This window comes from Granulosicoccus sp. 3-233, from assembly GCF_052681095.1.
In genome coordinates, this window is sequence record NZ_JBQYLE010000017.1 from 22,757 (window position 1) to 72,328 (window position 49,572).

Annotated in this window: 50 protein-coding genes and 1 pseudogene; 9 read left to right on the forward strand and 42 right to left on the reverse strand. The window is 56.4% G+C overall.

Features of this window, described 5'->3' with window-relative positions:
• Positions 1-164 precede the first annotated feature (164 nt).
• The 7 genes from ACUNV4_RS27890 to ACUNV4_RS27920 form a co-directional block, all read right to left on the reverse strand.
• A complete protein-coding gene (locus ACUNV4_RS27890; RefSeq protein WP_430881950.1) occupies positions 165-866 on the reverse strand; it encodes an SOS response-associated peptidase in 702 nt (233 codons plus the stop codon).
• Positions 867-1,136: 270 nt separating this feature from the next.
• Positions 1,137-1,691: a sugar O-acetyltransferase gene (locus ACUNV4_RS27895; RefSeq protein ID WP_430881951.1), complete on the reverse strand. Its 555-nt coding sequence runs from the start codon at positions 1,689-1,691 to the stop codon at positions 1,137-1,139.
• Positions 1,692-2,008: 317 nt separating this feature from the next.
• Complete coding sequence (locus tag ACUNV4_RS27900; protein WP_430881952.1) at positions 2,009-2,701, reverse strand: type 1 glutamine amidotransferase domain-containing protein; 693 nt, start codon at positions 2,699-2,701, stop codon at positions 2,009-2,011.
• 10 nt (positions 2,702-2,711) lie between these two features.
• Positions 2,712-3,749, reverse strand: a complete 1,038-nt coding sequence (locus tag ACUNV4_RS27905) for an NADP-dependent oxidoreductase (protein WP_430881953.1) — start codon at positions 3,747-3,749, stop codon at positions 2,712-2,714.
• Positions 3,750-3,868: 119 nt separating this feature from the next.
• Positions 3,869-4,459: a TetR/AcrR family transcriptional regulator gene (locus tag ACUNV4_RS27910; RefSeq protein ID WP_430881954.1), complete on the reverse strand. Its 591-nt coding sequence runs from the start codon at positions 4,457-4,459 to the stop codon at positions 3,869-3,871.
• A 404-nt stretch (positions 4,460-4,863) separates the two neighbouring features.
• Positions 4,864-5,511, reverse strand: a complete 648-nt coding sequence (locus ACUNV4_RS27915; RefSeq protein WP_430881955.1) for a 3'-5' exonuclease — start codon at positions 5,509-5,511, stop codon at positions 4,864-4,866.
• 332 nt (positions 5,512-5,843) lie between these two features.
• A complete protein-coding gene (locus ACUNV4_RS27920; RefSeq protein WP_430881956.1) occupies positions 5,844-6,611 on the reverse strand; it encodes a hypothetical protein in 768 nt (255 codons plus the stop codon).
• An 88-nt stretch (positions 6,612-6,699) separates the two neighbouring features.
• On the opposite strand from ACUNV4_RS27920, the gene ACUNV4_RS27925 reads away from it, so the two are divergent.
• A complete protein-coding gene (locus ACUNV4_RS27925) occupies positions 6,700-7,470 on the forward strand; it encodes a C40 family peptidase (protein WP_430881957.1) in 771 nt (256 codons plus the stop codon).
• 11 nt (positions 7,471-7,481) lie between these two features.
• On the opposite strand, the gene ACUNV4_RS27930 is transcribed toward ACUNV4_RS27925, so the two are convergent.
• Positions 7,482-8,624: a beta-N-acetylglucosaminidase domain-containing protein gene (locus ACUNV4_RS27930; RefSeq protein ID WP_430881958.1), complete on the reverse strand. Its 1,143-nt coding sequence runs from the start codon at positions 8,622-8,624 to the stop codon at positions 7,482-7,484.
• A gap of 94 nt (positions 8,625-8,718) precedes the next feature.
• Between ACUNV4_RS27930 and ACUNV4_RS27935 the strand changes: the two genes are divergently transcribed.
• Positions 8,719-10,131 carry an AmpG family muropeptide MFS transporter gene (locus ACUNV4_RS27935; protein WP_430881959.1) on the forward strand — a complete coding sequence of 471 codons (1,413 nt, stop codon included), beginning with the start codon at positions 8,719-8,721 and terminating at the stop codon, positions 10,129-10,131.
• A gap of 82 nt (positions 10,132-10,213) precedes the next feature.
• On the opposite strand, the gene murI is transcribed toward ACUNV4_RS27935, so the two are convergent.
• The 9 genes from murI to ACUNV4_RS27980 form a co-directional block, all read right to left on the reverse strand.
• Positions 10,214-11,044 carry a glutamate racemase gene (gene murI, locus ACUNV4_RS27940; protein ID WP_430881960.1) on the reverse strand — a complete coding sequence of 277 codons (831 nt, stop codon included), beginning with the start codon at positions 11,042-11,044 and terminating at the stop codon, positions 10,214-10,216.
• 13 nt (positions 11,045-11,057) lie between these two features.
• Complete coding sequence (locus tag ACUNV4_RS27945) at positions 11,058-11,948, reverse strand: FkbM family methyltransferase (protein WP_430881961.1); 891 nt, start codon at positions 11,946-11,948, stop codon at positions 11,058-11,060.
• Between the two features lie 192 nt (positions 11,949-12,140).
• Entirely contained in the window at positions 12,141-13,163 is a 1,023-nt protein-coding gene (moaA, locus tag ACUNV4_RS27950) for a GTP 3',8-cyclase MoaA (RefSeq protein ID WP_430881962.1), read from the reverse strand.
• A gap of 35 nt (positions 13,164-13,198) precedes the next feature.
• A complete protein-coding gene (locus tag ACUNV4_RS27955) occupies positions 13,199-13,528 on the reverse strand; it encodes a hypothetical protein (RefSeq protein WP_430881963.1) in 330 nt (109 codons plus the stop codon).
• Positions 13,529-13,783: a MoaD/ThiS family protein gene (locus tag ACUNV4_RS27960; protein WP_430881964.1), complete on the reverse strand. Its 255-nt coding sequence runs from the start codon at positions 13,781-13,783 to the stop codon at positions 13,529-13,531.
• Positions 13,784-13,792: 9 nt separating this feature from the next.
• On the reverse strand, positions 13,793-15,061 hold the full coding sequence (locus tag ACUNV4_RS27965) for an NAD(P)/FAD-dependent oxidoreductase (protein ID WP_430881965.1): 1,269 nt from the start codon (positions 15,059-15,061) through the stop codon (positions 13,793-13,795).
• 204 nt (positions 15,062-15,265) lie between these two features.
• A complete protein-coding gene (locus ACUNV4_RS27970) occupies positions 15,266-17,122 on the reverse strand; it encodes an aldehyde ferredoxin oxidoreductase family protein (protein ID WP_430881966.1) in 1,857 nt (618 codons plus the stop codon).
• A gap of 11 nt (positions 17,123-17,133) precedes the next feature.
• The gene (locus tag ACUNV4_RS27975; RefSeq protein ID WP_430881967.1) at positions 17,134-17,607 is read right to left on the reverse strand and encodes a 4Fe-4S dicluster domain-containing protein; all 474 of its coding nucleotides are present in this window, start codon (positions 17,605-17,607) and stop codon (positions 17,134-17,136) included.
• 426 nt (positions 17,608-18,033) lie between these two features.
• Complete coding sequence (locus tag ACUNV4_RS27980) at positions 18,034-18,939, reverse strand: LysR family transcriptional regulator (protein WP_430881968.1); 906 nt, start codon at positions 18,937-18,939, stop codon at positions 18,034-18,036.
• A gap of 98 nt (positions 18,940-19,037) precedes the next feature.
• Between ACUNV4_RS27980 and ACUNV4_RS27985 the strand changes: the two genes are divergently transcribed.
• Positions 19,038-20,006: a hypothetical protein gene (locus tag ACUNV4_RS27985; protein WP_430881969.1), complete on the forward strand. Its 969-nt coding sequence runs from the start codon at positions 19,038-19,040 to the stop codon at positions 20,004-20,006.
• 60 nt (positions 20,007-20,066) lie between these two features.
• Here the strand turns inward: ACUNV4_RS27985 and ACUNV4_RS27990 are convergent, their stop codons facing one another.
• Positions 20,067-20,462, reverse strand: a complete 396-nt coding sequence (locus tag ACUNV4_RS27990; protein ID WP_430881970.1) for a hypothetical protein — start codon at positions 20,460-20,462, stop codon at positions 20,067-20,069.
• 150 nt (positions 20,463-20,612) lie between these two features.
• The gene (locus ACUNV4_RS27995) at positions 20,613-21,434 is read right to left on the reverse strand and encodes a hypothetical protein (protein ID WP_430881971.1); all 822 of its coding nucleotides are present in this window, start codon (positions 21,432-21,434) and stop codon (positions 20,613-20,615) included.
• Between the two features lie 432 nt (positions 21,435-21,866).
• Between ACUNV4_RS27995 and ACUNV4_RS28000 the strand changes: the two genes are divergently transcribed.
• Positions 21,867-24,233, forward strand: a complete 2,367-nt coding sequence (locus ACUNV4_RS28000; protein ID WP_430881972.1) for a hybrid sensor histidine kinase/response regulator — start codon at positions 21,867-21,869, stop codon at positions 24,231-24,233.
• Positions 24,234-24,411: 178 nt separating this feature from the next.
• Here the strand turns inward: ACUNV4_RS28000 and map are convergent, their stop codons facing one another.
• The 14 genes from map to ACUNV4_RS28070 all read right to left on the reverse strand — a co-directional run bounded on the left by map (position 24,412) and on the right by ACUNV4_RS28070 (position 38,000).
• Positions 24,412-25,170, reverse strand: a complete 759-nt coding sequence (gene map, locus ACUNV4_RS28005) for a type I methionyl aminopeptidase (RefSeq protein ID WP_430881973.1) — start codon at positions 25,168-25,170, stop codon at positions 24,412-24,414.
• A gap of 29 nt (positions 25,171-25,199) precedes the next feature.
• Complete coding sequence (locus ACUNV4_RS28010) at positions 25,200-25,643, reverse strand: MarR family winged helix-turn-helix transcriptional regulator (RefSeq protein WP_430881974.1); 444 nt, start codon at positions 25,641-25,643, stop codon at positions 25,200-25,202.
• 235 nt (positions 25,644-25,878) lie between these two features.
• Positions 25,879-26,670: a DUF1499 domain-containing protein gene (locus ACUNV4_RS28015; protein ID WP_430881975.1), complete on the reverse strand. Its 792-nt coding sequence runs from the start codon at positions 26,668-26,670 to the stop codon at positions 25,879-25,881.
• 237 nt (positions 26,671-26,907) lie between these two features.
• Positions 26,908-28,311 carry an efflux transporter outer membrane subunit gene (locus ACUNV4_RS28020; RefSeq protein WP_430881976.1) on the reverse strand — a complete coding sequence of 468 codons (1,404 nt, stop codon included), beginning with the start codon at positions 28,309-28,311 and terminating at the stop codon, positions 26,908-26,910.
• Entirely contained in the window at positions 28,308-31,463 is a 3,156-nt protein-coding gene (locus tag ACUNV4_RS28025) for an efflux RND transporter permease subunit (RefSeq protein WP_430881977.1), read from the reverse strand. The genes ACUNV4_RS28020 and ACUNV4_RS28025 overlap by 4 nt, the downstream gene beginning before the upstream one ends.
• A gap of 9 nt (positions 31,464-31,472) precedes the next feature.
• Positions 31,473-32,702, reverse strand: a complete 1,230-nt coding sequence (locus ACUNV4_RS28030) for an efflux RND transporter periplasmic adaptor subunit (protein WP_430881978.1) — start codon at positions 32,700-32,702, stop codon at positions 31,473-31,475.
• Between the two features lie 56 nt (positions 32,703-32,758).
• Complete coding sequence (locus tag ACUNV4_RS28035) at positions 32,759-33,247, reverse strand: MarR family winged helix-turn-helix transcriptional regulator (protein ID WP_430881979.1); 489 nt, start codon at positions 33,245-33,247, stop codon at positions 32,759-32,761.
• Between the two features lie 466 nt (positions 33,248-33,713).
• Positions 33,714-34,214 carry a DUF3291 domain-containing protein gene (locus tag ACUNV4_RS28040; protein ID WP_430881980.1) on the reverse strand — a complete coding sequence of 167 codons (501 nt, stop codon included), beginning with the start codon at positions 34,212-34,214 and terminating at the stop codon, positions 33,714-33,716.
• A 66-nt stretch (positions 34,215-34,280) separates the two neighbouring features.
• Positions 34,281-34,628: a hypothetical protein gene (locus ACUNV4_RS28045; protein ID WP_430881981.1), complete on the reverse strand. Its 348-nt coding sequence runs from the start codon at positions 34,626-34,628 to the stop codon at positions 34,281-34,283.
• Positions 34,629-34,917: 289 nt separating this feature from the next.
• A complete protein-coding gene (locus ACUNV4_RS28050) occupies positions 34,918-35,856 on the reverse strand; it encodes an alpha/beta hydrolase family protein (RefSeq protein WP_430881982.1) in 939 nt (312 codons plus the stop codon).
• A gap of 233 nt (positions 35,857-36,089) precedes the next feature.
• Positions 36,090-36,470, reverse strand: coding sequence for a YdeI/OmpD-associated family protein (locus tag ACUNV4_RS28055; RefSeq protein WP_430881983.1), 381 nt, complete (start codon positions 36,468-36,470; stop codon positions 36,090-36,092).
• Positions 36,471-36,479: 9 nt separating this feature from the next.
• A complete protein-coding gene (locus tag ACUNV4_RS28060) occupies positions 36,480-37,049 on the reverse strand; it encodes a hypothetical protein (protein ID WP_430881984.1) in 570 nt (189 codons plus the stop codon).
• Positions 37,039-37,380, reverse strand: a complete 342-nt coding sequence (locus tag ACUNV4_RS28065) for a hypothetical protein (RefSeq protein WP_430881985.1) — start codon at positions 37,378-37,380, stop codon at positions 37,039-37,041. The genes ACUNV4_RS28060 and ACUNV4_RS28065 overlap by 11 nt, the downstream gene beginning before the upstream one ends.
• 209 nt (positions 37,381-37,589) lie before the next feature.
• Positions 37,590-38,000 carry a LysR substrate-binding domain-containing protein gene (locus ACUNV4_RS28070; RefSeq protein ID WP_430881999.1) on the reverse strand — a complete coding sequence of 137 codons (411 nt, stop codon included), beginning with the start codon at positions 37,998-38,000 and terminating at the stop codon, positions 37,590-37,592.
• Between ACUNV4_RS28070 and ACUNV4_RS28075 the strand changes: the two genes are divergently transcribed.
• Positions 37,962-38,366 carry an SDR family oxidoreductase gene (locus tag ACUNV4_RS28075; protein WP_430881986.1) on the forward strand — a complete coding sequence of 135 codons (405 nt, stop codon included), beginning with the start codon at positions 37,962-37,964 and terminating at the stop codon, positions 38,364-38,366. The two genes, ACUNV4_RS28070 and ACUNV4_RS28075, sit on opposite strands and share 39 nt — an antisense overlap.
• A gap of 365 nt (positions 38,367-38,731) precedes the next feature.
• Here ACUNV4_RS28075 and ACUNV4_RS28080 read toward each other — a convergent pair whose 3' ends face one another.
• The gene (locus ACUNV4_RS28080; protein ID WP_430881987.1) at positions 38,732-39,634 is read right to left on the reverse strand and encodes an EamA family transporter; all 903 of its coding nucleotides are present in this window, start codon (positions 39,632-39,634) and stop codon (positions 38,732-38,734) included.
• A gap of 82 nt (positions 39,635-39,716) precedes the next feature.
• Between ACUNV4_RS28080 and ACUNV4_RS28085 the strand changes: the two genes are divergently transcribed.
• Positions 39,717-40,628 (forward strand): LysR family transcriptional regulator, encoded by a 912-nt coding sequence (locus ACUNV4_RS28085; protein WP_430881988.1) that lies wholly within the window; start codon positions 39,717-39,719, stop codon positions 40,626-40,628.
• Between the two features lie 122 nt (positions 40,629-40,750).
• Positions 40,751-40,840 (forward strand): annotated as a pseudogene (locus tag ACUNV4_RS28090) (hypothetical protein); the annotation flags it as partial.
• Positions 40,841-40,893: 53 nt separating this feature from the next.
• Here the strand turns inward: ACUNV4_RS28090 and ACUNV4_RS28095 are convergent.
• The 5 genes from ACUNV4_RS28095 to ACUNV4_RS28115 form a co-directional block, all read right to left on the reverse strand.
• Positions 40,894-41,511, reverse strand: a complete 618-nt coding sequence (locus tag ACUNV4_RS28095; RefSeq protein WP_430881989.1) for a GNAT family N-acetyltransferase — start codon at positions 41,509-41,511, stop codon at positions 40,894-40,896.
• Positions 41,512-41,615: 104 nt separating this feature from the next.
• The gene (locus tag ACUNV4_RS28100) at positions 41,616-41,978 is read right to left on the reverse strand and encodes a VOC family protein (protein WP_430881990.1); all 363 of its coding nucleotides are present in this window, start codon (positions 41,976-41,978) and stop codon (positions 41,616-41,618) included.
• Positions 41,979-42,217: 239 nt separating this feature from the next.
• Positions 42,218-43,108 (reverse strand): hypothetical protein, encoded by an 891-nt coding sequence (locus ACUNV4_RS28105; protein ID WP_430881991.1) that lies wholly within the window; start codon positions 43,106-43,108, stop codon positions 42,218-42,220.
• A 72-nt stretch (positions 43,109-43,180) separates the two neighbouring features.
• Positions 43,181-43,999 carry a hypothetical protein gene (locus tag ACUNV4_RS28110; RefSeq protein WP_430881992.1) on the reverse strand — a complete coding sequence of 273 codons (819 nt, stop codon included), beginning with the start codon at positions 43,997-43,999 and terminating at the stop codon, positions 43,181-43,183.
• A gap of 262 nt (positions 44,000-44,261) precedes the next feature.
• Positions 44,262-44,627: a DUF2200 domain-containing protein gene (locus ACUNV4_RS28115; protein ID WP_430881993.1), complete on the reverse strand. Its 366-nt coding sequence runs from the start codon at positions 44,625-44,627 to the stop codon at positions 44,262-44,264.
• Positions 44,628-44,804: 177 nt separating this feature from the next.
• On the opposite strand from ACUNV4_RS28115, the gene ACUNV4_RS28120 reads away from it, so the two are divergent.
• On the forward strand, positions 44,805-45,851 hold the full coding sequence (locus ACUNV4_RS28120; RefSeq protein ID WP_430881994.1) for a hypothetical protein: 1,047 nt from the start codon (positions 44,805-44,807) through the stop codon (positions 45,849-45,851).
• A gap of 243 nt (positions 45,852-46,094) precedes the next feature.
• Here ACUNV4_RS28120 and ACUNV4_RS28125 read toward each other — a convergent pair whose 3' ends face one another.
• The 3 genes from ACUNV4_RS28125 to tnpA form a co-directional block, all read right to left on the reverse strand.
• A complete protein-coding gene (locus tag ACUNV4_RS28125) occupies positions 46,095-46,706 on the reverse strand; it encodes a hypothetical protein (RefSeq protein ID WP_430881995.1) in 612 nt (203 codons plus the stop codon).
• A 185-nt stretch (positions 46,707-46,891) separates the two neighbouring features.
• Positions 46,892-47,479, reverse strand: coding sequence for an outer membrane beta-barrel protein (locus tag ACUNV4_RS28130; protein WP_430881996.1), 588 nt, complete (start codon positions 47,477-47,479; stop codon positions 46,892-46,894).
• A gap of 252 nt (positions 47,480-47,731) precedes the next feature.
• Positions 47,732-48,160, reverse strand: a complete 429-nt coding sequence (tnpA, locus tag ACUNV4_RS28135) for an IS200/IS605 family transposase (protein WP_430881997.1) — start codon at positions 48,158-48,160, stop codon at positions 47,732-47,734.
• A 106-nt stretch (positions 48,161-48,266) separates the two neighbouring features.
• Here tnpA and ACUNV4_RS28140 point away from each other — a divergent pair, with 106 nt between their 5' ends.
• Positions 48,267-49,283: an AraC family transcriptional regulator gene (locus ACUNV4_RS28140; RefSeq protein WP_430881998.1), complete on the forward strand. Its 1,017-nt coding sequence runs from the start codon at positions 48,267-48,269 to the stop codon at positions 49,281-49,283.
• Positions 49,284-49,572 lie beyond the last annotated feature (289 nt).

Here is a 49,572-nt window from a genome sequence, read left to right on the forward strand (position 1 = left end):
TCGGGTGCAGCGAACAAGACCGAGGGCCAGGCGTCAGACAACTGCACATGGGTCATGATGACCCTGACCGGCGACAATCTGGAAGCAGCGACCAGTGGCCTGATGATGGCAGCGCTGGAACATCTCGCGCAAGCCGATTCAACAGGGATCTGACCCGGGCGAACTCAATCCGGGAACAGATCGTTGGTCTGTCCCGGCTCTTCCTCCACCGGTGCGATGCATTGCGGTCCCTCGTTGCTGCTCTTGTTGACGTAATGGCTCACCTCGGTGAATACCAGAGCATCATTGCTCGCCGGTTTCATCAAGCCATCCAGTGACTCCCGATCACTTTCCTGCAACCAGGCCATGGCCTCGTTACCCGAGAGCAACAGTACCGGCATACGGTCATGCACCTCGCTCATCGGTTCATTGGCAGTAGTGGTGATCACCGAGACCTCCGGCTTGTCGGCATCATCGGTCGCAGGCTTGCAGATACCTGCCAGAAACATCGCAGAGCCCTTGGCCGGCGTCATGTAGAAGGCAGACACCAGTTTGCGATTTTCCCGCTTCCATTCGTAGAATCCATTGACCGGCACCAGGACCCGGCCATTCTCGATCATCGGCTTCCACATGCGCGAAGACCAGACCTTGTCATCACGCGAGTTCTGGATACGACGGGTCACCATGCCCTTCTTACCCGGCAGGTTCATCGACACACCCCAACTCATCGGCACCAGGCGCAGTTCATCATCGAGGGAGACCACATCAAGCGTCTGCGTCGGGGCGATGTTGAATCGCGGCTCCCGCGTGGGCCAGGTTGTCATGCCGAGTGATTCCAGCAGGATCCTTACGCCTTCATTGTCAGATACATTGACTCGGCCACACATGTCAGGGCTCCACAACTGGATGGCAGACTACTGTAGCACCGCACGACCACTTGCCGCCTCCGCTCCTCGCTTCGCGACAGTCACGACATAGGCAAATGAGCAGTTTGAACATCTGCGGCTGACCTATCTGGAATCACACTGCTGTTCGGAGCTGGCTCCTGGCAAGAATGTGGTTCTTGCCCGGTGACTACACCAGGATGATTACCCGACACGTCGATTCAACTTCGTCGTCTGATGGCTCACACCAGCTGATTCTCCCGGTGATTCGGCTCAACCTCGTCGTCTGATGGGTCGCGCCGGATTGCCGACGACCACTTCCGCCGCTTTCACGTCGCTGGTCACAACACTACCTGCACCGATGACTGCCCCGTCACCAATGCGAACACCCGCCAGGATGATCGCGCCTCCGCCAATCCAGACGCGGCTACCTACCCGGATCGGGTGTGCAACTTCCAGGCCTTCCACACAGCGCTTCACGGGATCCTGATGATGCTCGGCGCAGTAGATCTGCACCTGCGGCCCCAACTGGGTCTGATCACCGATCGTCACTGTCGCGCAATCGAGAATGGTGCAACCCGCGTTCAGATAGACCTGATCGCCCAGCTCGATGTTGTAACCATAAGCGCAATGAAACGGTGCTTCGATGATGGCATTGCTCGTCCGTAGCAAGCGCTGCAGCTTCGGCCCCATTTTGCGCCGTTCGGCTGGCGGCAATACATTATGTTCATGTACAGCCTCCCTGGCGACACAGCGCAAGCTCTCCAGCTCATCATCCAGGCAGGTATACCACTCACCGGCTGCCATTTTCTGTCGCTCGGTTTTCATCGTGTCTCCGGCCTCTTGCAATAACCACGTCGCCCTCGCCACTCAGTTCAAAGAACGACACCGCTCAGGGGTGTTGCGACGCCCAGCACAGCGATAGTCTACGCTGAGAATCGCAAACTGCACCAGAACTCGATTGGCCGTACTGATATCGCATGACAGCTGTAGCCTATCGTGAACGACAGCCGTCATGAACGCCATCAGAGCGCTCGAGAACCGCGCACCGGTACTCAGCACTCAGCACTCAGCACTCAGCACTCAGCACTCAGCACTCGGCACTCGGCACTCGGCACTCAGCAACCGACCACGAATGCTGAAGTCTATGCAACGGCTGTGGATTCGAGCAGCGCCAGCAGCTGCTTCGCTGCTCCGGCAGAGGAAGCCGGATTCTGACCGGTCACCAGATTGCCGTCACGCAGCACGAAGTCGGCCCAGTCATCGCCTTTTTCGTACTTGCCATCATTGGACTTCAACATGTCTTCCACCAGAAATGGCACTACGTCGGTCAGACCAACAGCCTCTTCTTCGGTATTGGTAAATCCGGTTACTCGCAAGCCTGACACCAGCGGCTTGCCATCGGCACGTACCGTATGTCGAAAGACTGCTGGTGCATGGCACACTGCACCCACAGGCTTTCCGGAGTTGTAGAACGCCTCTATCAACTGCTTGCTCTTTTCGCTTTCTGCCAGATCCCACAAGGGACCGTGACCACCCGGGTAGAAAATCGCATCAAAGTCGCCAGCCTCTACCGCAGAGAGATTCTCCGTGATGGCCAGCTGCTTCTGTGCCGCGTCATCGGACTTGAAGCGACGCGTGTCCTCCGTTTGCGAATCGTCGTTGTCGCTGGATGGGTCAATGGGCGGCTGACCACCCAGTGGCGAAGCCAGGGTGATGTCGGCACCGGCATCCTTGAATACATAATACGGAGCTGCAAACTCTTCCAGCCAGAAACCGGTCTTGTTGCCTGTATCGCCGAGTTGATCGTGCGATGTCAATACCATCAGAATCTTCATGTTCACTCCTTCAACTGTCAGTGGCAACGCGAATCACGCGTTTGCCGAAATTTTCACCCTTGAGCAGACCGATGAACGCCTCAGGAGCGTTTTCCAGTCCATCAATGATTTCTTCGCGGTACTTGATCTTGCCCTCTTCGACCCACTCACTCATCTGCTTTGCAAATTCCGGATAGAGGTGGCCGAAATCATCAAAGATGATGAAACCCTGCAGCTTGATCTTCTTGCGCAGAATCTGTCCCATCAGCCAGTTCATTCGATCCGGTCCCTCGGGCAATTCTGTGGCGTTGTACTGGGACACCAGGCCGCACAGGGGAATACGTGCGTTGGCATTCAGCAAGGGAATCACCGCATCGAGCACCTTGCCGCCCACGTTCTCGAAATACACATCGATACCCTCGGGACTCGCCTTGGCCAGCTGCTCGGCAAAGTCCTCCGCCTTGTGATCGATGCAGGCATCAAAGCCGAGCTCATCAACGGCATAGGCACATTTTTCAGGGCCACCGGCAACACCCACCACACGACAACCCAGGATCTTGCCGATCTGTCCGACGGTTGCACCAACCGGACCCGTTGCAGCAGCGACCACGATGGTCTCACCCGGCTTGGGTTCGCCTATTCTTGTCAATCCTGCCCAGGCAGTGAATCCGGGCATCCCCAGAATTCCCAGTGCCCATGAGCGATGCTCGAACGACTGGCCCAGATTGTTGACACCGGTTCCATCCGACAGGGCATAATCCTGCCAGCCACTGAAACTCAGCACGTAATCACCGGCCGCGAAGCCATCGAGATTCGATTCGACGACCTGAGCGACTGTGCCACCGACCATCACACCGCCGATCTCTACCGGTGCAGCATAGGACGGCGCATCACTCATGCGCCCACGCATGTACGGATCCAGTGACAGATATTCGGTACGCAACAGCATCTGATTTTCACCGGGAGACGGCACAGACGCCTCGACCAGGTTCAGCGTGTTCTCGTCCGGTTCGCCCTTCGGCCTTTCTGTCAGTACCAGCTGACGATTGACTGTCTTTGATTGAGTCATGTTGTTCTCCATATTGCGTAAAGGGTAATGGATTGATGTTCGAAAACGGCATCGTTGTAGAATAGACCGGTCGACTAGTGAATCGACCATGACCGTTGCGATTCGGAAAAGCGCTCTTTTCAGGTGGCGGGAATCAGATCTCTGGTCGCTCGCAAAGCCGACGTCAATGCCGCCTTGCTACCGGACAGGCCGGCTACCAGGCTTGCGCCCAACCACAGGTAGTAGATCGTGGCAGCCAGTTCCTTCGAATTCGCATGAGCACCGATGGAGCCATCAACCACGCCGTCTCTGAGAGTAGACGCCAGATGATTGATGATGGACTGCACACTCTGCTCGAGCACGCGGCTCATTTCCGGTGACAGATCGGCCACCTCGGCAGACAACTTGACGACCAGACAACGCTCCTCGGGAACATCACTGGACTGCTGCTTGCGCCATTGGGTGAAATAGGCAATCAGTCGAGAGCGTGAATCCTTGCCGGGATGATTCAGTGTCTTGTTCAGTTTGCCGTGATAGTCATTGGCAAACTCTTTCAGAAGAGCGATGCCGTAGGCCTCCTTGGAGGGAAAGTAATGGTAGAACGATCCCTTCGGAACACCAGCCTCTTTCAGCAGCTCGTTCAGCCCCACACCCGCATAGCCACTGACCGCCGTGAGACGACGGCCTGTAGCCAGGATGTGTGCTTGTGTATCGGGCTTACGCTGTTCCATGCCAACAGCATAGGGACGAATAGACCAGTCGTCTAGTCCGTCAGCTTCACAAATTCGTAAGGATTTGCGATGAGTGCAATTGGTCGTCGTGCCAACTGTTCTGCACTTCAAGCAGTCAACGACAATAGCGATCGCAACACCAACCACGACCCGACACGCCCGACACGCCCGACACGCCCGACACGCCCGACACGCCCGACACGCCCGACACGCCCGACACGCCCGACACGCCCGACACGCATTGTATGCGGACAGTCTGATGCCATCGTCTGCGGCAGCGATGATTGTAATATCGCCTTGCCTGCGGAGACTTTTCGGGCATCGACGGCACTTCGACAACCGACCCGCCGGCTATTGCAATACCGCTTCTTTCAAGCACGCACGACTGTCAGCAGCCGACCGGGTCAGGAGAGGTCAGGTAGTTGTGTTCTTGCCTTCTTTTGATAAGTCTGCAGAAAGGCGCCGTCAATGGTCTGCTCCGGATTGGCCGCCTGAAGCCTGTCCAGCATCGTCGCCAGAATCACCGTGGTCACTCGCGCGTCATCCAGTGCCCGGTGGCTTCTTCCAGTGTCGATTCCCAGGACACGCGCAATTTCTCCCAGACGATGGCTGGTGAATGACTGGAAAACACGTCGTGCCAGCATCAAGGTACAGACGAATTGTCGCTGGCATTCAATACCCAACTCCTCCGAGAGCTCGCGCCGCCAGAACTTCCGGTCGAAGCTGGCATTGTGAGCCACCAGTTGCGCATCACCCACGAATGCCAGAGCTTCTTCGAACACCTCGCGAGCCGTAGGCGCGCTAGACACCATGTCATTGGAGATGCCGGTCAACTGCGTGATGAAGGAAGGTATGCGCATACCCGGGTTGATCAGTGATGCATATGTGCCGACTTCCTTGCCATCACGAAACATCGAAATACCGATTTCAATGGCCCGATCACCCTGATGCGGGCTCAGACCGGTGGTTTCGAAATCCACGACAGCGTAGCTGCCTGCACCGTTGAGCGCTTTGCCGGATAACACGTTCGGAACTGTCGACAGATCGTTCATGACAGGACGGGCAGACAGGACAGAGCCATGGGTCACGGAAAATGCGTTGAATGGGGGCTCATTATCCCGTGCGAAAGCCCGAACAGCAACGAGTCCTTGCCTTTCAGCCGTTCCACCCGCCGATATCAGCAACAGCCGCCCCACTTCCGCCTTCCGCCTTCCGCCTTCCGCCTTCCGCCTTCCGCCTTCCGCCTTCCGCCTGCCCGCCTGCCCGCCTGCCGGCCTGCCCGCCTGCCCGCCTGCCCGCCTGCCCGCCTGCCCGCCTGCCGCATGCTCCGCCCCTGCTCGAGACCGACGCGGTGCCGGACGGTTGTTACAGTTGCCATTGAGCTTCATGGCAACGAGAGCAGAAACTGCTCCATGTGAAATCGGCAGTGAACGGGCTCATAGCGAGCCTCAGCTGCCTGCGGGCAGGCCGCACGAGCCAGGCAACCCAGCTGATGACAAGGCGCTTCGTGATTCTCTCGAAGGTATGCGGCGCAGGCCACGACATCGTAATTCCCGTCGCTGAAGGCACCGACCGGACAGGCATGAAGACACGGTTTTTCTGCGCAATCATCGCAGGCATGAGCAACCGGCATCCGGCGCGCCTCTGCTTCTGCTTCTGCCTCTGCCTCTGCCTCTGCGTGCTGCCACTGCCTGCTCAGCTCGGCGTCTGCCGGCAAGACGATCGCAAACCGGTAGGCGTGCCACAGACCATGATCCGGATGCATCAGGATACCCAGTGGAGACGGCTGCAGGTTTTCCGCACGCTGTGCCCACTGACCAAAGGGGTACCAGGGAGGCCCTTCGAACGGAAAGCAAGCCGTTCCACCCAACTCTTCGGCCAGAGCCTTGCCTACACGGGCACTCCAGCGATCCAGTGGATCGGCCTCGCCATCCGCGTATTCGGCAGAGTGCGAGAAAGCAGCCCAGATGTCTGAGCCAGCCTGACCGAACAGCAGCAGTAGCGCAGCAGGCTCACCAGAATGGCACACCGGCAAGGCATCACCGGGTCCGACAGTAAAGCCACCTCGGAGAACCAGCCCATACCCGGCGGCCCGTGCCTGTACGCCTTTGCTACCGTTTTCTGCCTTCGCCATGGTCGAATCGCCTGCCATCGATCAGAACCCGCGAACGTGGTCCGACCCCCGGAATAGACTACTATTCATGGACTCACTCTGAAAGGGCCTGCACCCGGTTTCGCTCATGACGCCTGATTCAACAGACCAAGCCTGCCGTATCAATCGGCCTGTGGCGGCGGTACTCGCAGAACCGGAACTGGATGCCAAGCGGACCAGTGAAACCCTGTATGGCGAAAGTGTCCGCATACTCAACGAACATGGCGCCTGGTGCCATGTCAGACTGCTCAAGGATGGCTATGAAGGATTCATGCAGCGTGACCATCTGGAGACTGGCGATGCAGCGCGGATCGCCAGCACTCACCGAGTCTGTCAGCGCAGCACCCTGCTCTTCGCCAGAGCCGATCTGAAAAGCCAACTCTGTTACCGCATCCCTTTCGGGGCAGAAGTCGCATTGACCGAGGAGGCCGGCACCCCCTTCAGCCGCACGAGCTGTGGCCATTATCTCTGGTCCGAGCATTGTCTGCCATTGTCCGATACCCTTCCGGCAGACCCGCTGACTCTGGCCCGCAATGTGTTTCTGGGCAGCCCCTATCTCTGGGGTGGACGCAGCCCGGAAGGCGTTGACTGTTCCGGCCTGGTACAGGCCCTGGCACTGTCGCAGGGAATGGCCATTCCGCGCGACAGCGGTGATCAGGAAGCCTTTCTCAGCGTCGACGTCGGCCCTGATGACTACCAGGCCCGGGATCTGGCCTACTGGCCTGGGCACACAGGCATTTTGCTGTCACCCGGTGAACTGCTGCACGCCACTGCCCACTCTCTGTGCTGCGTCATCGAGCCTTTACAGGCCGTCATCGATCGCGCCGGCCCCATGAGTTCGGTGAAACGGCTCTTCTGACCGGCTGCAGCTCAGCTCGTACCACCGACTCCGAGGCGCACTGCCAGTGGGGCGGATTGCGTCTTGCGAATCCGCAACGGAGACATCTTGCCCTGCTGTATCAGCAGGTCCAGCTTCAGCCCGAAGAGGAAGGGATACCATTCGCGCGACAGCGGCGTCTTCCAGCGCCACAGACAGGTCTCGATGGCCGCGAGGGTTGCCGCATCCGGCGGTAGCGGTGGATGAAATTCCTCGCCATTGAACACCGGGTGAGCAAAATACCCGGCGACAGCCCGAAACTCCTCCGGCACCCCATGACGAACCATCACCTCACTCCAGACGCCTTCAGCATCACCGCCCGGGCCGCGGGAATGGGTCGTGGCCATCATGTCCAGCAACAGACAATCCGTGTGCAACAGGCCCGTCGGATTCAGGACACAGTCAGTGACGTGATCTCGGCCGGACCAGGCACCAACAAACAGTCGTTGTGGACAATAATCATTGGCATAGAGATTGTCCCACAGCACCAGTGAGTGCGCGCTGGTCGGTGCTACCTGTCGAATGTCGAGACAATCAGCCCGGCGAGTCACGATGTCCCGGCCGCAATACAGTACCGTCTGCGATTCATACAGGGTCGCCAGAAAATCCGGCAGATAGTCCGGTGCCGATGCTGCCAGCTCGTTGGCATAGATTCTTGGTGTTACCCACAGACTCCGGCCCAGTTCATCAGCCAGCGCATTGGCCAGTCGGGCATGCGCCAGCCCTTCGGATGTCATGCCTCCACTGCGGCTCGGAAAATCCTCATCGATATCATCCATCAGCAGCGACAGACCATCGGCGCCGTCAGCCAGTAGTTGCCTGCACTTGTCGAACAGCAATCGGCGATCCGGCCCACCCTGCAAATCCTTGAAATCGAAGTCCAGTCCCGGTGCCACACCGGCAACAACACGAATACCAAGCTCTCGGGCGGCGTCGCAGAACAATGCAAATTCCCGACGCCACTCGCTGTCGTACGGCTCCCGCCAGTTCAGGCGGTGCCGGGCATCCTCCTTGGGTGCGTAGTAATAGGTGTTCTGTCCGTGGCGCGCCAGCGTGTCCAGCAACACACGCCGCTCCTGCCAGGAGGGCAGCCGCCCGTAATACCCTTCCGCATACCCCTGCACTGCCTGAGTCATCCGTTCGAACCGTTTTCCGACATGTCCCGTCAGAGTAGCCGAGGCCGGTATCTGAAGCTATAGTCAGTCAGGCAATTCAACCGATCAGATCCCCATGAGTGACACTGCCAGCGCGGAACGAGCATCCCTGGATGTCTATGCCGACAAACGCATGCTGAGAATTCTCCTGCTGGGAGCGATGAGTGGCTTTCCCTGGGTACTGATCGGCAGCGCGTTGTCACTGTGGCTGAAGGAAGAAGGGCTGAGTCGCAGTACCATCGGTTTTGCCTCGCTCATCTTCGGGGTGTACAGCATCAACTTCCTGTGGGCACCCTTGATCGACCGGATTCGCATTCCGCTTCTGACCGAGCGCGTCGGTCAGCGCAAGGCCTGGATTCTGTGCCTGCAGGCCATCATCGTCATGGCCATGTTGCTCTGGGGCAATCTGAATCCGACCGACAATCTCGCCCTGATCATTGCCATCGGTCTGGCCATTGCCATCAGTTCGGCCTCGCAGGACATCACCATCGATGCCTTGCGCATCGAGCAGATCGGCCGCTCGGAAACCGGCGCCATGGCAGCCGGTGCGGCCGTGGCCGTGGTTGGCTGGTGGACCGGCTACAAGCTGGGCGGATTTCTGGCCCTGCTCATTGCCGATGCGCTGCAAAAGCAGGGCTTCGAAAACTACTGGCAGCTCACCTTCCAGGCCCTGGCCGTGCTGGTGCTGATCATGAACGCGCTACTGCTGCTCATACCCGAGGCCTCCTGGCGTGAACGCCAGGCCGCCCAGCACCGCGACCAGGCGGCTTTCGGTTCTGCCATCGGAGGCGGGGAACGGGGCATCATTGCCTGGCTGGGCAGCACCATCGTGGCGCCATTTGCCAGTTTCTTCCGGCATAACGGTGTGAAAGTGGCTCTGGCCATTCTCGGCTTCATCTTTCTGTTCAAGATCGGTGAAGCCTTCGTGGGCAAGATGTCCATCATTTTCTACAAGGAAATCGGCTTTTCCAAATCCGACATCGCCATCTACTCGAAAGGTCTGGGTTGGGTGGTCACCGTCGTGTTCACGCTCATCGGCGGCTGGTTTGCCGTGCGTCAGGGTATCGTTCGAGCCCTGCTGCTGGCCGGTATTGCGATGGCCGCCACCAACCTGATGTTCTCTTTCATGGCCTGGAGTCAAGAGCCGTCGCAGTGGCTGTTTGCCGCCGCCGTGCTGGTGGATGATGTGACCGCCTCGGTAGCGACGGTCATCTTCGTGACCTTCATCTCCCTGCTGGTCGATCGCACCTATACAGCCACGCAATACGCGCTGCTGGCCTCTCTGGGCACGGCTGGTCGCACACTGCTGGCGGCCACTTCCGGCTGGATGGTCGACTCACTCGATGGGGACTGGGGTCTGTTCTTCATCATTACGGCCCTGATGGTCTTGCCCTCACTGATCCTGCTGTGGTTCATCCGCAAGCGTTTCAGCGTCATTGAACAGGCAGAGAATGAACGGGATGACACGGTTGCAGTAGGCTCTGGCTGAACGCTTCTCCGAACGACGACTGTCAGTCACTGCCGAACCAACAGTAAAGGGATTTACTTCAGCCACAGGTAGCAACTGTCATCTATCGCGGAACAGACAAGGAGGGAAAATCCCGAGCCTGCAGATGCAGGCCAAGCCCAGCCAGCAAACGGATGATGGGCGATGGCGGAGAGCCGGAAGTCATCAGGGCAATATCCGGTGCTGGTCGAGCCGAGCCGGGCCTGTCATGCAGAGCCTCCGGCAGATCTCTGGCGAGAACCGTTCGAGCCTGACGAGCCACGGCCTCTGCCGGGTCCAGCCAGTCGACCGGCCAAGGGGCAAGCTTGCGCATTTCATTGACGAGGAATGGGTAATGGGTGCAGCCCAGCGTGATGATGTCCGTACGCTTGCCGTCCAGTTCCACAAAGCAAGGACCGATCTCCTCCTGCAGGATGGCCGTATCGATCTGTCGCCCCTGCATGTGTTCCTCTGCCAGGCGTGCCAGACGAGTCGCACCCACCATGTTCACCTGTCGATGACTGGCAAAGCGCTTCACCAGCTCCTTCGTATAGGGTCGTTGAATGGTTCCGGGCGTGGCCAGCACGGTGATCAACCCCGAGGCCGTTCGTTCTGCCGCCGGCTTGATGGCTGGAACAATGCCGACGAAGGGGATATCGAAGCGTGAGCGCAAGGCCGGCATGATGAGGGTTGACGCCGTATTGCAGGCAACGATGGCCAGCTGTGGCTGATAACAGGCAAGCAGGGTTTCGAACAGCCCGACCATGCGTTCGGTCAACGCTGCCCCGTCCCAGTCACCGTAGGGAAAACCGGCATCATCCCCGACATAGACAAACTGATGGTCGTGCATCAGCATGCGCGCCTCACGCAATACCGACAGACCGCCGATGCCGGAGTCGAACACGAGAATGGTCATGGGTGGATCCGGTTCACGCCAGCAGCTGCCGAGAATAGCGCTCAGGTACGGCAATGAGCATGGAGTGATTCTTCTCCGGTACCTTTTCATCGTAGACAATACGATGCCTGACACCGATGAAGTATTCGCGAATGTTCACCAGATTCGACAATGCCCTGACACGCATCGCACTCCCTTTCTGGTGCCAACAGAAACGATAGCCCCGATCGCTCAGGAAACGCAGCGACTCGGTGCTGCCATCATGAAATTCTCCGGCATGTTGCTCGAAAACGATGATCGGCTGATGCCTGGCAATGAGTCCGGACGCACCTGTCAACACATTGATCTCAAAACCTTCAACATCGATCTTGATCATCTCGATGCAGTCGATATCGGCCGTTGCCCGGTCCAGGGTTTCAATCTGCACGGGAATCTGCCGTTCATCAGCGCCGGCCTTTCTGACGATGGACGATGCTCCCATGTTCATCGAATCCTCTACCAGCAACAACGTCCCTTGCTCATCACCCAACCCCTGATTCACGATGCTGATGTTATCCACCTGCTCGGTATTGAACGCCAGTAATCTGCAGGTGGACGGGTTCGGCTCGAATGCCACTACCTGCTGGAAGTAGTGTGAAAAGAACAGGGAATGATTTCCGATATTGGCGCCGGCATCGATCACGGTTGCTCGGGCGAAGGCATCTTCCACGGGCTTGAGAAAATCGAACAGGACCATCAACTCCTGTCTCTCGTACACCCCGTATTGATTGATCTGTATACCCACGTGCTCGTTGGCGAAGATGGCCATCCGGGTGCCGCGAAACTGGCGATTACGCGCCGCTCGCCGGTTGAGGTACTTCACCATTTTTCGATCGATGAGCGATCCGAGCTTGTTGCCGGTCGTCAGACGATGAAGGGTTTTCACGGGCGTCGCCTCCGAATGTGCGATTGTGCAGAGGACGACCAACCGGAATCGTTCGTCTGCCCCAGACCGCCGCCCTGAAACCTCGATCCTATCGCAACGCGTCGTCAGCCGTGGGTACGAATCGGAAGGATTTGCGGGAGCCGCCTCGACCTGGCATCAGCGGTCCGGGAAAAATCTCGCTCAGGCCGGTGATCAGCCACCGATAAACGACATCTCCACCTTGGGACGAATGTGGATGACGGAAGTCTGCGTACGGGTTTCGGAATAGCGATCGGCGCGCACGGACCACAGCTTTCGCAGCTTCTCGCGCACGGTATCCGTGTCACCTTCTCGCAGTGCGGGACGCAGGTCATGACCGCTGGAAGCGAACAGGCAGGTATAGATACTGCCCGTGGCACTCAAGCGAGCGCGGCTGCAATCACCACAGAAAGGCTCCGATACGGAAGAGATGATACCAATCTCGCCTCCACCGTCCTGATATTCCCAACGCTTGGCCACTTCACCGCGGTAATTGGCTTCAGCTGGTCGAATCGGCAATTCGGCATTGATGATGTCGGCTATCTCGCCACTGGTGGTGACATGCGACAGATCCCAGGCGTTGCTGTTGCCCACATCCATGAATTCGATGAATCGCAATATCTGACCAGTACCGTGGAAAAAGCGCGCCATTGGCAGGATGGAATGATCGTTGAGGCCCTTCTTGACCACCATATTGACCTTGATGGAATCGAAATCGACCTGAGCGGCATTCTCGATACCGTCGAGCACGGTCTGCACGGTGACATCGACATCGTTGACCCGCATGAATGTCTCATCGTCCATGGCATCCAGACTCACATTCAATCGCTGCAGACCCGCATCGCGCAGGCTGCGGGCCCGGGCTCGTGTCAGCAGGGAGGCGTTCGTGGTCATGCTGACATCCGTGATACCGGGCACATCGCGCACCTGAGTGATCAGGGTTTCCAGGTCGCGCCGTACCAGCGGCTCGCCACCTGTGAGGCGAACCTTGGTCACACCCAACTCTGCAGCGGCCTGCACCACCCTCTCGATTTCCTCGAAGCTGAGCAGCTCGGAACGCGGCAGAAAGCGATAGTTCTTGTCGAAGGTCTCCTTGGGCATGCAATAAACACAGCGGAAATTGCAGCGGTCGGTTACCGACACGCGCAGGTCACGCAATGGCCTGTCGAAACGATCGCTTGTCTGATTGCTACTCACTTTCCTGACACCATGGTTGAACTTCTGCGGGGCTCTCAGCCACCACCTCTCTGAAAGTGGAGATCGAAGTGGGCCTTGAACGCCTGCTGTTGTGCTTCGGTTACACCCTCGAAGCTGAAGGAAACCAGCGAATAAGGCAAGCGCAACAACGCTATGCGGCGCTCCTGGGAAGGTCCGATCGTGATCTCCAGCTTTCCATTATCCACATTTGCCACCACCCGGTTGCCTTCCACCGAATAGGGATGACTCCCCATGGCCCTTGGTAACAATCGCCAGAAATCAGCGTGAGTCAGGCCCATTTCCCGACTATAGGTGATTGGCGGAATGGCACTGACATCACCAGTCTCGATTTGTGAACTCGACACTCAACCTCCTGCGACTGGTGGCCAGATGGCGAGCACGTCGTTGTCTTTCAACACGCCCGTTACGTCCCGATCTTCAGTGCATTTGAAGATGCCGTTGACCAGAACCAGATGGGCAAGTTCCCGTGGCACCTTGTACTGGTCGATGATCTGGTTCAACGTCACCGAATCGGGTACCTCGATGGTGACTGCGTTCTTGACAGATCCGGGTGGCAACAGGTCCTGCAGCGTGGCATACAGCTTGAAGGTGATCTTCATGACTATGTTCTAGACCGGCCCAAGGGCCTTGTGCTGGCTCTGGGCGCAAGCCAGATAGGCTTCCGACAGGCGATTCGGCTCCCTCATCAGTTTGTCTTTCCATTCGCCAAGATGACTGCCGGTCTGGATGAGACCTCGCATCACACCCACGTGCTGCGTCATGCCGAGGCTGCTGGCACCCACCAGAACGTCATCCCGAAACTGCAGATTCAGGTACTTGAAGTTTTCGCTATCACTCATTTCCGCCTCATCGCCCCCTTCCACCCCCATCCACAGGCCGAAGGACGTGGATATCAGTCCTGCCGTATCCAGAATGTTCATGTTCACATTGCCCGGGTGCGGTGTACCGTGCCCATAGACCATATTGTGGGCAGCCAGTCTGCCATGTTCAACCGCCGTGGGCTGAATGGCCTGTACATGATACTCGCCGGTGGACAGATCGCGCCCCTGTGCCACATCGCCCGCGGCATAGACATCCGGCACACTCGTCTGCAGATAATCGTCCACCACAATGCCCAGATCGATCTCGATGCCACTGCCATCCAGAAAGACGGTATTGGAACGCACCCCGGTGGCACAGATCACTACATCGGTCGGCAGACTCTCGCCCTGATCGGTATGCACCATCAGGGGTGAATCACTGCCTTGTTCGATGCTCGTCACGCCGGTGGAGGTCTTCACGCCGATGCCCTTGCCAACGCACCAGTCCTTGATCATGTTGCCCATGGCCTGATTGGTCATGCGTGCAACCATGCGGTCCTGCATCTCGATAACAGTGAGTTCCACACCGCGCTCTGCCAGGGCTTCGAGAATGATGCAACCGATGAAACCCGCCCCCATCAGAATCACCCGCGAACCACGCTCGGTACCGGCCACGATCTTGTGCGCATCCTTCAGGGTCCAGCAGTTGTGAACATGGTCCAGGTCGATACCGGGGATCGGTGGGCGGGTCGCCGTGGCACCCGTGGCAATCAGCAGCTTGTCATAGTCCAGTTTGTCACCACCCGATAGCGTGATGCGTTTGGCCGAAGTATCGATGGAACTGGCACGACCTTGCAGCAAATCGATATTCAGCGCCTCGAAATGTCCCGCCTGCTTGCGCAGATACGTGCCTTCCGGTGGAATATTGTCTGCCAGATAATACGGCAGGGCCATACGTGAATAGGGCGGCACATCCTCTGCCACCAGCAAGGTGATCTTTCCCAGAGGATCATACTGGCGCAGATGCTCGGCTGCGTTAACACCGGCAGGTCCGGCACCGATAATCACGTAATGCATAAGTTGCGTCCTGAAAGTGAGTGATCGACTTCAGACCTTCCCGTCGCCGAATGACAGAAAGCCCGCTTCACCCGACCGTTGACAGGTCTGAAGACCAAGCGGGCGCAGTCAGCCTGCGCCCGTGAATTCAAGATTGGCGCCTGCCGGAATCGGCAGGCGCTTCGCACTACCTGACCGTCGCGGCCGGATAGCACAGCCGTTGATTCAGGCTGGCAACGACCACTTCTGACGGGTCTCATCCGTCATCGAGCCATCAGCACCATAACCTCTGAGCTGGTAATACTCGGGCAGCATCTTGTCCAGATCATTGACCCGTCCCTGAGCAGGACCGGTGCCGGCACCCTCCTTCAGCAGACGCGCCGGCAAGGTGTCATCAGCACCCGTGATACCCGCTTTCTGGTTGAAATCACGTTCCAGGTTCCAGATGCGCTCACCCACTTCCATCATGCGTTCGGTAGACCAGTCCCCCTCACAGGCGGCATCAACCTGGGGTGCAATGTCGTCCATCGTCCAGGCAAAAGTGGTGAAAACGCACAGTCCGGCCGAATCCACGGCTGCCGTGGCGTCCTGAAAGGCTTTGACCAGCCCGGCCTTGCCGTCCGATTCCAGTGGGTCGGTCTTTTCGGGAATGCCGAGAATCTCGGATGCAACGGTATAACCACGCAGATGACAGGCACCTCGATTGGATGTGGCATAAGCCAACCCCATCCCCTGAATGCCACGAGGATCGTAGGCCGGAAATTCCTGACCCTTCACCGTCATGGACAATTCGGGACGACCATATTTTTCGCACAGGCGCCTGGAGCCCAGGCCCAGATCCTTGCCGAATCCTTCACCCCTGGCAGTAACTTCCGCCGCCCAGCACAAGGCTTCGGCTGATCCGAATTTCAGTTCCACACCGCCGGTATGTTCGGTGGTGATGATGCCTTCTTCGTACAGCTCCATGGCCGCAGCCACCGTAGAGCCGAAAGAGATCGGATCCATACCGTCTTCATTGCACAGGAAGTTGGCATAGGTCAGGGCGTCGATGTCATCCACACCGGTATCCGGTCCCAGAGCCCAGGCCGCCTCGTATTCCAGGCCTCCGGAGTTGATCCAGTACTCGGGCTTGTCCTTCACGGAAAAATGCGTGCGATCGATCGTGGAGATACGACCACAGGCGATGGTGCAGGCATAGCAGGCACCGTTGGTAGTGAGGTTCGGCTTGCCATCGGACTTGCGCGGCTCATGCATGGCCTCGCCTCCAACATCGTTGGCACCTTCGAACTGGATGTCGCGCATGTTGCGAGTCGGCAGTGCACCCACTTCATTGATGACGTTCATCAACACCTGTGTGCCATAGGTAGGCAAACCCTGACCCGTTACGGCATTCTCGGCCAGCACTTTCTTGCCGGCCTTCGTGGCCTGCATGAACCCGGTCGGGTTGTCCACATTGCCGATTCCGTTCGTGCCTCGTACCACCACGGCCTTGAGATTCTTCGATGCCATGACGGTGCCGACACCGGAACGCCCCGCAGCACGGTGCAGATCATTGACAATGGCAGAGTACAGACATCCCTGTTCGGCAGAACGGCCGACACAGGCGATACGCACTTGCGGATCCTGATGTTTCTGTCGAAGCGAATGATCGGCGGCCCACACGGACTGGCCCCACAGATCGTCAGCCGGCATCAGGCGCGCCACCTCGTTTTCGATGTTGAGGTAGACCGGAGTTGCCGATTTTCCTTCGAAGATGATCATGTCCCAACCGGCAAATTTGAGTTCGGCACCAAAGAAACCACCGGAATTGGAGCAGGCAACCGTACCGGTCAACGGGCTCTTGCACACGGCTGAATAGCGCCCGCCGGTCGAGGCGATGGTACCGGTCAGTGGACCGGTGGTCATGATCAGCTTGTTGCCAGGACCCAGCGCATCACACTGAGGGTCGATCTCATCGACCAGATAGCGAGTGGCCAGGCCGCGCTGACCCAGATAGTCCCTGGCCCAGTCCATGTTCAGCGCTTCTGATTCAGCCGTTCCATTGGTCAGGTTGACGCGCAGTATCTTTCTTGTCCAGCTCATGTCTCGTCTCCTCAGGCGCCTGCTGCGTTGTCGGTCTTTGCAGCCCAGGCGCGCATCTTGTCAAGACCGGTGGCATTCGCATCGACATAGGTGATGGCCTGAGTCGGACAGGCTGCGACGCACTCTGGATCACCGCCGCACAGGTCGCACTTGATGACCTTGCCGGTGGATGAGTTGTAGTTGATGGTGCCGAAGGGACAGGCGATCGTACAGACCTTGCAGCCCACACAGACATCGTTCAGCACATCCTTGGAACCGTTCTCCGGATTGAGAACGATCGCATCCACCGGACAGGCCTGCATGCACCAGGCTTCATCACACTGCGTACAGGTATAGGGCACGAACCGACCTTCATCGTGGAAGTTGAATACCTTGATTCTGGACTTCGACGGGTTCACGGCCCCTTCGTTGACCAATGAGCATGCGGCTTCGCATTGCAGGCAGCCGGTACACTTGCCCGGATCAATGTGCAGGGATTTCTGCATTCGTCTTTACTCCCGATTCCATGTGTGGTCTTGAGGGTCAAGTGCCCTGTTCTCGCATCATGGATGACTCGGGAATACCCATACATGGGGTATGGGTACCAAAGCGAACTGCATGATTTACCGTGAATTCGAAAAATCGGGAATTTTTTGCTTGATTATGCGTATTTACGACAGTTCTGGCGACGAAAATCGTCTTCAGGAAGGGGGCGTTTAACCTGACAGAGTTGCTGAGGTGCACCGTCGCACAATCAGCAAGCCCTTGAGCCCTTGAGCCCTTGAGCCCTTGAGCACTTGAGCACTCAGACACTCAGACACTCAGACACTCAGGCTTGCATGCACGCGGTTTCGCAAACAAGGAACAAGCGGCACACGAACCCTGACGACCAGTGATGCCTGACCTTCGCGCTAACCAGCAACACACAAGATTCAGGAATCATCCAGTTCCTCCTGCAACCAGGTCAGCAGCGCGTCAACCGCTCCGGCGTTGCCTGAACGGTTGCCCCGATACACAGACAGTTCGCCGGGACGCGAGACACTCTCGCGGCACACCCGCACCAGCTTGCCATCGGCAATGAGCCCTTCGACGCTGCGCCGCCAACCCAGTGCCACACCCTGCCCCGCAACCGCTGCCTGCAGCACCAGCGGAAAGTTGTCGAAATCCAGCGTACAAAAAGGCTGGTGCAACGGCAGTCCAAGCTCTCGGTACCAGCCTTCCCAATCCATCCACATCTGCGGCACGACCCGGTGGGCAAGCAGGGTGAAGTTCTGCAGCTCGCCCACCGAAAGTGGCAAGCTCCGGCCAGCCATCGTTGCGGGGGCTGCCACCGGAAAGACATCGTCGTCTGCCGTGAACACACGTTGCGCAGCACCAGAAGCTCGCCCGCTGGTCTGAATGGCGACGTCAAACGCCTCAGGGGCCTCGGTCAGCGGTGCGAGCAAACTGACAACGCGCACCTCCAGTGATGGATGGCGCTCGTGAAAACGCGACAGACGTGGCATCAGCCAGTAGAAGGCTTCACACAGTTGACAAAGCAGGATCAGCCCATCATGTCGCAACGCGCCGCGTACCCGAGCGGTTTCGTGAGCGATCTCAGCCAGCGCACGACCAACCACTTGTCCGTAACGGCGCCCCTCCTCGGTCAGAAAGACGGCACGGTTGCGACGTGTGAACAATGACGTGCCCAGATGATCCTCGAGTGCCGCAATCTGTTTACTGACGGCCGTTTGCGTCAGCGACAGCTCATCGGCCGCCATCGTGAAGCTCTCATGGCGAGCGGCAGCCTCGAAGGCTCGCAATCGCCCGAGTGGTGGCAGACCTCGCAATTCATCCATGCCGAAAACTCATGCATTCTGGAAGAGAAATCATTATACGCAGCCATTGATAGCTGTTTCCATTGCCAACCGGAACGTATTCCCACGAGGTTATCGGCATGTCCCTGTCACCGCTGCAACTCGGCCTGAGCTACTGCCTTGGCTTTGTCACCTTGCAGGCTTTTCAGGCCGTCTTTCTCGGCTCTCTGTTCCAGCAGTTGGACTCCTTCCGCGTCGGTGCCTGGGTATTCGGTCTGGCGTGTCTCGGCTGCACACTGCTGGCAGCCGTGTTCCGGCCTGCCGAACTGCGCGCCGCAATGAACAGCGGCTCCACCCTGCTGGCTCTCAATGCCAGTGTAGCTCTGACCTGGTGCTGCTATTTTCTGGCCGTACAGCTGGTCGAGCCGGCCATCGTCTTCACCATCTTCTCCGGGATGGTCCCGCTGGGCATCCTGTTGACGGAGCGTCTGGGTCTGGTGCCAGCCCGGTCGGTGAGAGCCCCACGCGAGCAAATCGCCCACAAGCTCATCATCATCGCCATGGTGATACTCGCGCTGGTGACGCTCACGGGCCACTCAGGCTTCGTGCGTGGCGGCTGGGCCAGCGCCCTGGCAGGTCTGTTGCTATCCGCTGTATCCGGGGCCACCACAGGCATAGTGATTCAGCTATCCGTGCGCTGGCATCAGCAGGGAATCGGGCCGCTAGTGCAGTTCGGACTGCGGTTCCTGTTGTACACACTACTGGCCATCATCGCCTGTCAGCTGGGGCTGGACGCAAAGCCTGACGCCATCCAATCCCTGCCCTTGCCACTGATCATACTGGTGGGCCTGGGTGTGATAGCCCTGCCGCTGTTCCTGATGCAACACGCTGTCACTCTGCTGCCCGCTCATCGCATCGCTGCGGTGACCGTCCTGGGCCCTGTCATGGTATTTCTGATGCAATTACCGGATGGGCGCATCGGTTATGCCTCGGGCACACTGGCCGGTCTCGCTGTCTACATGAGCGGGGCGCTGATTGGCGTTTCAGGTGGCAGGACAGAACAGGAACCGGAAGGTCACTGCTTGCATTACCGACGCAATGACAGCTGAACAGAGGGTACCCGACGAGGCTTTCGACTGGCCCGGCGGAACACAGGAACTGGTCAGTAGCTACAGAGGATTGCTCTTCAAGGAGCGAAGAAACAGGCCCAGTCCGCCAAAGGCCAGAACCAGAATCACGATAAGATCGAACGAGCTCATGCCCCGCAGGCTGAATTGCGCATTGGCCAGCACACCCACAATCAAGGCCACGAGCGAGCCAATGCTCAGCACCCAGCCAATGACATTCCTGACGTTATGGAAGATGAAAATGATGCCGGCGATCAGCGGAATCATCAGTATGCCGGAGGTAATGCCCACACCACCAATGCCATAAAGCCTCATCCCCATGCCAAAACGCGTATCGATGGAGATGGCGTTGAACAGCAGATAGAATCCGGCAACCATCATGACGATTCCGATCAGGAACTGTAATTCCCCGCCTTGACTGCCGCCTGCTCCGCGCATCCTGCCATCCTCATGCTGTTCTGTTCAGGGCCAGAGTATAACGGCAAAATTTCGCAGGAGTTTCGCCGCTGCGGGCTGTTCGACACCGGGGTAACTCGACCCTGTCCTGCGCAAGCGGCCAAGAACTGTCGAGCATGATCCGAACCCTCACTACGATCCATCACTGACTGCACCAACGTACGTGCGCGTATCCGCGGGAAAACGCAGACTGTCAGGGTCGAGAAAACACAACAAGTCAATCAGTGCATGCTGGACGGCGACAAGTCGAGGAAAGCAAGACACGATATCGGTACAGGCCGAGGCGACGTCCGAGCGCAGACTGTTCAGCAAGGCGACCTCCTCCGTCTCGACAAGCTCCAGAAAACGCGCGTAACCGATGCACGTCAGTCGATTACCTCGTTCTTCCACCATCGATTCGCCAATGGCCCGTTGCTCGCCAGCCCATATTCGCAAAGGTCCCCTGAACGCATCCGTCTGCCAGAGTGAGTAGATTTGATTCTGCAATGTCGTGAGCGCTTTCGTATTCCCGGACGTCGAACATTCGATGAAATGAATCTCGGTCCGGATGATTTCCGACCAGGCGAAATACTGCGCGATAACGTATGCCGTGTTATCCACCACATACTGCTTTTCGTGCTCATCACCCTTCAGATAATAGGTCTGAATGAAACCCTGCGAGACCACGTTATACAGACGGCTCTGTAAATCGTAGACTGCGTGCTGCAGTGGTCCTTCATAACGACGCATGACCTGGGCATACTCATGACGACGTTCGTCGAGTCGGCCCTGCTGTGCTATTTCCGCCTTCAACCTTTCAAGGACAATGGCATTCTCCGTGGCCATTTCCGCCTTGAATACGGCCATTTCACGATTTACATGCCTGTCCAGCAGGTATCTGACAACAGCCGTCGTGGCTCCCACCAGCACCGTGCCGCCTCCCAGAGTGGCCAAAGCGCCTTCCAACCATTCCACCTGTGTACTCCGCTGACAACCTGCTCGGAAACTTACTACCTTATCTGGCAGACATCGACCTGTCGAAAGTCGAGTAGAAGGCTCGAAGCCGGACCAACTGGACTACTCACACGGCATGAGGGTCAACAGACTATTCACCACGAACAAACACTCCGGTCAACTGTTTTTGATGCATTCATGCAGAACCAGTGCTATTTTCTGTCTGAACGACCGAGACGTCGAACAGACTGCTTCTGTTCGGTTGACGTGCAGAATATTGATATCCGAGGCGTCGCCATCCTTGCAGCTTGCTCGGCGATCACACTCCTCATCACGACCTGCATGCCTGGTATTGCCCGCTTCAGGTCGATGAACGACCATGGCGTCAACCCACAGCCAGACGGATCGGTTCTGCAGACCGGTTTGAACCTTGTCTACTGAATCTGCTTGCCAGTGAATTCGAACTCTCCGACGTACAAGCAGAATCTGATATCGATAACCATTCTGCTTCTCGGGTTGCTGCTGGTCCTGATTCTCGGTCTGATCAGCAATAACAGGAATACCGAAAGAATACTGCTGGAAACCCGTATCACGGCGGAACAGGTCAGGATTCGACTCGAGTCCTGTGTCGATTCGAGCATCAAGCCGATCCTGGCGCTAGCCAACTTTCGCGGGGGTAGCCCTGAACAGGCAATCGACAGCTGGGCAGATTCCGCCGGTACCCTGTTCCCCATTTTCAGCGGTGTACTGGCACTCAATTATGTGGACCCCGACGGGGTCATACGTGTCGTGTATCCGCCTGAAACGAATCAACGCGCCCTGAACGCCAATCTGCGCGACCATGCGAACGCCTCCGTCAGACAAGCACTGACCACCGCAGAAGCCTCTTCCGGATTGATTCGTACGGACATTCTCGATCTGCTGCAGTCCGGTAAAGGCTTCGCCTTCTACAAGCGAATACTGTCACCCGAAGGGCAATTGCTGGGCTTTGCCAATGGCGTGATTCGCGTCCAGGAACTCATGGATGCCTGTCTGTCGGAGAAGCCACTTCGAAACCAGTTCGTCTTCGGAATACTCGAAAACGATGAGCTCATCTTTTCCCAGCCTCCATCGAACCTGTCATTGCAGAGTCCCTATCGCGTGACGTTGCCCATCCAGGTCATCGGGCGACCCTGGCAACTGTCATTTGCCCCCTTGCAATCCTATCTGGATGAGACCAACAGCTCTCTGGATGAAATCGGGATAGGGCTGGGAATCCTGATGGCAGTGCTGCTGGCCCTCGCCAGTCGCACCTTGCTGAAACAACAGAACTTTCTGACCGAGAAAGAGGACAAATACCGCCTGCTCGTCGAGAATCAGACGGATATGGTGGTCAAGGTCGATCCGCAGGGCAGCTTTCTGTATGTCAGCCCCAGCTATTGCAATACCTTCGGCATACCGGAAAGCCAGCTCCTGAACCGACAATTCCTGCCGCTGGTACACGAGGACGACCGGGCACATACAAAGAAATCACTGGCGAGCCTGAAACACCCGCCCCACACCTCGTATCACGAACAGCGGGCGATGACGAAGGAAGGCTGGCGCTGGCTTGCCTGGTCGAACACGGCCATCATGGACGGTAACGGTCGTATCGAAGCCATTACGGGAGTGGGTCGAGACGTGACCGAAATCAAGCGTCTCGAGGAGAATATCGCTCGCTCTCAGAAGATGAAAGCCCTCGGAGAAATGGCCGGGGGTATCACCCACGACTTCAACAACATGTTGCAGGTCATCATCGGCAGCATCGAGGGGCTGTTGATGGTCGACACGCACAGCAAGGCCACGCGACGTACCCTCGAGCAGATCGGCAATGTCGTCCTGCGTGGCATGAACCTGACCGAAAAGCTGTCCACACTGAGCCGACAGGAACAGACCAGAAAGGAGACATTCAACATCAATCTGCTGGTGGAAGAGCTGACCACCCTGCTCGAGCGGACTCTACCTGCCTCTGTCTCCCTCTCATCGGCACCCTCCGATCAACCCTTGCACATCTTCGCGGACAGGGCGCAGATCGAACAGGTTCTGCTCAATATCTGTTTCAATGCCAGAGACGCGATCGAGTCCAATGGAAACATCAAGGTCAGCACAACCACACAAACGGTCGATGGCAACTTTCTGAAACTGATCCCGAATGTGGATCCTGGCGAATACAGCGTCATAACCGTAGAGGATGATGGCTGTGGTATAGAGCCCGAGGTTCTACCCAGAATCTTCGATCCCTTCTACACCACCAAGGACACAGGTTTGGGAACGGGTCTGGGTCTGGCCAACTGCTACAGCATCGTTGAGCAACACAAAGGCATGATTCTGGTGGATTCAGAGCCGAGCTCCGGCTCTCGATTCTCGGTCTATCTCCCTCTGTCACTCGTGACTGACGACTCCCCTCAGGAGACTCCGTCGAGCATTCACAGGCTGGAAAAAACCGATAATACACTGGTGCTTGTCGCCGATGACAATGCCGAGATCCTCGAACTCACCCGCTTGTCACTGAATTCGATGGGGTTCCAGACTCTGGCGGCGGCAAACGGTGTACAGGCTCTCGAGCTCTTTCATCAACACCGTCACGAGATATCCCTGGTGATACTGGATGTGGTCATGCCGGAAATGGGCGGTGAGGCGGTTGCCGAACAGATTCGGCTCGTTGACAGTGATATGAAGATCCTGTTTGTGACAGGCTATATTCCCGACGAAATGACCGCTGGCCTCACCGAGCCGATCATCCGCAAACCCTATCAGCGAGGCGATTTTCTGAAGGCCATCGAAAACCTGCTGGGTAGCTGAAAGAAGCCACCCCGGATGAGCCGCCTGTTCTCGCCGTGCATCCTGGTGATCGGCGACTGGCGACTGACGACTGACGACTGACGACTGACGACTGACGACTGACGACTGACGACTGACGACTGACGACTGACGACTGACGATCAGGGACGAGTTTGACGAACCGTCAGCCGGCCTGCGACTACCTCGACGATGCAGACAGAGTCGCAATCATCGGCGCGCCATGCGTGACTATCACGGTGTGCTCATACTGGGCAGACAGATTCTTCGGATCTCCAACCAGGGTCCATCCATCAGCAGCCGTTTCAACCTGATCGTTCCTGGTTGACAGAAACGGTTCAATGGCGATGACCTGACCGGCTCGCAGTCTTCGCCTGTCGTGACGATCGTGGAAGCCGACAATACCCTCTGGCTCTTCGTGCAATGATCGGCCCAGTCCATGCCCTGCCAGATTGCGGATCACCTTGAATCGATGCTTTCTGGCAACTGTTTGAATGGCCTTCCCGATCCGGTTGATCGGTGCACCAGCCGTCGCCTGGACAAGCGCACTGTCAAGCGCGATTCTGGTCGCGTGACACAAGCGAGCCTTGGTAGGGGAAACCGGTGGCACCACCATGGTAGCGCCAGTATCAGCAAAATACCCGTTCAGCTCCGCTGACACATCCACGTTGACCACATCCCCCGCTGCCATGATTCGCGCTCCCGGAATGCCATGCGCAGCCTCTTCATTGATACTGATGCAGGTGGAACCCGGAAAGTCATAGCTGGACTTCGGCGCCGACCTGGCACCGGCCTGCTCCAGCAGCGCTGCGCCCAGTTGATCCAGCTCAAGCGTCGTCATGCCCGGTTCAATGGCCGCCAACATGGCATCCCGCACGGCGGCAACCACACTACCTGCCAGCATCACGCCATCGATGTCAGCCTGATTCTCGATTGTCATTCAACATGCTCCATGGGCTCCACCCACCATCAGGTGCCGGGTACACGACCACCCAGTGAATCTCGCAGCAATCGCGTCAGTTCAGCCAGCTTATCGACATTGTCACCGCCGATTCTATTCTCCATGAAAACGTCGACCTGCGCCCACGTTTGGTCTATGTCGGCAATCAGGGCTCGGCCATCATCCGTCAGACTGATCAGATTTCTCTTGGCATTGACCGGATCCTTCTCGGCTGACACGTAGTTCAATGCAATCAGGCGCGTTGTCATGGTGCTCATGCTGGCAGCCGTGATACCGAATTCTCGAGCGAGTTCGATCTGTGACACCGGTCCCATTCGATTCAGGGCCTTGATGACACGGGCCTGTTGAGGGCTCAGATTGAACGGCGACAGCTGAGTACGCAGGTGATCATGAATCAGGTCTGCAGAATGCAGCAGATAATGAAACTTGAAGGAATCTCTTGCTTTGTTCATGCCAGAAAGATCATCGCGTGCCCTGTCCGGACTCCGAGGGGGTAGACGAATGTCATTGTACAGTCATTATCCTGCTCATTCGAACCTTGACGAACAAGGCTTCACCCTGCCTCGCCAGTCGCACCTGGTGGCGAGAGGAGTTCCCGGGTTCAGCCACGCACTCCCTGTGCGTGACAGACCCGCTGCGAAACGGCATTGAGAGGAAAACGCTTTTCAGTGATTTCCGACAACACGCCTAGAATCTTTCGACAAACGCTCTGACACGCTCGGCATTCTTGCCGCGATCACTGCGTCCAATTCGCGAATGTGAACGAATATCGACGATGCTGCTCGCACCACTGCCACTGACTCGGATGATGACGTCATCCTGAAAGTTGAAAAACCGAGTGGACGCAATTGCCTCGATGATTCCGCTGTCGGCATCCTGCGCGACTATTTGCAGGTCCATGTCGTTCGCCACTTCCAGGGCGCGGTCGAAAGCCTCGGTTTTACTCAATAACGTGTCAATGGGTTTGATATCAGGGAATTGCGCCGCTTGAGCAGCAGCGGCATCTGGCCCGGCGTACTCAATCGCATTACTACCCTCGGGCCGCAAAGCAACGACAGCCGAGAAAACGGGTGGGTTCTGTGTATCCGTGCTGATGTCGTTGATCGGTGCCGTGTTCGGATCCGCAGGTCCCTTGGCCCCGGCGCCGGGAGGAGGCCCGGCGGGCGCTGCGCCGAACAGTGCAGTGCCAGCAGGCATGTTCATTTTCATCACCCCCAACGGCACGAGAACAATCGCCCCAGCAATCAGGGCCTTGAGCAGTGAAGCCTTGTTCTTCCAGGACAACAACGCGACGATGAGGCAGAAACCCGCGACGAACACGCTGATCTGAGCCGCCGTGCGTAGATAGCCCGAGGCTTCTCTGAAACCGAAGCTATCGCCACGATAGGCCAGCACGATGCCCGCCATGGCCAGAACGCTGAGTACGCTCGCGAGCAATGCAAGGGTGGAAAAGAGCTTCATGTTTTTCATGGTTGACATTCAATGGTCTCCGGCCAGGGGCCAGGGTTAAAAAATCAGGATTGAAAAGTGCGACTTGCCAAAACCCCGGTGTCGGGAGCAGAGTGAAGCCGCACAACGGTTGTCTGTTCTGGAACATGGCTCCATGCGTCCGGGAACGCTGTTTGCCAATGCAAGGTGCTCTCTGCATGATCAAGCTTCTGTTCAGAACAGGCTCGGCTAACGCCGCTCATGGAGCGGCGAATAACCGAATGACTATCAAGACTGCCAGCCACCACCCAATACACGGTAGAGGGTGACCCAATTGGTGGCTTCCGCCAATCTCGCCGAAATCATGTTCTGCTGGGCTGTATAGAAGGAACGCTGTGCGGTCAGTACTGACAAGGAACTCTCCAACCCCTTGCGGTAGCTGGCGTCAGTGAGATTATAGATTTTCTCGTTCGCCTCCAGCAATGATTGGCGAGCAGACAGCAACAGTTGCATGTTCTCCTGCTCACTCAGAGCATCAGAGACTTCCTGGAAAGCTGTCTGAATCGCATACTCGTACTCGGCCAGCGCGACCTCACGCTCCACCTCGGCAACACGCACCTCCGCCTTGCTCGAACCTCCGTCGAATATGGGCACGGACAAGCTGGGAATGAAATTCCAGAAGCCGCTACCACCACCAAACAGATCTGACAGCTCACTGCTGGCACTCCCCACACTGGTAGTCAGAGTGATACTGGGAAAGCGTGCCGCACGCGCCGCTCCGATATTGGCATTGGCCGCTCGCAGACTGCGCTCTGCCGCCAGCACATCGGGGCGACGTTGCAACAACTCCGAGGGTGCCTCCGCCACCGGAGCAACGGTGCTGATCAGGGGCGTCAACGGATCATCCACATCGGCACCCACGTCTTCCACCAGAGCCGGATCGATGACCTCACCGACCAGCAAGGTCAGACTGTTGAGATCCTGCGCCACCTGCGTCCGATAAGTCGCAATGTCTGCACGCGCCGTATCGACACTGGTTTGAGCGGTAGCAACGTCCAGGCCCGAGGCCGTCCCGATCTTGAAGGTGTTCAATGTCAGGTCCAGCGATTTCTGCTGACTTTCCAGCGTATTCTGCGCCAGACGCAGACTCTGCTGATCGGCAGCCAGCGTGAAATAGGCGGTGGCGACCTCCGCCACCAGTGTGATACGCACGGAAAGCAGCGTTTCCTCGTAGGAGAGGTAGGTCTCCAGAGCCTGGTCACGCAGATTATTGAGACGACCGAAGAAATCCAGCTCGAAGGCACTGATCCCCAGAGTTGCAGTATACGCGTGCGTGGTGTCACCGTTGGACCGCTGCGCCGTACTGCTACCGGCGGCATCGACCGTCGGCAGTGTATCGGCACGAGCTATCCTGTACTGGGCACGGGCTGACTCGACGGCCAATGCACTCTGGCGCAGGCTACGATTGTTGTCCAGCGCCAGCGCGATGAGCTGGCGCAAACGTTCATCACCGTAGAACTCACGCCAGTCGAGTTCATCCACCGCCACAGCGTCAGCATCGCCTACTTGCGCCGTTGGCCAGCTGTCCGCTACCGGTGCAAGAGGCTGGCTGTACTCCGGCGCAAGACTGGCACAGCCTGTCAGGGTGACGCCCAGGGCACTACTCAGCAAGGTAAGGCGAAAGATGTTCATGGCGCCTCCTGGCGAGTTGTTGTGGCAAAGGATGTGCTGCTGGATGACGAACCGCTGTTACGCGTGAACAGCTTGTGTATCAGCACATAGAGCAATGGAATCAGAAAGATACCGAGCAAGGTGGCCGAGATGACACCACCAATGACCCCGGTGCCGACCGCGTGCTGACTGCCCGAACCCGCACCGGAGCTGATGACCAGCGGCAAGACACCCAGACCGAAAGCCATCGACGTCATGACGATGGGGCGCAGACGCTGACGACAGGCATGCAGTGTGGCAGAGACAACCTCTTCCCCTTCATCCACATGCGCCTTGGCAAACTCCACGATGAGAATGGCGTTCTTGGCGGTCAATCCGAGAATCGTCAGCAGGCCAACCTGGAAGTACACATCGTTTTCCAGACCACGTAACTGCGTGGCCAGTACGGTACCCAGAACACCCACAGGCAGTACCAGCAGTACCGACAAGGGAACAGACCAGCTTTCATACAGCGCAGCAAGGCACAGAAAGATGACCAGCAAGGAGAACACATACAGGCTGGTGGCATTGGAGCCGGCTTCCTGCTCCTCATAGGACAATCCGCTCCAGGCAACACTGAAGTCTTCAGCCGACTCCCCTGCCAGTTGTTCCATGATGGCGATGGCCGTTCCCGAGCTGACACCGGACGCGGCATCGCCCTGTATCTGAATGGAAGAGTCACCATCAAAACGCGAGAGCGTCGGCGAGCCCGTGGTCCATCGACCCGTGGTGAAGGCGGAGAACGGCACCATGTCACCATTGCTGTTGCGCACGCTCCACTTGTTCAGGTCCTCAGGCAACATGCGAGCATCGGCACGAGCTTGCAGATACACCTTCTTGACGGAACCGCGATCGATGAAGTCGTTGACGTAGCTTCCACCCCAGGCAACGGACAAGACGCTGTTGAGGTCACTGACCGACACACCCAGCGCCCCGGCCTTGGCATTGTCGATGTCCAGCACATACTGCGGCGTTTGATCCGGGGTGCTGATACGCACACCCTGCAACTGAGAATTGCTGTTGGCGGCAACCACCAGTTCATTGGCAGCAGTGGTCAGTGCCTCGTTACCCAGTCCGCTGGGATCCAGCAATTCCATGGTGAAACCACCGGTTGAGCCCAGGCCAGGTATGGACGGCGGCGCCAACGCCAGCACCTGCGCATCCTTGATCTGCCCCAATGCAGCCATGGCACGTCTCTGCACAGCCGTGACACTCTGCGACGCATCCGGGCGTTCATCCCAGTCCTTGAACCGAATGAAGCCCAGGCCGACATTCTGGCCGCTACTGCTGAAACTGAAGCCCGCCACCATGAACACAGAATCTACCGACTCTGTTTCGTTTTCCAGAAAGTAGTCCTCGACCTGCTCGATCACCTTGTCGGTGCGTTCTTGCGCGGCACCGGCGGGCAATTGCAGACTCACGAACATGACGCCTTGATCCTCGTCCGGAACAAAGGATGTCGGCAGACGCATGAACAGCATGACCAGCACAACGGCCAACAGGGTATACAACAACACGAAACGCCCGACGCGCTTGATCACATGCGCAACACCCGTCTCGTATCGGGATGTCGTTCGTTCCACCAGCCGATTGAAACCACCGAACAGCTTGCTCGATGAATGCCCACCCGTCGGCGTTGCCTTCAACAAGGTGGCGCACAGCGCGGGGGTGAAAATCAGGGCAACCAGCACCGAGAGCGCCATGGCCGACACGATGGTGATGGAGAACTGCCGATAAATGACCCCCGTGGTGCCGCTGAAGAATGCCATCGGCAGAAACACCGCCGACAACACCAGTCCGACACCTATCAGAGCGCCGGATATCTGGTGCATGGATTGACGGGTGGCCTCCAGTGGAGAGAGTCCCTCTTCCGTCATCACGCGCTCGACGTTCTCAACCACAACGATGGCATCATCCACCAGCAAGCCGATGGCCAGCACCATACCGAACATGGTCAAGGTATTGATGCTGTAGCCAAAGGCCGAGAGCACGCCAAAGGTACCCAACAGAACTACCGGTACAGCCAATGTGGGAATCAGTGTTGCCCGCCAGTTCTGCAGGAACAGGAACATGACCACAAACACCAACACCACCGCTTCAATCATGGTGTGAATCACACTCTCGATGGACGCCTCGATGAACGGCGTGGTGTCGTAAGTGGTGACCACCTCCATGGTGGATGGCAGGGTTGCTGACAGTTTTGCGACTTCGGCATTCACGGCAGCCGCTGTTTCGGTCGCATTGGCACCGGTTGACAACAGGATCCGGATACCCGCAGCCGGCTGACCATTGTAGGTACTCTTGACGTCATAGCTGACGCTGCCCAGTTCCACGTCAGCCACATCCGACAGACGCACGGAGGCGGCACTCGTACTGGTCACGAGAATGATGTTGCGGAACTCTTCAGCCGTTTGCAGACGACTCTGCGCGGTGATGGTGGCGTTGAGCTGTTGGCCTTCCACTGCCGGCAAGGAACCAAGCTGACCAGAAGAGACCTGGGTATTCTGCGCCGCAATGGCAGTGCTGATATCGGAAGGCGTCAGCTTGTATTCCTTCAGCTTGACAGGATCGAGCCAGATGCGCATGGCGTACTGCGAACCCAGCACCCCCACACTGCCAACCCCTGCGACGCGGCTCAGCGGTGTTTTCATGTAGGTGGAGAGATAATCAGCCAGATCTGCCGACGTCGTACTCTCGTCACTGGACACCAGACCCAGTACCATCAGCATCTCGTCACCTGACTTGATGACCGTCACCCCTTCTGTCTGTACCGACTCCGGCAAGGACGAGGTAATCTGCTGCACCTTGTTCTGCACTTGCACTTGTGCGGTATCCGGATCGGTACCGATCTCGAACGTCAACTGCACACTGGCAGATCCGGATGATGTCGATGACGAGGAAATGTAACGCAGCCCATCCAGACCGGTGAGGTTTTCCTCGATAACCTGCGTGACGGATTGCTCCACGGCACTGGCGGATGCACCGTTATAGGAAGTACTGATGGATACGGTAGGTGGTGAAATGCTGGGGTAACGCGACACGGCCATCGACGTCATGGCCATCACGCCAGCCAGCATCGTACCGATGGCCAGTACCCAGGCGAAGATGGGTCGATTGATGAAGAATTGAGACATGATGTGTAATTACTCCGCGGCCTTTGGCTGGGTCGGCTCTTCTGCGGAACCGGCCGTCGCATCCCCTGAATCAACGACGCTCACCACGGAACCGACTCGCACCTTCTGCAGGCCTTCCACAACGACTCGTTCGCCTTCCTCCAGGCCGCTCTCCACCACCCATTGGTCACCCAATGTCTGCCCGGTGGTCAGCGTGCGTTCTTCAACCGTATTGTTCTCGTCGACCACATAGGCCAGAGCATTGCCCTTGACGTCGCGACTGATGGCCACCTGAGGGACCACCAATGCATTTTGCAGGGTGGCACCTTCGAGTCGTATCTTGCCGTACATGCCGGGAATAAGTTCATTGTTCGGATTCGGAAACTGCGAGCGCACCGTCACCGTGCCCGTGGTTTCATCCACGGTGGCATCAGCCAACTCCAATGTGCCAATCGGTTCGTACAGGCTGCCGTCATCCTTGATCAGTCTGACAACCGGATCGCCATTGTCCAGCTTGATCTTGCCTTGTTCGAATTGCTGCCGAATATGGTTGAATTCGTTCGCCGATTGGGTTGCATCCAGATAGACCGTGTCCAACTGCTGCACGGTGGCCAATGCGGTCGTCTGATTGGCCGTCACCAGTGCACCTTCACTGACCGTGGAGCGCCCTATCTGGCCACTGATGGGAGACGTGACATTCGCATAGGACAGAGAAATCGTCGCCGATTCCAGATTGGCCTTGGCCGAATCAACTCTCGAAATCGCCTGCTGATAGGCGGCTTCGGCCTCTTCGGCGCTTTCCTGACTGACGGCCTCGATCTTGACCAGCTCACTGTAGCGCGCGGCCTTCGCTTTGGCGCTGATCAGCGCCACCTCGGCACTGGAGAGTGTGGCCTCAGCCTCCCTGACCGCTGTCTGTACCGATGTTGGATCGATCTCGTAGAGCACTTGTCCAGCCTCCACTTCGCTACCTTCAGTGAACAGGCGCTTGCGAACGATACCGCCGGTCTGCGGGCGGATTTCGGCGGTGACTGCGGCAACCACACGCCCGGTCAATTCGCTGCTGACCGGCACCTGACTGCTCTCGACGGTGTAGGTCACGACCTCTACGGGGGCGTCTGCTCCCCCCGGAGGACCACCCTCTGCGGCTTCCTGGTTGCAGGCGACCAGGGTCACCGACAGGGCAGCCGTCATGATGCTGGCAAGCCATGCTCGGTTCGGGTGAGGGCACGCTGATGTGGTGCCGGTGATTTTTCGCATGATATCGTTCTCTGGTTGTATGGACGATGATTCAGCTTGCAGCATGCTTTTACTGTTCATGCTGTCGTCCGGGGACTGGGTGACACTCCCGTGTCGTGTTCCAGGCTGTCATCGCCCGGCGGTGAACCACCAAATGCCTTTAGTAGCTGTAGGGAAAATGCGGCAAAGCTATCGGCGTTCTCGTCACCGATGAACTCGTTGATCTCGCGATCGATTTCGTGCCATTGCTGATGTATCTGCGCCAGCAGGCTGTTACCGAGCGGCGTGAGGCTGAGCACATGACAACGATGCTCCCGTTCGTCAACCCGCCTCTCGACCAGCTCGGCTGCCAGGAGACGAGACGCCATGGTGCTCATGCTGGCAGCACACAATCCGAACTCTCGCGCCAACTCCACCTGAGAGGCTTGCCCCATTCGGCCGAGCGCATCAAGGATGCGGGCCTGCCGTGGATGGATGCCGAAAGGCGCCAGCCGGTGACGCAAGCGCTCTTCGAGCAGATGCGCGAAGTGAAGATGGAAGTGAAAGTGGTAAGTCTGTGGAAACACGATGGCAGAAGCACCATAATTAGTATGCTATTTGTTAGCATACAAACATACACGAGTCGGTGCAATGCATCTGTCATGGTTACAAACCTTTGTCGGTGCAGGTTGAGAGTACGAAGGGAGATGGCGATCAGGCTGTCAATCCAGCCCTGCCGAGACGAGAACACGTCTGACGGACGCCTCAGAGGATGTCCTGCAGGAAAAGTTCAGACAGACAGTCTTGAACGAGAACCGGGTAATGTCACCGTACCCTGGCGACTGACACAGTGCCTACCCGCCTACCTTGCCTCCCAGCCGGCGCCTTTTCATTGGCCAGTCGGCTCATCGAACGACCGTCAGCCCACTCACCGCCAGATGGTCACAGGAACAATGACGGCCAGCGGCCGTGCGCAGATAGTGCTCTTTCAGGTACCGGGGAGTGTTTCAGTATCGCAAGCGATTGTTTCGGTATGTTTCCAGCAGGGCACCGCTAGACTGCCGGGCACTCGTCGTCGAACGTCCGAGTCTCCGTTTGCTGTCTATCAGAAGGGGCCGGAAATGCCTTCTTGAAGGTAAAGGCCTCAGCTGTCGGCCCGCGGGTCCTGAGCAGATCAAGGCGTGATTCAGCCTCTTGCAGGGTGGGCCTGTGACCGCAAGGGACCCACCAAAGCACGGTGTAGGCATCCCTCATCAGCGTGAACCACTGTTTTCTGCGACTAATGATTTCAGCGTGAGCGGTTCGGTAGACATAGTTGTGCAGGCTCTCCACCGACTCCCACACCGAGGCATTGGCAATCACGTCGTCTCCGAAGCCGTGTTCCAGGTTCGTTGCATTGCCTTCATCGGATTGAAGACGCCAGACAAACCCCGGAGACTGTTCGGCGAGATCGTTTATCCGATCCAGTGCCGCGACGAAGTCTGCCAGTGTCGGCGAGTCTATCGGCGCAAGCAGTGTCGCGATATTCAACTGTGCAAGTTGCCAATCCTTCATGATATTACACTCGACGTTTCGGTTCTTTCCGCCGCTTTCCAGCAGGCAACGGGCGATGGTGTGAAATCAATATACCGCCGAATTGATCACGTACCAGTTTCCATCTTTCTTGTAGATGCCCAGGTCAATCAGCGCATCACGTTTCTCATAGATACCTTTCCAGGCAAATCGGAGAACTTCCACGCCATCCAGGCTGCCACTGCGCAAGGTACACAGGAATTCGCAACCCGTGTTCATGCCGTTTCTCTCGTGCATATGCCGTATATCGTTGGTAAATCGCTCCCGAGTAAAACCCTCCAGATATCGACGTTCGAAGCGTTTGGTATAGAGTTCGAAGTTTGCCGTATCATCCGCCTCCAGCATTTCCTTCAGATACTTCTCTGACATTTGAAACGCTTCCGCGGAGTCGCTCATGTTCATATCCCGGTATGGCGCAGCCAATTCCTGCGCATTGCTTTACCACCCGACAATGGATGGACAGACACCACCCCTTGCGGTGATACCCACTCTGCCGGAAAAAGGTGACCCGCTCATGTAAACAAACCTGGTCAGGAAACTCAATGTATTTTTCCGACTGCGCAACACCAGGTGTCTTGCCGAGCACTGATCACCACCTTGCATTGAAACACTTGCGACCCAATACCAATCAACCGCAGACCGACTGGCGGTGTGGCGACCTGCCCTGACCACAGTGGCAATGGAATCAGCTGCCGTGCCCAGCAATCACCCACCGTTGTATTATATGCAGTAGCTCTCCGTCTATCGGCTCTTTCATCAGACCCGGATAATGAAAAAACGAGGGCTCCCGATGGTCACGCCTCAACAGATGAGTCATGTCGGCGATCACGTGCACTTCGGTGCTTTCCTTATCCAACCATGTTCGGATCTGATAAACATCCTCCGGGTCACATTGAATGTCTTTCTGCCCACCGACAAGCAACGCTGGGCAAGAGAGGTTCATGTAAGCGTCCTTCATGTTCAGCGCAAACAATTCCCTGAACCATTTGGCATTCAATTTCTTGAACCCATATCGAATGCAGGGTTTGGTTGAATTCTCCAGCTTCTGAACCAGTTTCCGGTGCGATGACATCGGACCTCCCTGTATTTTCATCGCCAACCTGATGAAGCTCCCCTTGAAGCCGCCAAGACCTGAGACGTCTGCCTGCACTTTGAAAGCTTGAGCCTGCAAGATCTGTTTCAGCGATTTGGAAAAGGGGCAGAGCAATAGCACGCTGGCAACCCTACTGTCATTTCTGGCAACTTGAGGAGCAATCACACTACCCTCGCTATGCCCCAGTACATGGATCTCGGCTTTTTCCCCGAAGTCTTCTTCCAGCAAAAAGGCTACGGCCGCTTGCGCATCGTTGACAAGATCCAGGTGGCCTGCCGTGAGATAGCTGCCAGTGCTCTGCCCACACCCGCGCTTGTCGTACCGAAGGCTGCCAATGCCATGTTCAGCCAGATAATGCGCGATCTGATTGAATACATCGAGCTTCCCACTTTGGGTGTTTTCGTTTCTGTCCAACGGACCGGATCCATGCACGAACAGAATCACCGGCACGGATTCATCGCCATCTGGCAGGCAAACCGTTCCAGCCAATGTGTTTTCACCAGCCGGAAATGACACCTCTTTCTCGATCAATTCAGGGTCTCACAGTGTCAAGGCAAATAACGGTATCCAACTGCATGACAGGCAAGAGATGGCAACGCTTCGATGCTCATTGACCAGGTTGCGCCTTGAATCAGTATACCGCCGTTTCATCTTTCTCTCGGTTCAGCGCCATGACTGCCGTTGATCCCGGCGCCTCGCCATTGCCATTGCCATTGCCATTGCTTCGAATTATGCGTTCTGGCCTGATGAATCTGACTGGGTATTCAACGCCTGGCTTTCTTGTCAATCAGTACTGCCTGCTGCCATTTGCTCGGCTTCTTGTCGGTGCGGTGAATACATCCCGCCCAACAACAGGGTCTCTTCTTGCCTTCGAGAAGTTCCTCCACGGTTCGGTGAATTCGTCGATGCCTCGTCTTTTCCTGCTTGGCATCTTCAACCCAGCAAATGAATTCGTTCCTGCCGATCGGAGTCAGACTTTCCCAGAGCTCAGTGATCTCTGGGGTGTCAGTAATTGCCTTGATCAGATCATCAGGCAAGTCATGTACAAGACCTCCGGAAATTTTCTGTTTCATCGATTCAATCCGTTCAACGTCGAGATAGTATCCTGTGGCCTTTGCATTTCCCACAGCGTATTCAAATTTCACGGGCCACTGTCAGACACTCATATAGGCACTGAACAGAGAAGTACTGCTTTTCTTCTCTTCTCCAACGCCATGAAACAGGATTGTACGCACGCCCAGGCCATCCGGACGCTCGTACTTCACCTCCAACTCTACCTTTCTACCTTCCACAAATTCGAACGAATCATCGAGTCGATGACGATACAGCGCATGATTGTTTCGATTCCCTATTTCAGAACCACACAAGCTCAATGACAATGGCGAGGGGAACAGTTGTTCTTCGACCAACTGGCTATCGGCCGTGAAACGAAAGGAATGCAGCAAGTAGTGGGTACAGACATCAGCTTTCACGTTAGCGGAAAATACAATACTGTACGGCCCACCCCATGTCCTGGAATAGTAGAACAGGGGTACATGTGTTGATTCAGCGGTCGGCACTACCTGTGCGCGCAGTACCGGCTCTGGTTGCGGTTGCCTGTCACTCGATACTTCTTCGATATAGTAGGTTTGTTGCTGATGCTTGAACGTACCGCACCCGGCAACAAGCAGTGCAGCTACACCGATGACAATCCTGAGCCTCATAGGCGATCTTTCAACTTGCATCAGTCAATGATCTTCGCCTTGCCAGAACCATTTGTAAAGTGAGTAATACTGCCGAAACGACCACGACTATGACCCCGGCACCTCCGATGTAAATATCCCCCTTTTGAGGAGTCAAAGATCTGGTATCCGACCAGATAGCACTCATGTCTGTTTCAATGTAGCCACCAGTCATGTCGTTCAAGATTGCCGTCACGACAGGAAACGAGATGCCTTTGACGATCAATCCGATTGCCGATGTCAAGAAAAGTCTGCCCATGCTATTTGCGCGATGTATACCCACGAACAGGTATACCAGTGACACAAAGAACATTGGCACCAGCAGTATCGCCATGACAGCCTCCTATACCAACTGACCTTCGCAGTTGATCCTTGTGATCTCCGGGTATCACTGGCAGTACCCGGCCCAATGTACTGTGCCGATTCCGTACTATCTGATCAGCCTCAACCGCTGTTTCGCCCCAGGTGGTTCGTAGGGCAGAGTTTTCTGACTTCACGGCAACGAGAGGAATGATAGAGGAATTGCGACATGTCGGAATCGCGTCATTCACTTCGCAGCAAATCGACAACCCGATTGTGCAGAGCGTCATTGTTCGAGCGAGGATGCCAGGCGCATATCACATCAAAACTCAGGGGATTCTCTTCCAGGTGTATGGCGGCCAGCTTGCTGTTTACCAGGGCTCTGGATAGCAGAAACGCGATAGTGTCAGGCGCTTCCAGGAACAGGGGCACAATCGAAAAACAAGGTGCGGAAATAACCACGTTTCGCTCCAGGCCATACTGTCCAAACCAGGAGTCGATCGAACCTCGAGAATTCGGCCTTGATGGCGAGGTGATTATCTGTGGGTGCTGCTCCAGCTCGTCGAGACTGACCGATTTACCCGCCAGGGAAGAATCCTGTGAGGTAACGCAAAAGTGGATATCACCGACGAATCCTCGATTCGCACGCTCTATGAGTCGGTTGGGAAATTTGACGCTGTCGTGAACACAGTGGGTGTGTGTGAATACGCACCGTTTACCGACATGACAGACGAACAGTGGACAAGCAACGTCATGTCCAAGCATATGGGCCAGATCAAACTGGTGAAGATCGGCACTGAATGCATCAGGGACAATGTCTCATTCACATTGATCACCGGCATCCTCAACGTCAAACCGATATCCTTCGCCGTTGAAGATGCTGTAACCAGCGGCGCAATTGACACATTCGTCAAGGTCGTGGCTTTCGAGCTACCGCGCGGCATACGCTTCAATTCGGTGAATCCCACTGTCCTTGCTTCTGCCTGGGACGTCTACCGAAAAATGATGCCCGGATTTTAGCCCGTGGAAGACAAACTTGTCGGCAAGGCATTCGAACGTTCCGTTGACGGATTCATCAGCGGCCAGATACTTTACGTGGACGCGTAATCCATCTCGTACCCGGTTTGATAGCCGACGTAACGGCCAGACCGGGCAATGGCACCGGATGCCCTCTGTCACTCCTGACAATCATTCAACCATGCACTCTGTGATGGCTGCCTGTATGGGAGCTTGACGAGGGCTTCGGCATGCCTGGCACTCATGGCAGTTCTGGCAATCAAGTGATGACAGACACACGTCAGTCGATGTGCCCCGCTGTTTCTGGCCTATCCTGGTCGATCCGGAACCGGAACCGAAGGGAGAATCGCAGCCAGGCGCAAGCGTCATCAGGCAGCTGTCGAGGCGGCAGCCACCGTGCTCGGCTTGCCTGCGCTCACCATTCGGGATGCCACTACCACGCCAATCAGCACCAGCACGCAACCGGCAAATTCAATGCTGTTGATGCGCTCCCCCAACACCAGTGCCGCTGCACTGAGCCCGAACACCGGCACCATCATGGAAAATGGCGCTACCGCACTGGCCGGGTGACGAGACAGGAGCCATGTCCAGATTCCACTGCCGACAACGGTACCCAGTACACAGGTATACAGCAGCCCTGTGACTGCCCATGGTGCATCCAGAGACGTCATCAGGCTCTGGCCGATGCGCTCCAGGCCTTCCCACTTGATGGCCACGAGCAGCATGGGAATCGGCGGCACAACCGTCATCCACAGCGCCAGATGCAGTGGGTTCTCGGGCTTGGCGGCTCGCGATGCCAGATTGCCCAACGCCCAGCCTAGACCACCGAGGACAACCAGAGCAAACGGCCAGAGTTCATCAACACCGGCACGCTGACTGCCCACTACCATAAGCCCGACAGCTGCCAGGATGACACCGATGATGCGCGTCTTGCCGAGCCTCTCACCGGTAAACAGTACCGCGAGAATCACCGTGAAGGGTGCGGAGCTTTGCAGCACCAGAGAGGCCAGACCGGGTGGCATGCCTTCGGCCATGCCCCAGTACAGAAACAGGAACTGCAACAGCCCGAATCCCAGGCCGTAACCCACGAGATAGCGAACCGGCACCTGCGGTCGAGGGATGAAAAACAGAGTGGGAATGGCAACCAGCGTCCAGCGCAATGCCACCAGAAAGAACGGTGGATAGTGCTCCAGCGATGCGTGAATCGCAAGGAAATTCACGCCCCAGAGTACGGCGACGAGCAGAGCCAACAGGCGATGTTTGATAGGCATGTGCGCAGAATGAGCCTGTCGACCCTTCAGCACAACTGAATTGTTCTTTAGTTACAATGAAATATTTCTTAAAGGACAGGTCATGGCGATAGCACTCGATCCTCGTCATCTCGCCCTGCTACGCGAACTATCGGCTCGCGGCAGTATCACCGCTGTCGCAACGGCAACGCATCGCACCCCATCCGCCATCTCGCAGCAGCTACGTGCAGCCACTCAGGATGTCGGCACCGCCTTGGTGGAACGCAAGGGCCGAGGTATTCAATTGACGGAAGCCGGCAGGTTGATGGCCGAGGCTGCCATTGAAGTGGATATTGCACTGGAACGGGCGCGTTCGCGGGTGGAAGCCCTGTTGCATTCTCCGGAGGGCACGGTACGCATTGCAGCCCTGCCCAGCGCCGCCGAATATCTGCTCGCAAAAACCATCGTCGAATTGGCAGACGAACCCATCGACATCGCCTTTCAGGACGAGGATGTGGCGGAGCGTACGTTCGCCGAACTGGCGCGCGATAACGATATCGTCATCGGACACAGTCTCGTGAGTCCAACCCCTGTCGGTGCCGAGGATCTTCACTGTACCGTGATCTGTCAGGAGCCGATTGACATAGCCCTGCCGGGTTCGCACCCGCTTGCCAATGCGAGTGCCATCCGCTCGTGCGATCTTGTCGGGGAATCATGGATCAGCGTACCGATGGGCTTTCCCTTCGACACCATTCTGCAAACCATCGAACAGATGACGGGCAATCCGGCCACCGTCACCCAGAGAGTGCGCGACAACCGCGTGGTGGAAAGTCTGGTAGTGGCCGGCGTGGGCATTGCCTTGCTGCCCCGCTACACCACCCGGCAGCGCAAAGGCCTGGCACTACGCCCGTTGGCTGACATTGCTGCACAGCGCTGGGTGGTTGCCCTGTCCAGAGCGGACAGAGCGGAACGCGCCGTGGTGAAGCGTGTCATCGAGATACTGCAACGCGTGGGGCAGCAGCGTGAGAACAGCTAGCACGCTGCCAGCAATGCCAACGCGGTAGATTGCTCGTCAACTCATCAATACAACAGCCATTCAAGCGCAGTTCCAGGGTCATCATCGACCATTCACCGACCGGCACAGCTGTCTTCGCACGCATGGCACTGCTTCAAGCCACAGGCGAAATGCAGGCCGGGGAAACCTGTAGTACGCGCTCCATTCTCGTGTCCGAATTTCAGGAGAGGATTGTGAACACCACGACTGTGGGCCAGTCATCCGCCATCATTCAGAAAATCTGCGGTCAGACAGGGAGCTTCACCTCGACGGGTATTTCTGCGGCCTCGTCGGGAAAACCGTTGCACCAGTCTTCTCGACTGAGCTCGTGCACCAGGCAATCGTCGTCATCAAACATCCGGCGGCCCAATGATTTGAAGCCAAGGCGACAGTAAAACCGGTGGGCGCGTATATTACTGGTCAGCGGGTCGATAACGATCGCTGTAACCGCTGGATCGCTGAAACAACGTTGAAAGGCAAGACGCATCATGGTTTCACCATAGCCCTTGCCAAGGCAGTCAGCTTCTCCTATCCAGATATCGAGAGCACGAAGATTCGGCTGAATCTCTCCCCAGTAGTGCGTGCGTTCCCGGTGCGGATCGATAATCTGCATGGCACCAATGGCACGACCGTCATGTTCGGCTATGAGAAACTGGCTATGCTCGTCCTGCGCAGCGATCTCATCCGGCCAATTGGCATCTTCAAATGCCTTCAACGCTTCCGGATCATCCGTTGTGGCCGATATGACGTGAGGCTGTTGGTCCCAGCGATCAAAGAGGTGCACGTCTGCCATAGTGGCGAGTCGAAGAACGATACTGGCGTTCAGGGGTTTCCCACCATCATGAGGGTGCCGTTGTCTGTTCATTGGATATTCTTCACCGTCGGTGCCAGTGTCGCTTTCGTTTACAGACTGTTGTCAGCTCCAAAGGCTCGCCATGTGCTAATTCGCAAACTGTCTTTCGATCGACTTTACTGGGCAATCTCATCTGTTTCAGGCTCAGTGAATACGAGGCGATTACCATCCGGATCCTCACACATGGCGATCTTGACTATTTCAGATGATAGAGTCTGATCCACCGCAATATTCAGCTCCTCAAGACGGGTGACTACCTCGGCAATTTCGCCTGTTGGAAGGGTGACCGAGCTTCTACCCGCTCGATTACCATCCTCCGCTACCTGAAGCCAACCGCCGCCGGGGAACTTCCACTCAGTCACCGAAGGCATGGGTTTGCTATCCGGTTGCCGGCCAAACAACGCCGTGTACCATTGTGTGCTTGATGCGCAATCCGATACTGAAACGGTGGCGATAGCGTTGATGACGTTCATCTTCATGTGACCCCCCTCAGTTCTGAATGAGATGATCAATTCTATCTGCGAGCTGTTCATGAAAATTACACGGAGCTCATTTTACCCGCCACAAGGCAGTGGCCACGGTATTTCGGGCACGCAAGCCTCAGCGGATGAAACAGGCAGAGCTACTGCCCCAGCGCACTCTTCCCGAGACCTGTCTGGCCCATTGCCGCGCCGTCGGAAGCAATCTGCCAGCAGCAATGGATCTTTTGCCTCTTGATTCACTTGCCATTGATCGCCTTGTAGTCGATTTCCATTATCTTCCAGTCAAAACCGTCATGAATATATCGCTGATCAACAAATCCGAAGTCCGGTTCATCCGCGAAGGCGAGTTGCACATCGAATGTGCCATCCTCACGCAATTGGGGTCCGGAGGTGATGACAAGATCGCTGGTTTTACTCAATTCGTGCATCTCCCCGGCCTGATCGTACATGTACCGGTATTGGTAACCGATGGTATTGGCAGATCCGCGATGAACAAACTTCCCGGAAACAGAGTCGGTGAAGTCCTTGAAATCACGCGCGAACAAGGAATCGGAGAAGGCTTCCACCGAAATTGCAAATAGCAGCGTGGTGCTCTTGAGAAGTCTGTGCAACTCGATGCCTGAAGGCAGTGCAGGAGCGTACGCATACCTGTCCCCCTGGGGTATCGAACTGGGTGTCTCGACGGGTATATATGCCGAATTGAGCACCACCATGGTGGAGTTCGCAGGAATCCTGACCGAGGGTTTATCATAATTCAAACCGATAACACGCTTTTCCGCATTCGAGTCAACGACTTCATAGATGGCGTTTCGATTATAGGCCACGTTCTCCGCGCTGCTCTCGCTACCCTGCAATAACTGCCAGGACTGGAGCCTCATCAAACCGTTCTGCTGGACGAATTTCCTATATTTATCTCTACTACCATTTCGAGTTGTCACTGACGGACCGAACATGGCATATGCCTTGAACTCATCGCCATTTTTCAGGTGAATAAAGAAATCCTGTATTCCTGATATCTCATTGACAGGTGTGCTGCTCGAATCCGTCGTATTTCCTGTGGAAGAAATGCTACATGCCGACGTGGACAGTACGAAAAACAGAATGATTGTGCGGATATGGAATGGCATGTTCTACTCTCTGATGCGCAGACGGTCCTCCCATTGACTGGTTGAAGTACGCCCGAAGCTCTATCGAAAATGTCAGGAACACTGATCTCGCACGGTGAGCACAGTAGTCTCCGATTGATACACGTCCTCTGAACTACCGGCAGCCTTGTTCAAAGCCCGTACTTCCATCAAACCCTCCGCCATGGGAAGGAGCTTGTCACAGTCCACTCCGAGCCAGCCCTCATTCAAGAGACTGACCTGAAGCACCTTCTCTTGCATCAGTAGCTGGTTTCCCCTGCGCTGGATCTGCTCAACCAGGGGCACTGTCTTTCGCAAATGATCCCGTGCGGCTTCAAGATCCTGCGCTGGCCCTACCTCAAATTGAATGCGGGCTTTGAGAATCAGTTGATCAATCGCATCGATAGGTGTGAGCCCGTCGGTTTCAACGGTTTCAGCCACGCGCAGTGCATCATCGGTACGGTACTGAACCAAAAGCGCCTCAGCCAAAGCAATCAGATCATAACGCTCCAACATTTCAGGCTGCTCAGCCCAGGTCAGGAAAATCGTATCTGTCAGTCGCGCGATTTGTCCGCGTTTGGCTTCGATCAGAGCAAATGCCTGCCGCCCCTCTCCTCGGGTCTGAAGCTGGTAGATTTCGCTATTGATATCCTGGAGGAGGTCAAGTCGTGCAATCGCGATGTTGCGTTTTTCTTCGTTCTGAATTTCGCTACGACTGAGCCAGTATCTATCAAAGTTCACGACCCCAGTGTACAGCAACGTCGGAATGGTCAGCACCCATAACAGATCCCTGACTCTGTCAAGACAGAGCTTATCCCAAACGGATCTGGGCCCGGGTTCGGATAACTTCGTGAGAAGCAGCACGGCCTCTTCTACCTTTTCCAGTCTATCCATACTTGCAACCTTCCATGCGACTCCAGCCATCGCATCATCAACTTCCTAGCCTGTCAACACGCTGAAAGGATAGCTGCAACGTGCTCGATGACTTGGGCAATTCTGCCTGACCATTCTGCAACCGTCCGGGATCAGCTAATTCCTGTAGCGCAATCGGGCAGACCGATCCGTTGCCCTGCCACTGCCACTGCCCCTGCCCCTGACGTGACGTGACGTGACGTGCGGAGCTGAGCCAGGCGGTATCGAGAAATTGCGTTGTCTCTTACTTGACTCGCAATATTTTCTCCATCTTGCGGCCTTTCGCCAATTCATCCACTAGCTTATCCAGATACCGGATCTTCTGCGTTAACGGGTTTTCGATCTCTTCTACTCGCCAACCGCAGATGACTCCGGTGATGAGGTGCGCATTCGGGTTCAAAGTCGCCTCTGCAAAGAATTGCTTGAACGTCACGTCTTCGTTCAGCAGTTGCTCGACTTTCTCTTTGCGGAAGTCTGTCAACCACTCAATCACTTGGTGAAGCTCTTTTCTGGTACGCCCTTTTTTCTCTATTTTTGCAACGTAATGTGGGAATACCTCTGCGAGCTTCAACTCTGCCATTTTCTCATGATGGTCGTATTCTTTTTTCATGGATTGCCTCTGAAAACCATGCAACTTGTGACCGCACATCTCACCCTGAGACGGTATACACCCCATTTCGATTGAAGAATGATATCAAAGTCGAAAGCACAACCCATTAAGGGATATTCGGCGTCTACCCACATGAGACTACTCTCGGCAGGATCTCTGCTATTTTGCAGCACAGCCTTGTCCGCAGCCCCCATTGTCAATGGCAATAGAATCAACTGGCCTGTCGATGGCTGGCATCAAGTCCAGGCGGTACCGGGTTACGAATCCATTTGCACTGTCGGATCCAGTTGTGTCGTAGAACCGGGTAACTACGTGGTAATCAACCATGTCAGTGGTACCCGCACCGATGTCCTGGTAGAGAGCAATGATCCGGTGGTACCGTCAACTGCCACGATCAACTCAGGCAACTACAAGGAGATCATCTCAACGGTTCTGCAAGTATTCACCGGTATTCCCGAGTACACGGATGATCTGTACGCCCTGCCCAACTTCATCGAATTCGATGACGATACCGCGCCCGGTGTCCATTACTGCCGATCAGCAGGGTCGTACACCATCGATAACTACAATACAACTCGTGGTAATGGCCATGGTTTCGTATTCGATGAATGCTTAGTCAACGCAAGCCTCATGGAAGGCTCACTGACCAGCTACGACTTCCTTGGATCCGAAATCGTGGAAGGTGATTCTTTCAGCGAAAGCTCAGCCAGCAGATACGGCCCTTATCTGACATATTCCGTATCCGGCTCCACTTCCCGCGCTCAAGGTCAGTGGTCTGCACAGGCGCTGGATTATTTCTCACATGCCTTTGCTCAAATAGAGAATGGTGACTATTCCTGGAGCCGAGTCGTCAGTAGCGGCGGGGCCTTTTCTACCGCCATCGAAGGCACGTTCTCTTATCAGGAGGTCTACACCCACAATGGCACTGACACGAGCGCTGAGGCTGTCGACATGTTCATCCAGTTGTCTCCAACAGAGACTTCAGAACTTCAGGGCGACTACGACTATCTGGATGCGACCCCATTCAAGAACGTATTCCCCGATCAAGGCACTATCGAGATCACTGCCAAAGATGGAAGCAGACTCCTGATGAACGCCGCAACCGGAGACATGAGCACGGTAAGCGTAAGCCTTGAGAACGACGACGTCAGCTTCTCCACTCTGGAAAACTGGGCGGACTGGAGTAGCGAACTGCGTACGAACGTGGTAGGAGCTACGCGCTAGTTCATATTCCGAAAAGCGGGGCTGGGAGTCGTTGTCATCGATTCAGATGAGACGGCATTCAGCAGCCAGGCCTATCATTGCAGTATCAACCATGATCGAAAACACATACCATGGCCTGGTATTCCTGAGCGGTCCAAGTGACAGAGACGGTTAGTGAAAAACACTCGCCACTCAACCCTCAACTGAGGCCAATCACTTTGGCACTTCTGGGAAGTCTTGCAACGGCCGTGACAGGAGCGCTTGTTACTCAGACAGGTACGGGTCAAGATCATCAGGCGCAGACGGAAATCGTCGAGGTGAGATCCGTAGACGGATCAGCCAGTAAATCATGGTCAGGAGAATCAAGGGCTCGGGCACTGACAGCAGCCCGGATACTTGCAACCAGTCGGGAAAAGCTGTTGCCCCCGGCCCAGTAAACAGTGAGCCTGCCGCGATAAACAGCGCGACACTCATTCGCCAGATATGGCGGCAACGTCGAGCGACAATCGTGGTGCCTGCATCCAGCCTGTGCCTGAGGTCAAGCGCGGCGACAACCAACATCAGTGCGCCGAAGACCCCATACGGCGTAGCCGTGAAATCGTCCTTGAGCCCATCGACGCTCTCCCAGGCCTCCCAGGCAAAGGCGAGACTGGTCAGGCCGATGACCAGTGATACAAAGGGTGCGGCTGTGTCGATCACATGCAAAGCACCTGGCCTGGCGCGTGTAGCCAGCGAGCCCGTGATCACCAGATGAATGATCGTAGCACCGGCTACTGCAGAGATTGCCATGGATACCTGTTGTGCCAGCGCGATGCCAGTAACACCCAACAGAATCATCGCGCAGGTGAAGACACGGCCTGCAATTCGGTGAGTCACTGATCCCTTGCTCACAAAGAGGCCGAGCAGTCCTGATGAGACGGCAAGCGTACCGGTGATCATGTGTAGAAACGTAAGCATGTGAGTTTACGACGAGGAGACGGGTGATGGAATTCCAATGTCTGCCATGAAGGCAAGAGGCGATAGCAGCCAATAAGGCAGGGCTGCTATCATCAATTGACTGACTAGAACCGCCAACGCAAACCGATCCCGGCATAGGCCGTATCCAGCTTACTGGCTGCTTTGCCTCGCGACTCGGCTTCAACAAATATCGAGGCCGCCTCGTTGACCTGATAGTTGATTTCCAACCCCGGCGCAACAACTTGAGTGGAATTGCCGCTCAGGTTCGGAAACTGTGCAGGATCGCCTGTCACCGCAGTCTGTTTGCTCCTGTTGTGGGTCAAGGTCAATTTTCCGATCAGACTCCAGCGATCAGTGATGGGCACCCTACCGAGTAGCCCGAGTCCGAGCGAGCGAACGTCTCCGCTAAAACTCCCGCTGGTATAGGTTTGGGTAAACTCTCCCATGTCGATATAGGAAGCGGCTACGCCCCAATGTGGAGAGAACCAATAGCCAGCGGTGAGCTTGCCAACACCGTTGTCATGTTCGGTCTCGCCGGTTTCGGCCAGACTAATCGAGCGAGGCATCAAGCCGGCGCCGCCGAGCGAGAGCCCAACGAACGGGCCTGTAGCAGAGGGCGACTCGGCACGAACGGATGCGGAGGTAACGGCCACCGAAGCGGCACATAAAAGAGCAATGGGCAGGTGTTTCAATCTACTGGTCCTGAATCTGAGGTGAATGAACTCGTCTGGTGGTGCTTGCTTGTTGGTCAAGCAAGACCTCGTCAAGCGATGCAGTGACTTTAAAGTTCCTCCCGATCGCTCACCATGACCGCTCGTAACAGGCTATTGGCTTTTGGTAACAACCTCGGTATAAACGGTGAACACTCCACCGGCTAAAGCCGGTGGCTTCGGGTTCCGGCTGAAGCCGGGACGTCGGCCATGCGGCCGACCCTTGCTCTCTCCCTACACCACGTTGAAATCATCATCGGGCTCGGGGGGCTTCTGATTCTTGATGTATTCCTTCCACATCTCGTCCGTTACGTTTCCGCTGCTACAAACCCAGTACCCCCGAGCCCATAAGTGCTGGCCCCAGTATCGCTTCTTCAATATGGCAAACTCCGAGAGCAATCTATGCGAACTCTTTCCCTTCATGAACTGAACTGCCCGTGAAACCGACAGCTGCGGCGGTATCGAGATCAGAACATGGACATGATCGCGGTTGATAGATCCCGCGTGGATCACCATCTCCTGGCTCTGCGCTATCTCCCTCAACAATTCACGCGTCCGAAGCCCAACATCACCCGCTAACACCTTGTACCGGTATTTCGTGGTCCAGACGATGTGATACTTGAGATCCCACACCGTGTGCCCACCTCGTTTGTAGCTCTCCATGTTCTCAGGCTACACCACTACGCTCCTGCACAGTACTGCCCTCCGCCTAAAGGCGTGGGGTTTACGGATCCCCTATCGGGGACTCTAAACGGCTTTGGATAGATTCATGAAAGACGCAACCGTATCAGCGGGCCTTGCCTGCAGCTTCCTGCAATTTGCTGTCGATAATGGTGCATCCAGGGGTACGCTGTTAGCGCGCAGCCAGCTGACAGAGGCGGCGCTCGAAGATCAGGATGCGCGGGTCTCGATGCTGGCTTACCAATCCTTGATTCACGCAGCCGTTGATCTGACCGGCGATCAGGCCATCGCTGTTCGGTTCAGCGTGGAAACTCGCATAGAGAAAATTTCAATCGTCGGCCTGATCGTTCACTCCTCGCGTTCCATGCCAGACGCGATGACTCAATTGAATCGTTACGCAAAGCTGGTGGTCGAAGTGGACGTGATGGCGGCCGGTGAGCGGTTCTCAGTGGAGCCTGCCAACGAGCAGATCTGGATCGTGGATAACCGACCCAACCCGAATGATTTCCCCACGCTTGGCGAAATGGCATTTGGCCGATTCATCGGTGAATTTCGACGTCATTTTCCGGAAATGGAGTTTGCGCTAGCGGTCGAATTGACGCATCCCGCGCCACCGTACGCGGCTACCTTGGCGGAAATCCTGCGCGTGCCCGTGTCCTTCGGTTGCCGGCGCAATGCCATGCAGATTGCCCCGCAAGCGCTGCATGTTGAATTCGATGAGCCCAATGCCTACGTCTTCGGGCTGTTCGCTGAGCGGGCCGATGCGCTGCTTGCCGAACTGGAGCGAAACCCTACGCTGCGAAGCCGCATCGAGGCCTACCTCATCAAGCACCTGCACCGTGGCGAGGTCACGATGGAGACGGTGGCCGCGGAATTGGCCATGAGTCGTCAAACCTTGTACCGGCGCCTGCGCGACGAGAATGTGACCTTCGCCGAGATTCACGATGAACTGAGGCAACAGATGGCGCTGGATTACCTGGGCGCGAAGAAGGCTTCCGTCAATGAGACGGCATACCTGGTGGGTTTCTCGGAAGCATCAGCTTTTGTCAGGGCTTTTCGGCGCTGGACCGGCATGACGCCCCTCGACTTTCGCAGCGAGCTTTAGACAACACTGGTGGATGACGACTTCAGATCCGGTGTTTGGGTCGAAATGTCATCTACTTGATACCAAGGGTCATGGCGAAGGAGGACTCAGCAACAGAAACTTTCTAAGTTGGCCGGTGCTCAGTCATTTCAATCGAGTATCGGGCTCATCAGAACTTTCTCTGAGGCGATTCGTGATGCCGATCAGGATATTCACCTTCCTGGGTGTCTTTACAGCAGTTCCCGGCCAGTGAAAACGGCCCTGACTATCAACGAGTTGCAGAGTTCTGACAAGTCGCCTTTCGTAACCT

Bases quoted from the DNA above. Each gene is read 5' to 3' on its own strand.
- murI (WP_430881960.1), bottom strand. From the start codon at position 11,044: ATGACCATTCTCGTGTTCGACTCCGGCATCGGCGGTCTGTCGGTATTG.
- ACUNV4_RS27895 (WP_430881951.1), bottom strand. From the start codon at position 1,691: ATGAAAACCGAGCGACAGAAAATGGCAGCCGGTGAGTGGTATACCTGC.
- ACUNV4_RS27960 (WP_430881964.1), bottom strand. From the start codon at position 13,783: ATGAAGATCACCTTCAAGCTGTATGCCACGCTGCAGGACCTGTTGCCA.
- ACUNV4_RS27925 (WP_430881957.1), top strand. From the start codon at position 6,700: ATGACGCCTGATTCAACAGACCAAGCCTGCCGTATCAATCGGCCTGTG.
- ACUNV4_RS28025 (WP_430881977.1), bottom strand. From the start codon at position 31,463: ATGTCTCAATTCTTCATCAATCGACCCATCTTCGCCTGGGTACTGGCC.
- ACUNV4_RS28020 (WP_430881976.1), bottom strand. From the start codon at position 28,311: ATGAACATCTTTCGCCTTACCTTGCTGAGTAGTGCCCTGGGCGTCACC.
- ACUNV4_RS28060 (WP_430881984.1), bottom strand. From the start codon at position 37,049: ATGCAAGTTGAAAGATCGCCTATGAGGCTCAGGATTGTCATCGGTGTA.
- ACUNV4_RS27975 (WP_430881967.1), bottom strand. From the start codon at position 17,607: ATGCAGAAATCCCTGCACATTGATCCGGGCAAGTGTACCGGCTGCCTG.
- ACUNV4_RS28030 (WP_430881978.1), bottom strand. From the start codon at position 32,702: ATGCGAAAAATCACCGGCACCACATCAGCGTGCCCTCACCCGAACCGA.
- ACUNV4_RS27965 (WP_430881965.1), bottom strand. From the start codon at position 15,061: ATGCATTACGTGATTATCGGTGCCGGACCTGCCGGTGTTAACGCAGCC.
- ACUNV4_RS28080 (WP_430881987.1), bottom strand. From the start codon at position 39,634: ATGCCTATCAAACATCGCCTGTTGGCTCTGCTCGTCGCCGTACTCTGG.
- ACUNV4_RS27930 (WP_430881958.1), bottom strand. From the start codon at position 8,624: ATGACTCAGGCAGTGCAGGGGTATGCGGAAGGGTATTACGGGCGGCTG.
- ACUNV4_RS28065 (WP_430881985.1), bottom strand. From the start codon at position 37,380: ATGGCGATACTGCTGGTGCCAATGTTCTTTGTGTCACTGGTATACCTG.
- ACUNV4_RS28105 (WP_430881991.1), bottom strand. From the start codon at position 43,108: ATGCCATTCCATATCCGCACAATCATTCTGTTTTTCGTACTGTCCACG.
- tnpA (WP_430881997.1), bottom strand. From the start codon at position 48,160: ATGGAGAGCTACAAACGAGGTGGGCACACGGTGTGGGATCTCAAGTAT.
- ACUNV4_RS27985 (WP_430881969.1), top strand. From the start codon at position 19,038: ATGTCCCTGTCACCGCTGCAACTCGGCCTGAGCTACTGCCTTGGCTTT.
- ACUNV4_RS28110 (WP_430881992.1), bottom strand. From the start codon at position 43,999: ATGGATAGACTGGAAAAGGTAGAAGAGGCCGTGCTGCTTCTCACGAAG.
- ACUNV4_RS27935 (WP_430881959.1), top strand. From the start codon at position 8,719: ATGAGTGACACTGCCAGCGCGGAACGAGCATCCCTGGATGTCTATGCC.
- ACUNV4_RS28040 (WP_430881980.1), bottom strand. From the start codon at position 34,214: ATGAAGGATTGGCAACTTGCACAGTTGAATATCGCGACACTGCTTGCG.
- ACUNV4_RS28095 (WP_430881989.1), bottom strand. From the start codon at position 41,511: ATGAACAGACAACGGCACCCTCATGATGGTGGGAAACCCCTGAACGCC.
- ACUNV4_RS27905 (WP_430881953.1), bottom strand. From the start codon at position 3,749: ATGACTCAATCAAAGACAGTCAATCGTCAGCTGGTACTGACAGAAAGG.
- map (WP_430881973.1), bottom strand. From the start codon at position 25,170: ATGACAATCGAGAATCAGGCTGACATCGATGGCGTGATGCTGGCAGGT.
- ACUNV4_RS27915 (WP_430881955.1), bottom strand. From the start codon at position 5,511: ATGAACGATCTGTCGACAGTTCCGAACGTGTTATCCGGCAAAGCGCTC.
- ACUNV4_RS28115 (WP_430881993.1), bottom strand. From the start codon at position 44,627: ATGAAAAAAGAATACGACCATCATGAGAAAATGGCAGAGTTGAAGCTC.
- ACUNV4_RS28015 (WP_430881975.1), bottom strand. From the start codon at position 26,670: ATGTCAACCATGAAAAACATGAAGCTCTTTTCCACCCTTGCATTGCTC.
- ACUNV4_RS27890 (WP_430881950.1), bottom strand. From the start codon at position 866: ATGTGTGGCCGAGTCAATGTATCTGACAATGAAGGCGTAAGGATCCTG.
- ACUNV4_RS28140 (WP_430881998.1), top strand. From the start codon at position 48,267: ATGAAAGACGCAACCGTATCAGCGGGCCTTGCCTGCAGCTTCCTGCAA.
- ACUNV4_RS27990 (WP_430881970.1), bottom strand. From the start codon at position 20,462: ATGCGCGGAGCAGGCGGCAGTCAAGGCGGGGAATTACAGTTCCTGATC.
- ACUNV4_RS27900 (WP_430881952.1), bottom strand. From the start codon at position 2,701: ATGAAGATTCTGATGGTATTGACATCGCACGATCAACTCGGCGATACA.
- ACUNV4_RS27910 (WP_430881954.1), bottom strand. From the start codon at position 4,459: ATGGAACAGCGTAAGCCCGATACACAAGCACACATCCTGGCTACAGGC.
- ACUNV4_RS27980 (WP_430881968.1), bottom strand. From the start codon at position 18,939: ATGGATGAATTGCGAGGTCTGCCACCACTCGGGCGATTGCGAGCCTTC.
- ACUNV4_RS28100 (WP_430881990.1), bottom strand. From the start codon at position 41,978: ATGAAGATGAACGTCATCAACGCTATCGCCACCGTTTCAGTATCGGAT.
- ACUNV4_RS27970 (WP_430881966.1), bottom strand. From the start codon at position 17,122: ATGAGCTGGACAAGAAAGATACTGCGCGTCAACCTGACCAATGGAACG.
- ACUNV4_RS28010 (WP_430881974.1), bottom strand. From the start codon at position 25,643: ATGAACAAAGCAAGAGATTCCTTCAAGTTTCATTATCTGCTGCATTCT.
- ACUNV4_RS28085 (WP_430881988.1), top strand. From the start codon at position 39,717: ATGGCGATAGCACTCGATCCTCGTCATCTCGCCCTGCTACGCGAACTA.
- ACUNV4_RS27920 (WP_430881956.1), bottom strand. From the start codon at position 6,611: ATGGCAGGCGATTCGACCATGGCGAAGGCAGAAAACGGTAGCAAAGGC.
- ACUNV4_RS28045 (WP_430881981.1), bottom strand. From the start codon at position 34,628: ATGAGCGACTCCGCGGAAGCGTTTCAAATGTCAGAGAAGTATCTGAAG.